Raw genomic sequence first — 57,022 nt, forward strand, 5'->3', positions numbered from 1 at the left:
TCGCTGACGGTGCTGCGCGAAGTCGGCCTCGACCGCACGGTGCTGCATCGCTATCCGCACGAGTTCTCCGGCGGCCAGCGGCAGCGGATCGCGATCGCACGCGCGCTCGTGCTGGAGCCGCGCATCCTGATCCTCGACGAGCCGACTTCCGCGCTCGACGTGTCGATCCAGCAGCAGGTGCTGAAGCTGCTCGCGAATTTGCAACAGAAATACAACCTGGGCTATGTATTCATCAGCCACGATCTGGAGGTGATCGGCGCGATGGCGCACCGCGTCGCGGTGATGCAGGGCGGGGCGGTCGTCGAGTCCGGCGACGTGGCGGATATCTTCACGAGACCGTCACATCCTTACACACAAAAGCTGTTGAAAGCCGTCTGGAAAGCATGATAGCGGGTCCAATGGTCCAACCATCTCGATTGTATTTTTTAATTTGTTTTGACAAACGATTACGCGCTGGCTAGTATCGACCGAAATTTTCCGCCAATCAGCTGATTTTTAAGCAAATTCCATCGACCAATGCAGCATCGATCCCTGTCCCAGGCATGTGTGCGCACCGTCGCCGGGCTGTTCATCGGCGCCCTGATCGCAGCAGCTCCCGGCGCGTTCGCCGACGAAGTCAGCAGTTTCAATCAGAATGTCAGCAATTCGACTCAAATCGGGTCGACTTCCCTCCAGCAGACCTCTGCGCAGCCGGCTAGCGGCGGCGCGAAGTCGTTCCTGTCCGGCATGGCGGGCAAGGCGGGCGACGTCGTGGTCAGCGCGCTGAACATGATCGGCGTGCGCTATCGCTGGGGCGGCAATTCGCCGGACTCCGGCCTCGATTGCAGCGGCTTCGTGCGCTACGTGTTCCAGGATACGCTCGGCATGTCGCTGCCGCGTCGCGCGGAAGAAATGAGCCGCGTCGGCGAGAAGGTCAGCATGAGCAACCTGAAGCCGGGCGATCTCGTGTTCTTCAACACGATGCGCCGCACGTTCTCGCACGTCGGCATCTACATCGGCGACAACAAGTTCGTGCATTCGCCGTCGACCGGCAGCACCGTGCGCGTCGACGATCTCGACAGCGGCTACTGGGAAAAGCGTTTCACCGGCGCGCGCCGGCTCGAATCGACGTTTCCGATGAACGCCGAGGATCTGCGCCAGCGCGTGCGCGCCACGATCGGCGACGACGCCGCGAACGGCAGCAACTGATCGTTCGTCAGGTCGAAAGAAACCCTGTCACCGAAAGGCGACAGGGTTTTTTGCTTTTGGGGCCGCGTGAGCGGCGGGCGCCGTGCGCGCTCATGCGGCCACGCCGCCGCGCGCGGCCGCGAGCTTGCGCTGCAGTTCGGGCATGATGCGCGCCACCGCTTCCTCGCCCGCGAGGATCGCCGCGTTGCGCTGATTGAAGTCGCTGCCGCCCATCGCGGCGAGATTCGGGCGGATCACGACGTCCGCATACTTGTCGAGCTCGTAGGTCTTGATCGTCTGGCCCATGATCGTGAAGGTCTGCAGCAGCATCTCGATCGGGTTGTCGGTCGCCGCGCCGTCCGGCCGCGACGAGATGTCCACCGCGATCACGAAGCTCGCGCCCATCTTGCGGGCGAACGACGCGGGCACCGGGCTCACGAGGCCGCCGTCGACGTATTCGCGGTTGCCGATCTTCACGGGCTCGAACACCGACGGCACGCTGCACGACGCGCGCACCGCGAGCCCCGTGTTGCCCTGCTGGAACAGGATCGGCTGACCGTTCTGCAGGTCGGTCGCGACGACGCCGAGCGGTTTGGCCATCTTCTCGATCGGCCGGTTGTTCAGCGTCTTGTTCAGGAAGTTCTGCAGCGCGATGCCCTGCAGCAGCCCGCGCGAGCGGAACGGCAGCGCCCAGTCGCTGATCGCGGCCTGATCCATGTCGAGCGCGATCTTGTTGATCTGCAGCCCGCTCATGCCCGACGCGTACAGCGCGCCGACCACCGAGCCCGCGCTGGTGCCGGCGACGAGGTCGATCGGGATGCCGCGCGCCTCGAGCGCCTTCAGCACGCCGATGTGCGAAAAACCGCGGGCGGCGCCGCCGCCGAGCGCGATGCCGATCTTCACGGGCTTCTGCGCGGTCGCGGCATTGTCGGGACGGGACTTCTCGCCGAACGACGTGCATGCGGCGAGAGTGGCGGACGCGCATGCGATCGTGAAGTGGCGGCGCGACAGGCGAGGGGACGACATCGAATGATTCTCCGGCGGCTGGGTGGCGGGCCTTGCGGCCCGCGGCGGCGATGGATTGCGAGCGGCCGCGCGGGGCAATCCGGGCGGCCGGCGCCGCGCCCGCGGGCGGTGGCGGCGCGCACATCATAAAGCAAGCGGTGCGCTTGGCGCGCAGACCGGCGCGAGTATAATTCCGGCTTCTTTCCCGTTCCGGGCGCGGCCGGCCCCGTCGTTGTGCGGTTTGCCGCCGTCGTCCCGCGTCGAATCATTCATGCGCCCCAGGCGTTCGAGTTACCGTTTATGACCCGTCCTGTCCGTACCCGCTTCGCACCGAGTCCAACCGGCTTCATCCACCTCGGCAACATCCGCTCCGCGCTCTATCCGTGGGCGTTCGCCCGCAAGATGAAGGGCACGTTCGTGCTGCGTATCGAGGATACCGACGTCGAGCGCTCGTCGCAGGAAGCCGTCGACGCGATCCTCGAAGGGATGCAATGGCTCGGCCTCGATTTCGACGAAGGTCCGATCTACCAGATGCAGCGCATGGATCGCTATCGCGAGGTGCTGGCGCAGATGCTCGAACAGGGCCTCGCTTACCCGTGCTACATGTCGGCCGAGGAGCTCGATGCGCTGCGCGAACGCCAGCGCGCGGCCGGCGAGAAGCCGCGCTATGACGGCACGTGGCGCCCGGAGCCTGGCAAGGTGCTGCCCGAGCCGCCGGCCGGCGTGAAGCCGGTGCTGCGCTTCCGCAACCCGCTGACCGGCACGGTCGTGTGGGACGACGCGGTGAAGGGGCGTGTCGAGATCTCGAACGAGGAGCTCGACGACCTCGTGATCGCGCGTCCGGACGGCACGCCGATCTACAACTTCTGCGTGGTCGTGGACGACATGGACATGAACATCACGCACGTGATCCGTGGCGACGACCATGTGAACAACACGCCGCGCCAGATCAACATCCTGCGCGCGCTCGGCGGCGAGCCGCCCGTCTACGCGCACCTGCCGACCGTGCTGAACGAGCAGGGCGAGAAGATGAGCAAGCGCCACGGCGCGATGAGCGTGATGGCGTATCGCGACGCGGGTTTCCTGCCGGAGGCCGTCGTCAACTATCTCGCGCGCCTCGGCTGGTCGCACGGCGACGCGGAAATCTTCTCGCGCGAACAGTTCGTCGAGTGGTTCGATCTCGAGCACCTGGGCAAGTCGCCCGCGCAGTACGACCACAGCAAGCTGAGCTGGCTGAACGCGCACTACATCAAGGAAGCCGACAACGCACGCCTCGCCGCGCTCGCGAAGCCGTTCCTCGACGTGCTCGGCATCGACGACGCGGCGATCGCGACCGGCCCCGCGCTCGACGCGGTGATCGGCCTGATGAAGGACCGCGCGACGACGGTCAAGGAAATCGCGGAAGGCGCTGCGATGTTCTATCGCGTCCCGGCGCCCGACGCCGATGCGCTCGCGCAGCACGTGACCGACGCGGTGCGCCCGGCGCTGGCCGATCTCGCAGCCGCGCTGAAGGCCGCCGACTGGACCAAGGAAGCGGTATCGGCAGCGTTGAAGGCGACGCTCGCGACGCACAAGCTGAAGATGCCGCAGCTTGCGATGCCGGTCCGGCTGCTGGTGGCGGGTACCACGCATACGCCGTCGATCGACGCGGTGCTCGTGCTGTTCGGCCGCGACGCGGTCGTATCGCGTATCGAGGCCGCGCTGGCTTGAGGTTGGGGCGGCGCGAGGCTGCCGTCCGGCGACCCGATGGCGGCTTCGCAAAAAATTTCGCGCCAATCGCAAAAAGGGTATTTACAAGTTCAAATTCGGTCCATATAATCTCATTTCTGTTCTGCAAGGGGGTATAGCTCAGCTGGGAGAGCGCTTGCATGGCATGCAAGAGGTCAGCGGTTCGATCCCGCTTACCTCCACCATCAGAACAAAACAAATTGATTTGCGAAGCGCTGGTAGTAATAAATGCTTCACAAAAAGATTTAAAGCAGTTAGAATTTCGGCCTTCGCTGTTGACGGTAAGTGAATAGCGAAAGTCAGACAGATCTGAAAAGATCATGTCCCCTTCGTCTAGAGGCCTAGGACATCACCCTTTCACGGTGAGTACAGGGGTTCGAATCCCCTAGGGGACGCCAGAATTTAGCGGCGTTTCGTAGAAGTGTCGCGAGGCTTGCAGGAACGTAACCGACGTCCTGCGGGTAACGGTGCAGAAAGTTGGAGCGGTAGTTCAGTCGGTTAGAATACCGGCCTGTCACGCCGGGGGTCGCGGGTTCGAGTCCCGTCCGCTCCGCCAGAACGAAGCCCGTTCAAGACGTATTTGAGCGGGCTTTTGTATTAAGGATGTAAGCAGTACGTTGTCCCCTTCGTCTAGAGGCCTAGGACATCACCCTTTCACGGTGAGTACAGGGGTTCGAATCCCCTAGGGGACGCCAGATTCAGCGGCGTTTCGTAGAAGTGTCGCAGCGCTTGCAGGGCGTGAACGAGGTCCTGCAGGTGGTGATGAAGAAAGCTGGAGCGGTAGTTCAGTTGGTTAGAATACCGGCCTGTCACGCCGGGGGTCGCGGGTTCGAGTCCCGTCCGCTCCGCCAGAACGAAGCCCGTTCAAAGAACGTATTTGAACGGGCTTTTTCGTTAAAGATGTAAGCAGTACGTTGTCCCCTTCGTCTAGAGGCCTAGGACATCACCCTTTCACGGTGAGTACAGGGGTTCGAATCCCCTAGGGGACGCCAGATTTCGGCGTCGTTCGAACAAACGATGCGCCGGCAGGAAGTAACCGACGCCTGCCAGGCAAGAAGCAAGACTGGAGCGGTAGTTCAGTCGGTTAGAATACCGGCCTGTCACGCCGGGGGTCGCGGGTTCGAGTCCCGTCCGCTCCGCCAGAAAATGAAGAAGCCCGCCTCGTGCGGGCTTTTTCATTTGCGTGTTCCACGCGTGCCGCGCTTGCGGGCGCCTTGATCCTCATCGCCGCTCCGAGAAATTCGCGATTGCATCCGCCGACGACTGCGCTATCGTGGCGGAGTGCGATCTCGACCCAAGCGCGATGCTCGATCCGACCGACCTGCGACTGCTGTATCAGCTCCGACCTGCGGAGTCCGGCGATTTCCCGTTTGCCGAGGCGCTCACGCACGGCAACATGGGCGCCTATTACAAGCGCCATGGGCTCGTGTGGCGCAGCGACCTGTTCTACGCGAGCTGGCGCGAATCCGAGAACTTCATCCTGGAAGCCGACGGCGAGCGCATCGGCGTGCTGCGCGTGACCGAGGAGGGCGATTCGCTGCATATCCGCGACGTGCAGATCGCCGCCGGTCATCGAGGGCAGGGCGCCGGCACCTACATGCTCGACATGTCGCATCGCTGGGCACGCGCGCGCGGCCTGCACGAACTGCAGTTGCGCGTGTTCGTCGACAACCCGGCCGCCCGCCTTTATCAGCGCATGGGCTATCGCGTCACCGGGCCGCGCCCGGCGCAGCTCGGCTCGATCCGGCACATGGTACGCGCGGTCTGAGCGCACGCACCCGGCACACCGTGCGAGTTACCCGATCGTGTCGAGCGCACCGCGGCCGTCGGTGTCGTCCTCGTCATCATCTGCGGCCGGCACGCGGTCTTCCGTGCCGCGATGCTCGAAGCCGCGCAGCATGAACGCGCGCGGGCTTTCGCCGAATGCACGGCGGAACATCGCCGAAAACGCGCTCTGGCTCTGGTAGCCGAGCTCGCGCGCGACATGCGACAGCGCGCGCCCCTGGTTCAACAGCGGAATCGCCCGCGCGAGCAGCGCCTGCTGCCGCCACTGCGAAAAACTGACGCCCAGCTCCTGCTTGAACAGCCGCGAAATCGTGCGCGTGCTCGCGCCGACCTCGCTCGCCCAATGCTCGAGCGACTCCGCATGCGCCGGCTGCGCGAGCACCGACTCGCACAGCATGCGCAGCCGCTTTTCTTCCGGCATCGGCACCGCGAGCGGCAGCGGTTCGGCATGGCTCAGCTCGTCGAGCACGAGCCCGCACAAGAGCCGCTCGCGCGCGCTGCTCAGCGCGCGGGCATCGAGCGCGACGATCAGCTCGCGCAACAGGCCCGTGACCTCGACGACTCGGCATGCGTCGAGCCCGTCCGGCACGATCGATTCGTCGAGATAGACCGTGCGCAGGTACGCCTCCTCGACGATCACGACCTCGTGCGTCACGTGCGGCGGCACCCAGATCGCGCGCGACGGCGGCACCATCCAGGTCGTGCCGGTCGTGGCGACCCGCAGCACGCCGCGCGACGCATACGCGAGCTGCGCCCATGCATGCGTGTGCCGCGGAATCCGCCGGCCCGCGTCGACCTGCCGCGCGCGCACGCGCATCGGGTGCACGCGGGTCGGTGCGAATTCGGGCGGAATGTCGATGACGTCGTACGGGTTCGATGCGTCGGCTTGGGCGGGCGGATTCATGGGCGATTCGGTCGGCGCGGCTGCGATGCCGTTATTTTAGAAGGCGCCGCGCAGGCGCATGCGGCGGTTTTTCAGCTGATAATGACCGGCCCGAATGAACTTTGTATGGAGCTGCGCGCATTCCGTCCGGCGTAACGCACGCCGTCGCCGCGACGCCCCGGCCATACCAGAATCGAAGAGGAGAACCACGATGCGCCATGTATTCGTCTACGGCACGTTGCGAGCAGGCGAGGCCAACGACATCGGCCATGCGGCCGCGCGCCACGGCATCCCTGCGCCCACGCTCCTCGGAGCCATCGCGCTGCCCGGCGAACTGTACGATTTCGGCACTTATCCAGGCATGGTGGCCGGTGCGGCCGGTCAGTCGCTCGTGTGGGGCGACGTGTACGCGGTCGACGAACTGTTGCTGCCCGTGCTCGACGAGATCGAACGCGTCTATCCCGGCGTCGACACGTTGTTCCGGCAGGAACCGGTGACCGTCGAACTCGGCGGCCGAGCCTATGCGTGCGTGTACTACCCGGTCGCCGCGCATGCGGCCGCCGACCGCCCGCGCATCGCGTCCGGCGACTGGGTCCAGCATCGCCGCGAGCGCGAAGCGGCCTGAGCCTGCGCGCCGCGCACGCGCACGCTCCCGCTCACGCGGCCAGCGAAAAAAAAGCGCCCCGCGGGGCGCCTGGTCCAGCCGGCCGCCGTGTCGCACGGCCGGCGGCGGCCTGGCGGCGTCGGCCGGATCCCGCAGGATCCGGCCGCGCGGTCAGATTTCCTCGTACAGCGGCAGCGTCAGGAATTCGGTGAAGCCTTCCGACGTCGACATCTGTTCGAAGATCGCCGCGGCCCGCTCGTACGGCTGCGTGTTGCCGCCGACCGAGCGCTTCACGTTCTCCAGCTCGGCCTTCGTGTATTCGCGCACGAGCTCGGCGGTCACCTTGCGGCCGTCGTCGAGTACGCCCTTCGGCGAGCGGATCCACTGCCATACCTGCGAGCGCGAGATTTCCGCGGTGGCTGCGTCTTCCATCAGGTTGTGGATCGGCACGCAGCCGTTGCCGTCGAGCCACGCGCCGAGGTAGTGGATGCCGACGTTGATGTTGTTGCGCAGGCCGGCTTCGGTGATCGGCGCTTCCGGCTGGAAATCGAGCAGGTTGCGGCCTTCGATCTGCACGTCGTCGCGCTGCTTGCCGATCTGGTTCGGCTTGTCGCCGAGCACCTTGACGAATTCCTCCATCGCGATCGGCACCAGGCCCGGATGCGCGACCCAGCCACCGTCGTAGCCGTCGGTCGCGTCGCGCTGCTTGTCCGAGCGCACGCCGCCCATCGCCTTGTCGTTCGCTTCCGGATCGTTCTTGATCGGAATCAGCGCGCTCATCCCGCCGATCGCCGGCGCGTTGCGCTTGTGGCAGGTCTTCAGCAGCAGCAGCGCGTATGCGCGCATGAACGGCACCGTCATCGTGATCTTCGAGCGATCGGCCAGGCAGAAGTCGCGGTCATTCTTGAACTTCTTGATCGCCGAGAAGATGTAGTCCCAGCGGCCGGCGTTCAGGCCCGAGCTGTGTTCACGCAGTTCGTACAGGATCTCGTCCATCTCGAACGCGGCGAGGATCGTCTCGATCAGCACCGTCGCGCGGATCGTGCCGCGCGGGATGCCGACCGCTTCCTGCGCGGCGACGAAGATGTCGTTCCACAGGCGCGCCTCGAGATGGCTTTCCATCTTCGGCAGATAGAAGTATGGGCCCGAGCCGCGCGCAATCAGTTCCTTCGCGTTGTGGAACAGGTACAGCGCGAAATCGAAGATCCCGCCAGACACGCGCTGGCCGTCGACCGTCACGTGCTTTTCGTCGAGGTGCCAGCCGCGCGGACGCACGATCAGCGTCGCGACCTTGTCGTTCAGCTTGTAGGACTTGCCGTTCTGCTCGAGCGAGATCGTGCGGCGCACCGCGTCCTTCAGGTTGATCTGGCCGTCGATCTGGTTGGTCCAGCTCGGCGCGTTCGAATCCTCGAAGTCGGTCATGTACGAGTCCGCGCCCGAATTCAGCGCGTTGATGATCATCTTGCGCTCGACGGGGCCGGTGATTTCGACACGGCGGCATTGCAGGTCGGCCGGCAGCGGCGCGACCTTCCAGTCGCCTTCGCGGATCGCCTTCGTATCGGCGAGGAAATCGGGGCGCTCGCCGGCGTCGAGGCGCTTCGTGCGCTCGACGCGCGCCTGCAGCAGCGCCTGGCGACGCGGCTCGAATGCGCGATGCAGCGCCGCGACGACGGCGAGCGCGTCGGGCGTCAGGATCGCTTCGTAGCCCGGCTTGATTTCGCCGGTGATCGCCATGCCTTGCGGCAGCGTGATCGGGGTGCTCATGAGTGTCATCTCCTTGGTCGGTCAGTTGCGGTTTCGGTGAAAGGGTGAGGCGGCAGCGCGGCGCGCGTCATGCGCCCGGGCCGGGGCGCGCGCGGTTGGCCGGTCTGCCGGACGAAGCCGGGGTGGCGAGGAATGCGAGCAGGTCGGCCATGCCGCTGCCGGTGCCGTCGGGCGACACGCCGAGCTCGTCGGCGGGCGCGCCGGTGCGGTTCAGCCAGAACGTCGTGTAGCCGAACCAGGCGGCGCCCGCGACGTCCCACGCGTTCGACGACACGAACACGAGCTCGCGCGGCCGCGCGCCGAAGGCGGTGGTGCCGAGCGCATACGCGAGCGGGCTCGGCTTGTACGCGCGCACGGTGTCGGCGGACAGCACGCGATCGAACAGGCCGGCCATGCCGGCGCTCTTGACCGCGATGTCGAGCATGTCGGGGTTGCCGTTCGACAGGATCGCGAGCGCCGGGCGCGGTTCGAGCGCGCGCAACCGGCGCAGCGCGGGCACCGTGTCGGGATAGGTCGACAGGCATGCGTATTGGTCCATCAGCCGCTTTTCGGCCGCGCTGTTCAGCGCGAGGCCGAGCGCGCGTGCGGCGAAGCGCAGCGCGTCGAGCGTGATGTCGCGAAACGGGCGATAGCGCGCGCCGGCCGGATCGGCGAGCGTGCGCAACTGCGAATATTCGATCTGCTTGCGCCGCCACAGCTGCGACAGCCGGTCGCCGTGACCGGGAAACATCTGCTCGGCCGCGGCCACGACCGCATGCACGTCGAACAACGTGCCGAATGCGTCGAACAGGATGGCGGCGGGAGAGGAGAGTGTCGTTGTGGCCGACATAGCCTTGCGCTCCAGTTTCAGAGGTCGAATCGATTCTATTCGTGATCGCTGCTTCTAAAAAAGACGCGAATCATCACTTGATTTTTTACTTTCACATACATAATCTTGGTCGCTCAGACGAATTGAAGGGCGGCGGCGCCGTCGCCCGTTGCGAGTCATGGACCGGTTCAAGCAGATCGAAACGTTCGCCGCGGTCGCGGCGAAGGGCAGCCTGTCGGCGGCCGCGCACGCGGAGGGCGTCGCGCCGGCGATCATCGGCCGCCGCCTCGACGCGCTCGAGGAGCGGCTCGGCGTGAAGCTGCTGGTGCGCACGACACGCAAGCTCACGCTGACCTTCGAAGGCTCGGCGTTCCTCGAGGATTGCCAGCGGATCATCAACGACATGCAGAACGCCGAAGCCAGCGTGTCGGCGGGCGGCGTGAAGGCGAGCGGCCATCTGCGCATCTCCGCGCCGGCGGGCTTCGGGCGGCGTCACGTCGCGCCGCTCGTGCCGGAGTTCAGCGGCGCGCATCCGGACGTATCGGTCACGCTCGACCTGTCCGACCGGATGGTCGACCTCGTCAACGAAGGGTTCGATTGCGCGGTGCGGCTCGGCGAGCTGCCCGATTCGTCGCTGGTGTCGCTGAAACTGGGCGAGAACCGCCGCGTGTGCGTCGCGTCGCCCGCGTATCTCGCGCGCCGCGGCACGCCGGCGACGCTCGCCGAGCTCGCGCGCCACAACTGCCTGGCGCTTGCCGCCAACGCGAACCAGCAGCGCGGCTGGACGTTCCAGGAGGACGGCAAGGTCGTGTCGATCCGCGTGAGCGGCACGATGGAGTGCTCGGACGGCGCGGTGCTGCACGAATGGTGTCTCGCCGGCTACGGCCTCGCCTGGCGCTCGTGGTGGGAGGTCGGCGACGACGTCGCGGCCGGCCGTCTGGTCAGCGTGCTCGACGCGTTCGCGGCGCCGCCGATCGGCATCCATGCGGTGTTTCCGCAGCGCCGCCATTTGCCGTTGCGCGTGCGGCTCTTTCTCGACTATCTGAAGCACACGTACGAACGGCCGGGGTATTGGGGCGCATAGGGCGCATGGCATGCTGCCGCGTCGTCCCGCGCGTTTCCGATATGAGGGCGAACCCGCTGCCGGCGTCGGCAGCCGGGTTTCGCGCACTACAATCGAAGCTGGCGTGCGCGACGTTCCGCGGCGGCTTGGCTCGCGGACGCGGCGCGCGCGGTCCGACTGACGCAGGAGGGCGCGATGTTCCGGCACATCCTCGTTCCAACTGACGGCTCCGAGCTGTCGCAGAAGGCGATCGACGGCGCGATCGATCTCGCGCGTGCGGTCGGCGCGCGCGTCACCGCCTATGCGTGCCTGCCGCAGTACCCGTACTCGCCGTTTTCCGAGGTGATCATCGAGCCGCCGGCCGATTTCCGGGCCCGCAGCGAGCGCGAGGCGCGCGCGCATCTCGACGACGTGCAGGCCGCCGCGAAGGCGGCCGGCGTCGCATGCGACAGCTGGACGAGCGTGCATCCGTCGCCGTACCTCGGCATCATCGAGGCGGCCGAGCGCGGCGGCTGCGACGTGATCTTCATGGCGTCCCACGGACGTCGCGGGCTCGGCAGCCTGCTGATCGGCAGCGAAACGCAACGCGTGCTGACCCATACGAAAATTCCGGTGATCGTCTATCGGTAACGGCGGCGGCCTCGGCGCTACGGCCGTACGACCGTACGACCGTACGACCGTACGACCGTACGACCGCGCCGAAAAAGGGCGCGCCGGACCAGGCCGGCGCGCGTCGTTGCAGGCGGCCGAAGCCGCGCGGCCGGTCGCGCGACTTTCGTCGCGCGCCTGCCGTCTCCTCCCTGATTGTTGTCCGGTGCGGTGCTGGCGCGCCTTATGCCACCTTCTTGCCGTCGAAGAACTGTTCGTCCTCGGTCGAGCCGTGCAGCGCGGTGGTCGACGCTTCGCGCTCGACCGTCTGCGTCACCGCGTCGAAGTAGCCGGTGCCGACCTCGCGCTGGTGCTTGACCGCGGTGAAGCCCTTGTCGGCCGCTTCGAACTCGGCCTGCTGCAGTTCGACGAACGCGCTCATCTGCGTGCGGGCATAGCCGTGCGCGAGGTTGAACATCGAGTAGTTCAGCGCGTGGAAGCCGGCCAGCGTGATGAACTGGAACTTGTAGCCCATCGCGCCGAGTTCCTTCTGGAACTTCGCGATCGTCGCGTCGTCGAGGTTCTTCTTCCAGTTGAACGACGGCGAGCAGTTGTACGACAGCATCTTGCCCGGGAACTGCTTGTGGATCGCCTCCGCGAACTTCTTCGCGTACTCGAGATCCGGCTTGCCCGTCTCGCACCACACGAGGTCCGCATACGGCGCATACGCGAGGCCGCGCGAGATCGCCTGCTCGAGGCCCGGCTTGGTGCGGAAAAAGCCTTCGACCGTGCGCTCGCCGGTGAGGAACGGCTTGTCGTTGTCGTCGATGTCGGAGGTGATGAGGTCCGCGGCTTCCGCGTCAGTGCGGGCGACCAGGACGGTCGGCGTGCCCATCACGTCGGCGGCGAGCCGTGCCGCCGACAGCTTCGCCACGGCCTCGCGCGTCGGCACGAGCACCTTGCCGCCCATGTGGCCGCACTTCTTCACCGACGCGAGCTGGTCCTCGAAGTGGACACCCGACGCGCCGGCCTCGATCATCGCCTTCATCAGCTCGAACGCGTTCAGCACGCCGCCGAAGCCGGCTTCCGCGTCCGCGACGATCGGCGCGAAGAAATCGACGTAGCCTTCGTCGCCGGGGTCCTTGCCTTCCGACCACTGGATCTGGTCGGCGCGCGTCAGCGTGTTGTTGATGCGCTTGACGACGAGCGGCACCGAGTTCGCCGGATACAGCGACTGGTCCGGGTACATTTCACCGGCGACGTTCGCGTCGCCGGCCACCTGCCAGCCCGACAGGTAGATGGCCTTCAGCCCGGCCTTCACCTGCTGCATCGCCTGGTTGCCGGTGAGCGCGCCCAGCGCGTTGACGAACGGCTCCTCGTTGATGAGCCGCCAGAGCTTTTCCGCGCCGCGCTTCGCGAGCGTGTGCTCGACGGCGATCGAGCCGCGCAGGCGGACCACGTCGTCGGCCGTATAGCCGCGCTTGATGCCCGTCCAGCGCGGATCGGTGTCCCACTGCTTCTGCAGTTCCAGTGCCTGTTGCTGTCGCGACATGATGTGCTCCTTGATACGGTGTATTGCCTGATGGTTCGAATCGGACGCTGACGATGCTGTTTCGCGAGACCGGTGAAGGTGGCGAAGTCTTGTATAAGAGTCTAGGCAAACCGCCGGAGCGGAAACAGAGGCTTTTCGGAACCCGATGAAATTTTTTAACCGTTATGAATCAGTGGGATATGCGGAGCGTGTCGCATTGAGAAACGGGTTTTTCCATCACGCAACGGCGCGGGTTGTGCCACGCAGCATGATTTTTTACGACGCAAAAAAATTTCCCGCATCGTGAAATGTAGCGCGAGACGAAAAAAAACCGGCGCGGGTGCGCCGGTCTTGCCGATGGCTGGGGCGGCGGGGCCGCCCGGGACGTGCTTACGACGCCGAGTTGCTGCGACGCGGGCCGCCGCTGCGCTGGCTGTCGCGGCGCGGACCGCCGTCGCGGCTGCCGCCCGGCTTGCCGCTCCAGCCGCCGCCGTTGCCGTTGGCATTACCGCCGCCGTAGCTACGGCCATTGCCGCTGCCGTAGCCGCCGCCCGGCTTGCCGCCGAAACGGCGACCGCCGTTACCGCCGCCCGGACGGCCGCGACCGCCGCTGCCCGGCGTGCGGGTCGGTGCCTTGCGCGGCTCGAAGCCTTCGATCACGTTGACCGGCAGCGGCGAGCGCACGAAGCGCTCGATGCGCTTGAGCGCGCCTTGTTCCGCGTGGTGCACGAGGCTCACCGCGGTGCCCGAGCGACCGGCGCGGCCGGTGCGGCCGATACGGTGCACGTAGTCTTCCGCGAACTTCGGCAGGTCGTAGTTGAACACGTGCGTGATGCCGGGGATGTCGATGCCGCGGGCTGCGACGTCGGTCGCGACCAGCACGCGCACGCGACGCTCGCGCAGCGCACGGATCGTGCGGTTGCGCGCGCCCTGCGGCAGGTCGCCGTGCAGCGCGGCCGATTCGAAGCCGGCGTCGGCGAGGCGGCCGGCGAGCTGGTCGGCGTCGATCTTGGTCGCCGTGAAGATGATCGCCTGGTCGAGCGCGTCGTCGCGCAGCAGGTGATCGAGCAGGCGATCCTTGTGGTCGCGGTCGTCGACGTAGTGCACCGTTTGCGCGATGTTCGCGCGCGACTCGATCTTCGCGACGATCTCGATGCGCTCCGGGTTGTTCAGCAGACGGCTCGTCAGCGAACCGATCTTGCCGTCGAGCGTGGCCGAGAACAGCATCGTCTGGCGCGACGCGGGCGTCGCGGCGACGATCGTTTCGATGTCGTCGATGAAGCCCATGTCGAGCATGCGGTCGGCTTCGTCGAGCACGAGCATCTTCAGTTCCGACAGGTCGATGCGGCCGCGCTCGAGGTGGTCGAGCAGGCGGCCCGGCGTCGCGACGAGGATCTCGGGGTTCTTCGCGAGCAGCATCAGCTGCTGGCCGTAGGCCACGCCGCCGAGGATGCTGACCGTGCGCAGGCGACGCAGGTGCTTGCCGTAGGTCGTCGCGGCCGTGGTGACCTGCATCGCGAGTTCGCGGGTCGGCGTCAGCACGAGCAGGCTCGGACGAGCGACCGGTTGCGGGCGGCGCGCACGGCGGTCGCCCTGGTTCGGTTCACGCGGCGCGCGCGGTTGCTGCGCCTGCGATTTCTGGAGCTGCGCGAAGCGTTCGATCGCGGGCAGCATGAAGGCGGCCGTTTTGCCCGAACCGGTCGGGCTCGATACCAGTAGATCCCGGCCGGCGATACCGGCCGGAATCGCGCGCTGCTGCACCGGCGTCGGCTTGGCGTAGCCGGCTGCCTCCAGCGCGGAGACGATCTCCGGCGACAGCCCGAGCGACGCGAAAGTCGGCTCGTCCGACGCCGGTTCGACTGCGGCCGGTGCGGCGGCGTCGAGACCGAGCGCCTGGTCGGCGATCGCGTTGAGCGGGCTGGTGTTGATGCTCGAAGTCATAACAATCCTTGAAACACAGTGGGTGAAACGTCGGCGCCAATCGCGCATACCCAAGTCGTCGGATTCAGCGAGCAAATCGGGAAACGGGTGCAATCCGCCGAACCGTCGGCGGATGAGGCATTAGAAGCTGTTTTGGGTGCGGCGCGCTTCTGGAGCGGGGCCGCCAGCCTGATACGTGACGACCGCGAGGGTCGAAGCAGGAGGGGACAGGTTCTAAACCGGATTGGAGCTTAACGCTACGAGGCGTCGTGCCGGAACGGCTTACGAGCCGAGCGCGGGAGGTGACGCAGCCAGCATTATAAGGAAATTTGCTGCGCTGCGCCACTGATTTGAGCAGTCCTTGCGGCGGGAGGGCCCGATCAGGACGCCGTGCCGTTCTTCAGCGATTCGACCAGCTCGATGTATTGCTGCTTCGCCGCGTCCTGCGACGTGCCTTTCAGCGCTTCCCACGCGTCGTACTTGTACTTGCCGACGATGTCGGTGAAGCCCGGCTTGTCGCCGTGCGCGTCGCCGTCGGTCGCCTGCTTGAACAGCGCGTACAGACGCAGCAGCGTCAGGTTGCCCGGGCGCTCGGTCAGTTGCTTGACGTCGATCTGGGCCTGGTCGAATTGGGCGGTGAGGTCGCTCATCGCGTGTCTCCGTAAATAGTTCACTAAGGGTTTCAGGTCCGGCCGATCTTAACAAGCGCCGCGCCGCGCGGGGTCGAGCGATCCTTCCAAACCGCCCGCGGCGCGCCGCGCGCCCCGCGATCGTCGCCGAACGCCCGTCGGAGCGGGGCGCCGCATTACAATGTCGGCCATGACGCAAACAGTGCTCCTCGCCATCGATACGTCGACCGAATACTGCTCGGTCGCGCTGCTGCGCTCGGCTCCGGCCGACGCCGCCGTTTCCTCCCCGCAAACCTGGGTCCGCCACGAGCTGACGGGCGCCGTGTCCAGCACCCGCGTGCTGCCGGCCGTCCAGGAGCTTTTCGCCGAATCGGGCCTCGCGCTCGCCGATTGCGATGCGATCGCGTTCGGCGCGGGCCCCGGCTCGTTCACCGGCCTGCGTACCGCGACCGGCATCACGCAGGGTCTCGCGTTCGGCCGCGGGCTGCCGGTCGTGCCGGTCGGCACGCTGCTCGTTTGCGCCGAGCACGCGCGGCTGCGCGCGCCGGGCACGACGCGCGTGCTGGCCGCGCTCGATGCGCGGATGGACGAGGCGTACTGGGCCGATTTCGCGTGGGACGAGCGCGCGGGCGACTGGCAGACGCTGCATCCGGCGGCGCTCGATGCGCCGGGCGCGGTCGGCGTGCCCGATGCGCCGTTCACGCTCGCGGGCAACGCCGCCGCCGCGTTCGGTGCGCAATTGCCGGCTGCCGCACGGGCGGCCGTGATCGACGGCGAAGCGCTGCCGCATGCGCTGGCGCTCGCGCATGTCGCGCTGCGCGCGTTCCGCGCCGGCCGCACGGTGCCGGCCGAGCATGCCGCGCCCGAATACGTGCGCGACAAGGTCGCGCAGACCACCGCCGAACGCATGGCCGCGCGCGCCGCGCAGGCAGGCGGAGCGAAGCCATGACGGGCGTGTTGCTCAGCGATCGCTACCTGTCGCCGATGACCGATGCCGATCTCGACGAAGTCGTCGCGATCGAGCAGGTCGCGTACGAATTCCCGTGGAGCCGCGGCAACTTCGAGGATTCGCTGCGCAACGGTTATTTCGGCGTGTGTCTGCGGCACGTGACCGGCGCGCTCGTCGGCTATTGCGTGCTGATGCCGGTGATCGACGAGATGCATTTGTTGAATCTGTGCGTCGCGCCGGCCGTTCAGCAATCGGGCGCGGGCCTCGCGCTGCTGCGCGAAGCGGTGCGCATCGCGCGCGCGGAACGGCTCGACGGCGTGTTGCTCGAGGTGCGGCCGTCCAATGCGCGCGCGATCCATCTGTACGAGCGCTTCGGCTTCGCGACGATCGGCCGGCGCAAGAACTACTATCCGGCGAAGCATCGCAGCCGCGAGGACGCGATCGTGATGCGTCTGACGTTGAACACGGACGAGGGGGACGCGCATGGCGTGGGCTGAAGCAGCGCTCGAGGAAATGGGTCTCGCGCAGATCTGGGTGCGGCGCGGGCAGGGGAGGCAGGGCAGTGCGGCGGGTGATGCGGCGGCTGCATCGACCGCAACGACCGCGACCGCCGTGCCGGCCGACGTCGCTGAGGCCGCGGCCTCGCCAGCGCAACGCACGACGCGATCGGCCCAGCCGGCCCAGGCGGCCCAGCCCGTGCAAGCGCGTGAGGATGCGACGCCCGTCGGCACAGCCATGCCGAGAGCCGAATCGGACCGTCCCGCCCACACCGCCGCCGCGGCCGACCATGCATCGATGCCCGCAACATCGCCCGCTCCCGCGAGCGACATGCCGCTTGCCGCCGAGGACGATTTCGCCTGGTTCGACGCGACGCCGCCCGGCGATCCGCTGCCGCCGGCCGAGATGCGCGCCGACGTCGCGCCGGTCGCGACGCTCGACTGGGACGCACTCGCCGCGCGCGTGGCCGGCTGCACGAGCTGCCGCCTGTGCGAGAAGCGCACGCAGACGGTGTTCGGCGTCGGCGATCGCGAAGCGGACTGGATGCTGATCGGCGAGGCGCCGGGCGAGAACGAGGACAAGCAGGGCGAGCCGTTCGTCGGCCAGGCCGGCAAGCTGCTCGACAACATGCTGCAGTCGCTCACGCTCGCGCGCGGCACGAACGTCTACATCGCGAACGTGATCAAGTGCCGCCCGCCCGGCAACCGCAATCCGGAGCCGGACGAGGTGGCGCGCTGCGAGCCGTATCTGCAGCGCCAGGTCGCGCTCGTGAAGCCGAAGCTGATCGTCGCGCTCGGCCGCTTCGCCGCGCAGACGCTGCTGAAGACGGACGCGAGCATCGCATCGCTGCGCGGCCGCGTGCACGCCTACGAAGGCGTGCCGGTGATCGTCACCTACCATCCGGCCTACCTGCTGCGCAGCCTGCAGGACAAGTCGAAGGCATGGGCCGACCTGTGCCTCGCGCGCGATACGTTCCGGCAGTCGGCGGTCACCGACGCGAGCGGGCCGGCCGGCCGATGACGCACGACGCGGCGTTCGCATTCGTCGATACGCTGCGCGATGCCGCGGTACGCGATCTGGGCTGGCTCCTCGCGAGCCCGAGCCTGCTGACGGCGGCGCCCGGTGCGCCGCTCGCGCATCCCTGGTCGGATGCGATCGAGCGCGTGGCCGTCGAAGCGTGGCTCGCCGCGCTCGACGCCGCGCCGCAGCCGCTGCACCGCGCGCTCGATGGCGTGCGCCCGGTGCGGCTCGGCCGCTATGCCGAATGCCTGCTCGAATATTTCCTCACGCATGGGCCGTCGTTGCGGCTCGTCGCCGCGAACCTGCCGCTGCGCAGCAACGGCAAGACGCTCGGCGAAGTCGACTTTCTCGTCGACGCACCGGACGGGCGGCGCCTGCACTGGGAACTCGCGGTCAAATGCTATCTGTGCGCGCCGGTCGCCGGCGCGGCATCGCTCGCCGATTTCGTCGGCCCGAACCTCGCCGACCGTCTCGACCGCAAGCGCAGCCGGCTGCTCGAGCACCAACTGCGGCTCGGCGATCGGCACGGCTTCGCGCTGCTCGGCTACGGCGCGCCGTCCGACGCGCAGATGTTCGTCAAGGGCTGGCTGTTCTATCCGTACGGCGTGCCACTGCCGCCGGTGTCCGCCGAAATCGCCGACGATCATCCGCGCGGCTTCTGGCTCACGCACGCGCAATGGCCGGCATGGGCGGCCGCGCAACCCGACGGCGCGGCATGGAGCGTGCTGCCGCGGCTCGCGTGGCTCGCGCCGCGCCGGCTCGCGCCGGATGCCGCGCCCGAAGCGCTGGCGGATACGTCCGGCGTGCCGTCCGCGCTCACCGCGCGCCAGGCGCCCGCGCTGATCGGCGTCTATCGGCAGCGTAACGATCGCCTCTGGCGCGAGACGGCGCGCGGCTTCATCGTGCCCGACGACTGGCCGGCGCGCGCTGTCGCGTTCGCCGCGCCGGACCGCTGACGCACGCTCGGCCGGCGCTCACCACCACCGATGGAAGTGATGCACCGGGCCGACGCCGCGACCGACGTCGAGCCGGCCGCTCGCGGCGATCGCGCCGGTCAGGTAGGTCTTCGCGTCGCGTACCGCGCTGTCGAGGTCGGGCCGTTGCGGCAGCAATGCGGCGATCGCCGACGCGAGCGTGCAACCGGTGCCGTGCGTATTGCTGAGCGGCACGCGCGCGCCGTCGAGCCGCACCGCGTGCGCGGCGTCGACGAGCCAGTCGGGGCTCACGGCCGCATCGGGCAGGTGACCGCCTTTCATCAGCACCGCGCGCGCGCCGGTCTGCAGCAGCGCGCGGCCTTGCCGGACCATGTCGTCCTCGGTCGTCGCGTGCGCATCGCCGAGCAGCGCGGCCGCTTCGGGGAGGTTCGGCGTGACGACGGTTGCGAGCGGCAGCAGCGCGCTGCGCAGCGCATCGACCGCGTCGGGCGCGAGCAGCGCGTGCGCGCTCTTCGAGATCATCACCGTGTCGAGCACGACGAACCGCGGCGCGTAACGCCGCAGCGCCTCGGCCACCGCATGCACGATCGACGCGTTCGCGAGCATGCCGATCTTCACCGCGTCGATCCGGATGTCGTCGAACACCGCATCGAGCTGCGCGGTGACGAACGCGGCGTCGGGCGCATGCACGCCGGTCACGCCGCGCGTGTTCTGCGCGGTCAGCGCGGTGATCGCGCTCGCGCCGTACGCGCCGAGTGCGGAGAAGGTCTTCAGATCGGCCTGGATGCCCGCGCCGCCGCCCGAATCGGAACCGGCGATCGTCAGGACGTTGGGTATCGGGTGCGTCATGATGGCAACGCGCCGGTTCGACGACCGGCGCGGATGGACTGGAGCGGAAGGAACGGCAAGTGTAGCGTCAGTGCCGCGATTCGCCGATCAGCGCGACCGAGTCGAATTGACGCTGATTCGCCTGATGGCGGCGCATCACGAGCCACATCGTCAGGCAGACGAACGTGCCGAACAGCACGATCACGATGCCGACCGGCACGTCGAGCCAGACCAGCACCGCATACAGGCACAGCATCACGAGCACCGACAGGTTCTCGTTGAAGTTCTGCACCGCGATCGAGTGGCCGGCCGACAGCAGCACGTGGCCGCGATGCTGCAGCAGCGCGTTCATCGGAACGACGAAGTAGCCGGACAGCGCGCCGACGGCGATCAGGAAAAGGTAGGCGACGATCAGGTAGACCGGCAGGCGCAGATGGCCGATATGCACGGCCCAGTGCGCCGGGAACAGGTTGCGCGTATAGAACGCCATCAGCATCACGGCGATGCCCATCATGATGCCGACCGGCAGCACGGTGAGCGACTTCTTCAGCGGGATCCGCGCGGCAGCGGCGATTGCGCCGCCCGCGACGCCGACCGCGACGACCGCCTGCAGGATCGCGCCTTCCGACAGCGACATGTTCAGCGATACCTCGGCCCACTTCAGCACGATGAACTGCAGCGTCGCGCCCGCGCCCCAGAACAGCGTCGTGACCGCGAGCGAAATCTGGCCGAGCTTGTCGCGCCAGAGCACCATGAAACAGTCGGCGAAGTCGGTGAGCAGCTTGACCGGGCCGCGCTCCTGCTTCGGGTAGCGGGCGCCGGTATCGGGAATGCGCAGATTGAACAGCGCGGCGACCACGTAGATCATCATGATGATCGCCATCGCGGCTTCGGCCGGCGTGGCGATCCACGCAGGCGTGTGCGCGATCACGTGCACCGCGATGTGCGGGCTGATCAGCGCGCCGCCGAGCACGGTGCCGAGAATGATCGAGCTGACCGTCGTGCCTTCGATCCAGCCGTTCGCGGCCACCAAGCGGTCGGCTGGCAGCAGCTCGGTCAGAATCCCGTATTTGGCCGGCGAGTACGCGGCGGCGCCGAACCCGACGATCCCGTACGCGAACAGCGGATGGGCGCCGACCAGCATGATCAGGCAGCCGAGGACCTTGATCGTGTTCGTGATGAACATCACGCGGCCCTTCGGGCGCGAGTCGGCGAATGCGCCGACGTACGCGGCCAGCACCACATAGGACAACACGAAGAACAGCTTGAGCAGCGGTGTCATCCAGTTGGGCGCGTGGAGGTCTTTCAGCAGGGCGATGGCGGCGATGAGAAGCGCATTGTCGGCCAGCGACGAGAAAAACTGCGCGGCCATGATGGTGTAAAAACCTTTTTTCATCTGATGCGATGCTTTCGTCGCTGCGGCAGGGCCGCGTAGGCCGCCTGGTATGCGATCGGCTTATTCCGTTCGAAATGGGTTGTGCGCAGGGCTTTATAACACGAAAATACGGCAGTTCGGACTAGCAAGATCCCCCGATCGTTCCGCAAAGTGTCGGCTTCGGTGCTCAAAAGGCGCGGTAAGCTGCTGATTTGCAAGCGTCTTTACGTAAATTTCCCATGCCGCGCCCGATCTCCGCCACCATCCATACCGCCGCTCTCGCGAACAATCTCTCCGTCGTGCGTCGCTTTGCCGGTCCGTCCAAGGTCTGGGCGGTCGTCAAGGCCAATGCGTACGGCCACGGTCTCGCGCGCGTGTTTCCCGGCCTGCGCGGCACCGACGGCTTCGGCCTGCTCGATCTCGACGAAGCGGTGAAGCTGCGCGAGCTCGGCTGGGCCGGCCCGATCCTGTTGCTCGAGGGGTTCTTCCGCTCGACCGACATCGACGTGATCGACCGCTACAGCCTCACGACCACCGTCCACAACGACGAGCAGATGCGGATGCTCGAGACGGCGCGGCTGTCGAAGCCCGTCAACGTGCAGCTCAAGATGAACAGCGGGATGAACCGGCTCGGCTACCAGCCGGAAAAATACCGCGCCGCATGGGAGCGTGCGCGCGCGTGCCCGGCGATTGGCCAGATCACGCTGATGACGCATTTTTCGGATGCCGACACCGAGCGCGGCGTCGCCGAGCAGCTCGCGACGTTCGAGCGCGGCGCGGAAAACATCGCCGGCGCGCGCAGCCTCGCGAATTCGGCCGCCGTGCTGTGGCATCCGGACACGCACTTCGACTGGGTGCGGCCGGGGATCGTGCTGTACGGCGCATCGCCGTCGGGGCTCTCGGCCGACATCGCCGACACGGGCCTGCAGCCGACGATGACGCTCACGTCCGAGCTGATCGCCGTCCAGACGATCGCGAAGGGGCAGGCGATCGGCTATGGGTCGACGTTCTCGGCGCCGGCCCGGATGCGCATCGGCGTCGTCGCGTGCGGTTACGCGGACGGCTATCCGCGCGTCGCGCCCGAAGGCACGCCGGTGATCGTCGACGGGGTCCGCACGCGGATCGTCGGCCGCGTGTCGATGGACATGATCACCGTCGACCTGACCCCGTGCCCGCAGGCCGGCGTCGGCGCGCGCGTCGAGCTGTGGGGCAACACGCTGCCGATCGACGACGTCGCGCGCCATTGCGGAACCATCGGCTATGAATTGATGTGTGCGGTCGCGCCTCGCGTACCGGTGCGGGCTGAATAAGGGCGACGCGTGGCGAAACAGAAAACCGTCTACGTCTGCAGCGAGTGCGGCGGACAAACCCCGAAATGGCAGGGCCAGTGCCCGTCGTGCCATGCCTGGAACACGCTCGTCGAGTCGGTCGCGGAATCGCCGGCCGCCCATCGGTTCCAGTCGCTCGCGAAACGCGCACCGGTGCAGCGCCTGGCCGACATCGAGGCAGCCGACGTGCCGCGTTTCTCGACCGGCATCGGCGAATTCGACCGCGTGCTGGGCGGCGGCCTGGTGCCCGGCGGCGTGGTGCTGATCGGCGGCGATCCGGGCATCGGCAAGTCGACGCTGTTGCTACAGTCGCTCGCCGACATCGCGAGCGAGCGGCGCGCGCTGTATATCAGCGGCGAGGAGTCGGCCGCGCAGATCGCGTTGCGCGCGCAGCGGCTCGCGCTGCTCGACGGCGGCGCGCCGGTGGCCGAGTTGAAGCTGCTCGCCGAGATCCAGCTCGAGAAGATCCAGGCCGCGATCGACACCGAACGGCCCGACGTGGCCGTCGTCGACTCGATCCAGACGGTGTACTCGGAGGCGCTGACCTCGGCGCCCGGGTCGGTCGCGCAGGTGCGTGAGTGCGCGGCGCAGCTCACGCGCATCGCGAAGCAGTCGGGCACCGCGATCATCATGGTCGGCCACGTGACGAAGGAGGGCAATCTCGCGGGCCCGCGCGTGCTCGAGCACATCGTCGACACGGTGCTGTACTTCGAAGGTGACACCCATTCGTCGTTCCGGCTCGTGCGCGCGTTCAAGAACCGCTTCGGTGCGGTCAACGAGCTCGGCGTGTTCGCGATGACCGAGCGCGGGCTGCGCGGCGTCGCGAATCCGTCGGCGCTGTTCCTGTCGCAGCATGAGCAGGTCGTGCCCGGCTCCTGCGTGCTGGTCACGCAGGAGGGGACGCGCCCGCTGCTCGTCGAAATCCAGGCGCTCGTGGATACGGCCCATGTGCCGAATCCACGCCGGCTCGCGGTCGGCCTCGAGCAGAACCGGCTCGCGATGCTGCTCGCGGTGTTGCACCGGCACGCGGGTATCGCGTGCTTCGACCAGGACGTGTTCCTGAACGCGGTGGGCGGCGTGAAGATCACCGAGCCGGCCGCCGACCTCGCGGTGCTGCTGGCGATCCATTCGTCGATGCGCAACAAGGCGTTGCCGAAGGGGCTGATCGTGTTCGGCGAAGTGGGGCTCGCGGGCGAGATCCGGCCGTCGCCGCGCGGCCAGGAGCGGCTGCGCGAGGCCGCGAAGCTCGGTTTCACGGCCGCGCTGATTCCGAAGGCGAATGCGCCGAAGCAGCCGATCGAAGGGCTGAACGTGATGGCCGTCGAGCGCATCGAGCAGGCGATTGACCGCGTGCGCGAGCTCGAATGAGGCGGTGCGGCCGGCGTCGCCGCAGACGGTCGGTCGCGTAACGTGCTGTAAACGATATGTAGGCAGTTGTAACCCGCCGGACATCGCTTTTCCCTATCCTTTGCCCGATTGTCGAACCGCGCAATGCGAAGGGAACCTATGTTGAAACCGTATAGGGAAGCGCCGAGCGGACGCCTTTACCAGCTGCGCGGCTGCCGCGTGTCGGAGCCGATCGTCCAGCCGTGGGGCGGCGGATGCCGGATCGTCGAGTGGATCGACGACGAAGGACGCCTCGCGCGCCGCGTCGTGTCCGAGGACGTGACGGAAGCGGAAGTCGCCGCGGCGATTCGCCGGCCGATCGAAGGGCGGCGTCACCTGATGGGCGACGACGAGCAGTTGCCGCGCGATACGCTGCCGCGGCGTTGAGCGGCGGTGCGATCGGGGCAGATCGGCGCAGGTCGGTGCATCGACGTCGAACGCGGTATGGGCAAAGAGGCCGGGCAAATGCCCGGCCTCTTTGCATTCGGGCCGGCAAACCGGTAAACCGGCACGTCCGTCGACGTGCGGCGCGCCGCCGCCGCGCGGCTGCCGTGGGCGCGCACACGACGGCGTCCGACTGGCGTTGCCGTTCAGCGTTGCCGTTCAGCCGATCTGCTCGAGCTCTTCCTGCACCGCGAGCCACTCCGCCTCGACGGCTTCGAGGCGCGTCGTGACTTCGCCGAGCGTGCGGATCGCGTCGGTCAGCTCCGTCTTGCGGGCGGCCTCGTAGCTCGCCGGATCGGCGACGAACGCATCGAGCCGCGCCTTTTCCGCATGCAGCGTTTCCATTTGCTTTTCGAGCTTCGAGATGCGGTTCTGCAGCGGCTTCTTCAGCTGCGACAGGCGCTGACGCTCCTCGGCGGCCTGGCGCTTCTGATCCTTGCGATTGACGCCGGGCTCCGTAGCGGACGCCGCGCTGTCGGCCTTCGCGGCCGCGCGTTGCTCGGCCGCGTGCTGTAGCAGCCAGTCGCGGTAATCGTCGAGGTCGCCGTCGAACGGCTGCAGCCGGTGCTTGGCGACGAGCATGAACTGGTCGGTCGTCGCGCGCAGCAGATGGCGGTCGTGCGACACGAGGATCAGCGTGCCTTCGAACTGCGCGAGCGCCATCGTCAGCGCGTGACGCGTTTCGAGATCGAGGTGGTTGGTCGGCTCGTCGAGCAGCAGCAGATTCGGCTTTTGCCAGATGATCAGCGCGAGCGCGAGCCGCGCCTTCTCGCCGCCCGAGAACGGGCCGACCGCGCTCGTCGCCATGTCGCCCGAGAAATTGAAGCCGCCGAGGAAGTCGCGCAACTCCTGCTCGCGCGTGTCGGGCGCGAGCCGGGCGAGATGCGCGAGCGGCGAATCGTCTTCGCGCAGCGTTTCCAGCTGATGCTGCGCGAAATAGCCGATCGTCAGCCCCTTGCCTTCGCGCACGTGGCCGGACAGCGGCGCGAGCGTGCCGGCCAGCGTCTTGATCAGCGTCGACTTGCCCTGGCCGTTCGCGCCGAGCAGGCCGATGCGCTGGCCGTTCTGGATCGACAGCGTGACGCGCTCGACGATCGGAATTTCCGCACCGTCGTCGGCATGGTAGCCGCAGCGGACGTCTTCCATCACGAGCATCGGGTTCGGCGCCGCGTCGGGCGTGCGGAACTCGAACGTGAACGGCGACGCGATGTGCGCGGGCGCGATCAGCTCCATCTTCTCGAGCGCCTTCATCCGGCTTTGCGCCTGCTTCGCCTTGGTGGCCTTCGCCTTGAAGCGGTCCACGAAGCTCTGCAGATGCTCGATCGTCTTCTGCTGCTTCTCGTAGGCGCTTTGCTGCAGCGCCAGCTGCTGCGCGCGCAGCACTTCGAACTGCGAGTAGTTGCCGCCGTAGCGCTTCACCTGGCGATTCTCCAGATGCAGCGTGACGTTGCAGATCGAATCGAGGAATTCGCGGTCGTGCGAGATCACGACCAGCGTGCCGGCGTAGCGGTGCAGCCAGTCTTCGAGCCAGACGATCGCGTCGAGGTCGAGGTGGTTGGTCGGCTCGTCGAGCAGCAGCAGGTCGGAACGGCACATCAGCGCCTGCGCGAGGTTCAGCCGCATGCGCCAGCCGCCCGAGAAGCTGGCGACCGATTCGCGCGTCTGCGCGAGCGTGAAGCCCAGGCCGAGCAGCAGCGCTTCGGCGCGCGCCGGCGCCGTATAGCCGTCGGCGTCGGCGAATGCCGCGTGCGCGTCGGCCTCGGCTGCGCCGTCATGCGCGGCCGAGGCCGCGGCGATGCGCGCCTCGATCTCGCGCAGCGCGGTGTCGCCGTCGAGCGTGTAGTCGAGCGCCGAGCGGTCGACGGCCGGCGTTTCCTGCGACACGTGGGCGATGCGCCACGACGGCGGCATCGCGAAATCGCCTCCGTCGGAATGCAGCTCGCCGCGCAGCACCGCGAACAGCGTCGATTTGCCGGCGCCGTTCGCGCCGATCAGGCCGGCTTTCTCGCCGGGATTGAGCACGAACGAGGCCGACTCGAACAGCGGCTTGGTGCCGCGCGCAAGGCTGAACTGATTGAAACGGATCACGGCGGGAATGGCTGACGAAAACCGCTATTCTAGACTGCGCGCGCGCCGTGCCGGAGATCGTCCGTTCGGCCAGTGCCGCAACGGCGCGATTTCGCCTAGACTCCACGTCGGTCCGGTTTCATATAAGGAGTGCCCGATGTCCACCCTGTATTCGTTCAGCGCAGAGACGCTCGCCGGTGAGCCGGTGTCGCTCGACGCGTATCGCGGCAAGGTCCTGCTGATCGTCAACACCGCGAGCGAGTGCGGTTTCACGCCGCAGTACGCGGGCCTGCAGAAGCTGTACGACCGATACGCGGCGCGCGGCTTCTTCGTGCTCGGCTTTCCGTGCAACCAGTTCGGCAAGCAGGAGCCGGGCGATGCGACGCAGATCGGCGCGTTCTGCGAGCGCAACTACGGCGTCACGTTCCCGATGTTCGCGAAGATCGACGTGAAGGGCGACCACGCGCATCCGCTGTACCGCTACCTGACTGACGAGGCGCCCGGCATCCTGGGCCTGAAGGCGATCAAATGGAACTTCACGAAGTTTCTGATCGGTCGCGACGGGCGCATCGTCAAGCGCTACGCGCCGTCGACGAAGCCCGAGGAGATCGCCGCGGATATCGACAAGCTGCTGTGATGGTGGGCTGAGCGAGTTCGTGTCGAGCGAGGCGGTAAGGCGGCACCGCACGAGCGGCGCGAATGCATGCGGGCCGCGCCGCGTGGCGGCCCATACGGCCCGCTACAGAATCGGCGCGAACAGCCGGGCGACGTGCATCGCGATGCGCCGCCATGCAGGCGAGCGCCGATACTCGGTGGCGTCGACCTCGTCCGCCAGCGCGAAGTCGGCATCGAGCATCGCCGCGACGTCCGCTGCGAACGCCGCGTCGACGGTCAGCACCATGATCTCGAAGTTGAGCCGGAACGAACGGTTGTCGAGGTTCGCGCTGCCGACCGCGGCCGCGACGCGATCGATCAGCACGACCTTCTGGTGGAGGAAGCCGCTGCGGTAGCGGAACACCTTGACGCCGGCGTCGACGAGGTCGCGCGCATAGAGCTTCGACGCCTCGAACACGACGTAGTGGTCGCGCCGGCTCGGTATCAGGATGCGCACGTCGACGCCGCGCATCACCGCGAGCTTCAGCGCGGCGAGCACCGCTTCGTCGGGCACGAGATACGGCGTCGTGATCCACACCCGTTCGCGCGCGGCGTTGATCGCCTCGACGAAGAACAGCGAGCCGGTTTCCTGTTTGTCGGCCGGCCCCATCGGCACGGCCAGGCAGTGCATCGTGTCGCCGGGCAGGGCGGCCGGCGGCGCGGCGAGCGCCGGCAGCGTCTGCGTGGCCCAGTGCCAGTCTTCGGCGAACACGTACTGGATGCTCGCGACCACCGGCCCGCGGATCTCGATATGGGTATCGCGCCACGGCGACAGGCGCGGGTTCGCGCCGAGATATTCGACGCCGACGTTGTGGCCGCCGACGAACGCGCGGTCGCCGTCGACGACGACGATCTTGCGATGGTTGCGGAAGTTCAGCTGGAAGCGGTTGACGAACTTGCGGCGGGTCGCGAACGGATGCACGTCGACGCCGCCGCGGCGCAGCGTGTCGACGTAGTTGCGCGGCAGATCGAAGCTGCCGATGCTGTCGTACAGCAGATAGCAGCGCACGCCGGCTGCGGCGCGCGCGAGCAGTGCATCGCTGAGCATCCGGCCGAGCGCGTCGTCGCGCACGATGAAGAACTGGACGATCACGTAGTCGCGCGCGGCGTCGATCGCCGCGAGGATCGCCGCGAAGGTCGCATCGCCGTTGACCAGCGTGCGCACGGTGTTGCCGCCGACGAACGGCATCCCGCCGAGACGCGTGAGCGCGAGCACGGCGGCCGGGCCGATCGCGGCGGCTGCCGGCCCGTCGGCGCCGTGCGCATCGAGCCACGGTGCGCGCTGCGTATGCGTGCGCAGCGCCCGCAACTCCTGGCGGCGCGCGTCGACGTAGCCGGAGAACTTGCTGCGGCCGAGGAACAGATAGGGGACCAGCGTGAGGTACGGCATCGCGACGAGCGACACGGCCCACGCGACCGCGCCTTGCGACGTGCGCGTGTTCATGATCGCGTGGCACGCCGCGACGATCCCGAGCACATGGATGGCCAGGAGCAGGGTGCCGAGGTGAAGCCAGTCATGAAGCCAGTCGAAGGTCATAGGCGCGTGGCGGACGGCTGGAGTCGTGCGGCGCGACGGCCGCTTACGCGCATCTTACCGAACCGTGCGGGGCGGCGGGGCACCGCATCGCACGGTTCGCGTCCGGCATGCGCGGGGCGTTCAGCCCTTGCGCGGCAGGTCCGACGCCTGGATCAGGAACACCGCGTCGTCGCCGGCGCTGGTCGGCAGCCACGTGAGCTCCAGGCCGCCGAACGCCGCTTCGACGTTCTCGCGCTCGTTGCCGATCTCGACGACGAGCACGCCGTCGTCGTGCAGCCACCGGTGCGCTTCGCCGACGATCCGCCGCACGATGTCCATGCCGTCGTCGCCGCCGGCGAGCGCCATCTCGGGCTCGTGGCGGTATTCGGGCGGCAGCGCCGCCATCGACGCCGCATTCACGTACGGCGGGTTCGTCAGGATCACGTCGTAGCGCCCGTCGGGCTCGGCGCGGAATGCGGGCAGCGGCGCGTAGAGGTCGCCGCGATGCAGCGTGATGCGGTCGTCGAGCCCGTAGTCGCGCACGTTGATGCGCGCGACTTCGAGCGCGTCGTCGGACAAGTCCACCGCGTCGATGTCCGCATTCGGAAACGCGCTCGCCGCGAGGATCGCGAGGCAGCCCGAGCCGGTGCACAGCTCCAGCACGGCGCCGACCTGCTCCGGATCGGCCACGTACGGCTGCAGTCCGTCGTCGAGCAGCTCGCCGATGAACGAGCGCGGCACGATCACGCGCTCGTCGACGTAGAAGCGGTGGCCGTGCATCCACGCTTCATGGGTCAGGTACGCGGCCGGCACGCGGTCCGCCGCGCGCCGTTCTATCACGGCGAGCACGGCCGCGATTTCGTCGGGCAGCAGGCGCGCGTCGAGGAACGGTTCGAGCGTGTCGAGCGGCAGGTCGAGCGTGTGCAGTACGAGGTAGGCGGCTTCGTCGTAAGCGTTGTCCGAGCCGTGGCCGAACGCGAGCTTCGCTTTCGAGAAGCGCGTGACCGCGTAGCGCAGCAGGTCGCGAACGGTTGCAAAAGGTGTCGTCATGCGAGGCTCCGTCAGGCGATCAGTTGTTCGAGCACGCGGCGGTACACGTTTTTCAGCGGGTCGACGAAGCGCAGCTCGATGTGCTCGTCGATCTTGTGGATGCTGCCGTTCGGCGGCCCGAACTCGATCACCTGCGGGCAGATGCGCGCGATGAAGCGGCCGTCGGAGGTGCCGCCCGTCGTCGACAGCTCGGTCGTGACGCCGGTCTCGGCGCGGATCGCGTGCTCGAGCGCGTTCGACAGCTCGCCGCGCGGCGTGAGGAACGGCAGGCCGCTCACCGACCACTTCAGCGTGTAGTCGAGGCCGTGCTTGTCGAGGATCGCATGCACGCGTGCCTGCAGGCCTTCGACGGTACTCGCGGTCGAAAAGCGGAAGTTGAACATCAGGTCGGCGTGGCCGGGGATCACGTTGGTCGCGCCGGTGCCGGCGCGCAGGTTCGACACCTGCCAGGTGGTCGGCGGGAAGTACTCGTTGCCGGCGTCCCACTGTTCGGCGGCGAGCTCGGCGAGCGCCGGCGCGAGCAGGTGAATCGGGTTCTTCGCGAGGTGCGGGTAGGCGATGTGGCCTTGCACGCCCTTGACGATCAGTTCGCCCGACATCGAGCCGCGGCGGCCGTTCTTCACGACGTCGCCGAGCTCGGCGCTGGAGGTCGGCTCGCCGACGATGCAGTAGTCGAGGCGCTCGCCGCGCGCGTCGAGCAGCTCGACGACCTTCACGGTGCCGTCGGTGGCCGGGCCTTCCTCGTCGCTCGTGATCAGGAACGCGATCGCGCCGCGATGATCGGGGTGCGCGGCGACGAATTCCTCGGACGCGACGACGAACGCCGCGAGCGACGTCTTCATGTCGGCCGCGCCGCGGCCGTACAGCTTGCCGTCGCGATGTGCGGGAATGAACGGCGGCGAGGTCCATTGCTCGAGCGGGCCGGTCGGCACGACGTCGGTGTGGCCCGCGAACGCGAGCAGCTTGCCGTCGCGGCCGGCGGTGCCGCGCTTGACGGCCCACAGGTTGGTCACGCCGTGCGACGCGATGGTCTCGCATTCGAAGCCGAGCGCGGCGAGGCGCTCGGTCATGATCTGCTGGCAATGCTGGTCGTCGGGCGTGACGGACGCGCGGGCGATCAGCTGTTCGGTAAGGGCTAGGGTGGCGGACATGGTTCGGACCACTTTCGATGAAAAATGCCGGCGCGGTGGCCGGCAGCGATGAGACGGCGGGCCGCGCCCGCGGGCGCGGCGCGGGCGACCCTAGGCGGCGAACAGCGCCGCGTATTGATCGGCCGCGAAGCCGAGCGACTTCACGCGACCGTTGACGACGAGCACGGGGCGCTTGATGACCGACGGCTTGTGGATCATCAGCGCGACCGCGCCCGACTTCGTTTCCGCGGCCGCCTTCATGGCGTCGTCGAGGCCGCGCCAGGTGGTGCCGCGCTTGTTGACGAGCGCGTCGAGCGACACGTCCTTCAGCCAGTCCTCGACGAGCGGTGCGCTGACGCCGAGCTTCTTGAAGTCGTGGAATTCGAACTCGACGCCGTGCTCGTCGAGCCAGACGCGGGCCTTCTTCACGGTGTCGCAGTTCGGAATGCCGTAGACGACCACGGTGCGCGGCTTGGCCATCAGTCGCCTCGCAGCAGCTCGTTCAGGCCGACCTTCGCGCGGGTCTTCGCGTCGACTTTCTTCACGATCACTGCGCAGTACAGGCTGTGCGAGCCGTCCTTCGACGGCAGGTTGCCCGCGACGACGACCGAGCCGGCCGGGATGCGGCCGTAGCTCACTTCGCCGGTTTCGCGATCGTAGATCTTCGTGCTCTGGCCGAGATAAACGCCCATCGAGATGACCGAGTTTTCCTCGACGATCACGCCTTCGACCACTTCCGAGCGCGCGCCGATGAAGCAGTTGTCTTCGATGATGACCGGGTTCGCCTGCAGCGGCTCGAGCACGCCGCCGATGCCGACGCCGCCCGACAGGTGGACGTTCTTGCCGATTTGCGCGCACGAGCCGACGGTCGCCCACGTATCGACCATCGTGCCTTCGTCGACGTAGGCGCCGATGTTGGTGTACGACGGCATCAGCACGACGTTCTTCGCGATGAACGAGCCGCGGCGCGCAATGGCCGGCGGCACGACGCGGAAGCCGCCCGCGGCGAAGTCGTCGGCCGTGTAGTTCGCGAACTTCGACGGCACCTTGTCGTAGAACTGCGAGTAGCCGCCGGCGGGCATCGGCGCGTTGTCCTCCAGACGGAACGACAGCAGCACCGCCTTCTTCAGCCACTGATGCACGGTCCAGTTGCCGTCGATCTTCTCGGCGACGCGCAGCGCACCTTTGTCGAGTTGCTCGATCGCGTGAGCGACGGCTTCGCGCACGTCGGCGGGCGCGGCCTTCGGCGACAGCTCGGCGCGGTTTTCCCAGGCGGTATCGATGATTTGCTGAAGTTGTTGCGACATGTTCGTTTTCGCAGGAGATGAATGGAATTGATCGGGATGGACGTGTTACCGCGCGAGAGCGCGGCAGAACTCGACGATGCGTTGCGCGCCCTCGACGCATTCGGGGGTGCCCGCGACGAGCGCGATCCGGATGAAATCGCGGCCCGGATTCGTGCCGTGCGCATCGCGCGCGAGGTACGAGCCGGGCAGAACCGTCACATTATAGTCGGCGTACAGGCGGCGGGCGAACTCGGTGTCCGACAGGCCGGTGCGCGCGACGTTGGCCCACAGATAGAACGCGGCGTCGGGCAGCTTCGCGTCGATCACGTCGGCGAGCATCGGCGTGACGGTCGCGAACTTCTGCAGATACAGCGCGCGGTTGTCGCGCACGTGCGCCTCGTCGTTCCACGCGGCGATGCTCGCGTGCTGCCAGACCGGCGACAGCGCGGCGCCGTGGTAGGTGCGGTACAGCAGGAATTTCTTCAGCAGCGCGGCGTCGCCCGCGACGAAGCCGGAGCGCATGCCCGGCACGTTCGAGCGCTTCGACAGGCTCGACAGCATCACCAGCCGCTCGAAGCCGCGGCCGAGGCGGTGCGCGGCCTCGAGGCCGCCGAGCGGCGGCGCCGCTTCGTCGAAATAGATTTCCGAATAGCACTCGTCGGACGCGATCACGAAACCGTGGCGGTCCGACAGCGCGAACAGCTCGCGCCAGTCGTCGAGCGTCAGCACGGCGCCCGTTGGGTTGCCGGGCGAGCACACGTACAGCAGCTGGGTGCGCGCCCACACTTCGTCGGGCACGGCCGCGTAGTCGCACGCGAAATTGCGCGCCGGGTCGCTGTTCGCGAAATAGGGTTCGGCACCGGCCAGCAGCGCCGCGCCTTCGTAAATTTGATAGAACGGATTCGGACAGAGTACGATCGCCTTCTTGCCGTCCGCGCGCGGTCGCGCGTCGATCACTGTCTGCGCGAGCGAGAACAGCGCTTCGCGCGAGCCCGACACCGGCAGCACCTGCGTGGCCGCGTCGATCGCCGGCAGCCCGTAGCGGCGTTCGAGCCAACGGGCGATCGAAGCGCGCAGCGCGTCCGAGCCGGCCGTGGCCGGGTACGACGCGAGGCCGTCGAGCGATGCCACGACGGCGTCGCGGATCAGCGCCGGGGTCGGGTGCTTGGGCTCGCCGATGCCGAAGCTGATCGGTTTCAGGCCGGCGGTCGGCGTCACGTCCTTGAACAGGGCGCGCAGCTTTTCGAAGGGATAGGGCTGGAGCGAGTCGAGTCGAGGGTTCACGGGCGAAGCGGCCATCGCGGCCGGTTGGAGCGAAAGGAGCGGCGCGCAGGCCGCACGGTTGCGAACGGGCGCGGAAGGCGCGCGGCTCGCGACCGACGATTATAACGTGACGCCATGCGCTCACGGCCCGCCGCGACGGCGGCCGGGGCGGGCGAACCAAGGGTATCGAAGCACATGAACAACGCGGTACGCGGCAGCCTGCCGACGCTCGCCATCCTGATCGGCGCATCGGTGTGGGGCCTGATCTGGTATCCGCTGCGCATCCTCGCGTCGCTGGGGCTGACCGGCACGCTCGCCAGCGCGCTGACGAGCGCGGTCGCGTTCCTGTTCGTGATCGTCGTGCGGCGCCGCACCATCGCGACGCTGCGCTGGCACTGGGTGCTGCCGGGCATCGCGATCACGGCCGGCGTGACGAATCTCGGCTTCGTATGGGGCACGATGCACGGCGAAGTGCTGCGCGTGATGCTGCTGTTCTATCTGACGCCGGCATGGACGGCGATCTACGCGCACTTCCTGCTGCGCGAGCGGCTCACCTGGGCCGGCGCCGGGCTCGCGGCGCTGTCGATCGGCGGCGCGATGCTGATGCTGTGGTCGCCGGCGCTCGGCTTGCCGCTGCCGGCCAATCCGGCGGAATGGGCGGGGCTCGCGGCCGGGCTCAGTTTCGCGATGAGCAACGTGCTGGTGATCAAGGCGAGCCGTGAAGTGCCGCAGATGCGCGCCGAGATGCGTACCGCGACGCTGTTCGGCGGCGCGGCGGTGTTCGGCGCGATCGCGTCGCTGGTCGAAGGGCTGCCGGCCGCGCCGGCCGGCAGCCACCTCGGGCTCGCCGCCTCGATCGTCGTCGCGATCGGCGTGACGATGGCCGCCAACAACCTGCTGGTCCAGTACGGGCTCGCGCGCGTGCCGGCGAACCGCGCATCGATCATCATGCTGTTCGAGATCGTGATCACCGCGCTGTCGGCGTGGGTGTTCGCCAATGAACTGCCGAGCGCGCGCGAGTGGGCGGGCGGCGCGTGCATCGTGCTCGCGACGCTGCTGTCGAGCCGCGTGCATCGTGCGGCGCCGAAGTCCGGCGAACCCGGCGACGGGCGGGACGGTGCACGCGCGATGGTATGATGAACGCCGTTTGCGGGGCCCAACGCTGGAAATGCGCGCGGCCCCGTTTTTGAATTCCGGGGCGCATCGCGCATACGGGGCATGTGGCCCCGCACCGCGCGGCTCCGTCCGTTTCACCTCTTCTTCACATCCGATACCGCCGTGCGTCTGAGCTCGATCAAACTCGCTGGCTTCAAATCCTTCGTCGATCCCACGCATTTCCAGGTTCCGGGCCAGCTCGTCGGCGTGGTCGGCCCGAACGGATGCGGCAAGTCCAACATCATCGATGCCGTGCGCTGGGTGCTCGGCGAGTCGCGCGCGTCCGAGCTGCGCGGCGAGTCGATGCAGGACGTGATCTTCAACGGCTCGACCGCCCGCAAGCCCGGCAGCCGGGCGAGCGTCGAACTGATCTTCGACAACTCCGACGGCCGCGCGGCCGGCCAGTGGGGCCAGTACGGCGAGATCGCCGTGAAGCGCGTGCTCACGCGCGACGGCACGTCGAGCTACTACATCAACAACCTGCCGGCGCGGCGTCGCGACATCCAGGACATCTTCCTCGGCACCGGCCTCGGTCCGCGCGCATACGCGATCATCGGCCAGGGGATGATCGCGCGGATCATCGAGGCGAAGCCCGAAGAACTGCGCGTGTTCCTCGAAGAAGCCGCCGGCGTGTCGAAGTACAAGGAGCGCCGCCGCGAGACCGAGAACCGCCTGCACGACACGCGCGAGAACCTGACGCGCGTCGAGGACATCGTGCGCGAACTCGGCGCGAACCTCGAGAAGCTCGAGGCGCAGGCCGTCGTCGCCACCAGGTACAAGGAACTCGTCGCCGACGGCGAGGAGAAGCAGCGGCTGTTGTGGCTGCTGCGCAAGAACGAGGCCGCGGGCGAGCAGCAGAAGCAGCAGCGCGCGATCGAGCAGGCGCAGATCGACCTCGACGCGCAGACCGCCAAGCTGCGCGAAGTCGAGGCGCAGCTCGAGACGCTGCGCGTCGCGCATTACTCGGCGAGCGACGCGATGCAGGGCGCGCAGGGCGCGCTCTACGAGGCGAACGCCGAAGTGAGCCGCCTCGAGGCCGAGATCAAGTTCATCGTCGAATCGCGCAACCGCGTGCAGGCGCAGATCGCCGCGCTGAACGCGCAGCGCGAGCAATGGCGCGCGCAGGCCGAGAAGGCGCAGGACGAGCTCGAGGAAGCGGAAGAAGCGCGCGCGATCGCCGACGAAAAGGCCGCGCTGGCCGAGGACGCGGCCGCCGCCAAGCATGACGCGCTGCCGGCGCTCGAAGCGAAATGGCGCGACGCGCAGGCGCAGCTCAACGACGAGCGCGCGCGCATCGCGCAGACCGAACAGTCGCTGAAGCTCGAAGCCGCACACCAGCGCAACGCCGACCAGCAGCTGCAACAGCTGCAGCAGCGCCACGAGCGGCTGAAGTCGGAGGCCGGCGGTCTCGACGCGCCCGACGAGGCGCAGCTCGAGGAGCTGCGCATGCAGCTCGCCGAGCAGGAAGAGGTGCTCGCCGAAGCGCAGGCGCGTCTGGCCGATGCGCAGGAAACCCTGCCGCGGCTCGACGGCGAACGCCGCGCCGCGCACGAGCGCGTGCAGGCCGAAAGCGCGCAGATTCACCAGCTCGAGGCGCGCCTCGCCGCGCTCAAGCAGCTGCAGGAGAACGTGCAGACCGAAGGCAAGATCCAGCCGTGGCTCGACAAGCACGAGCTCGGCGCGCTGCCGCGGCTGTGGAAGAAGCTGCATGTCGAAGCCGGCTGGGAAGCCGCGCTCGAAGCGGTGCTGCGCGAGCGCCTCGCGGCGCTCGAGGTGTCGAATCTCGACTGGGTGAAGGCGTTCGCCACCGATGCGCCGCCCGCGAAGCTCGCGTTCTACGCGCCGCCCGCGGCGGGCGAGCCGCCGGTCGCCGCAGCCGGGCTGCGCCCGGTGCTGTCGCTCGTGCGCATCGACGATGCGGGCATCCGTGCGGTGCTGAACGACTGGCTCGGCAACGTGTACGTCGCCGACGACGTCGCGCAGGCGCTCGCGACGCGTGCGCAACTGCCGGCAGGCGGCGCGTTCGTCGTGAAGGCCGGTCACATCGTGACGCGGGTCGGCGTGCAGTTGTACGCGGCCGATTCGGAGCAGGCCGGGATGCTGGCCCGCCAGCAGGAAATCGAGAACCTCGCGCGCCAGGTGCGGGCACAGGCGCTGCTCGCCGACGAGGCGCGCACCGCCGCCGTGCGCGCGGAGGCCGCGCACACGCAGGCCGCGCAGGCGCTCGGCGACGTGCGCGCGCAGGCCGACCGCGCGACGCAGCGCGTGCATGCGCTGCAGATGGACGTGCTGAAGCTCGCGCAAGCGCACGAGCGCTACACGCAGCGCAGTACGCAGATCCGCGAGGAGCTCGAGGAAATCGGCGCGCAGATCGACGAGCAGCGTGCGCTGCGGGCGGAATCGGAAGCCAACTTCGAGCGTTTCGACGGCGAACTGGCGGAGCTGCAGGCGCGCTTCGAGGACAACCAGCTCGCCTTCGAGGCGCTGGACGAATCGCTGACGCAGGCGCGCCAGGAAGCGCGCGACCTCGAGCGCGGCGCGAACGACGCGCGCTTCGCGGCGCGCAACGCGGTCACGCGCATCGACGAGCTCAAGCGCAGCATCCAGGTCGCGCACGAGCAGAGCGAGCGCGTCGCCGTGTCGCTCGAGGACGCACGCGCGGAACTCGAAACGATCAACGAGCAGACCGCGCACACGGGCCTGCAGGACGCGCTCGAGATTCGCGCGGCGAAGGAGCAGGCGCTGCAGGCCGCGCGGCTCGAACTCGACGACCTGACCGCGAAGCTGCGCGCATCGGACGAGCAGCGCCTCGTCGCCGAGCGTTCGCTGCAGCCGCTGCGCGACCGCATCACCGAGCTGCAGCTGAAGGAGCAGGCCGCGCGCCTCGCGGTCGAGCAGTTCGCCGAGCAGCTCGCGGCGGCCGAGGTCGACGAGGAAGCGCTGCGCGAGAAGCTCACGCCCGATCTGAAGCCGTCGTACCTGCAGGGCGAAGTCACGCGCCTGAACAACGCGATCAACGCACTCGGCCCGGTCAACATGGCCGCGCTCGACGAGCTGAAGGCGGCGAGCGAGCGCAAGGTGTTCCTCGACGCGCAGTCGGCCGACCTGACCGACGCGATCACGACGCTCGAGGACGCGATCCACAAGATCGACCAGGAAACCCGCACGCTGCTGCAAGGCACCTTCGACGAGGTCAACCGCCATTTCAGCGATCTGTTCCCGCGCCTGTTCGGCGGCGGCCAGGCGAAGCTGATCATGACGGGCGACGAGATCCTCGACGCGGGCGTGCAGGTGATGGCGCAGCCGCCGGGCAAGAAGAACGCGACGATCCACCTGCTGTCGGGCGGCGAGAAGGCGCTCACCGCGACCGCGCTGGTGTTCGCGATGTTCCAGCTGAATCCGGCGCCGTTCTGTCTGCTCGACGAGGTCGACGCGCCGCTCGACGACGCGAACACCGAGCGTTTCGCGAACCTCGTGCGCGCGATGTCCGACAAGACGCAGTTCCTGTTCATCTCGCACAACAAGATTGCGATGGAGATGGCGCAGCAGCTGATCGGCGTGACGATGCAGGAGCAGGGCGTGTCGCGCATCGTCGCGGTGGACATGGAAACCGCCGCGGGTTTTGCCCAGAATTGACGTTTGACGAAACCGGACCGCGTTCGCGCGGCGCATGGGCGCCCGTTCGCGGTTCCGACGAAAAAGAATTGCTGATGGAGCGTGCATGGACGAGTTGACACTCGGTTTGATCGGCGCGGGCGCCGTCGTGGTGGGCGGCGTCGTGGTCTACAACGCATGGCAGGGTGCGAAGGTGCGGCGCAGGATGCCGCGTCCGATGCCGGAAGAGGCGGCCGACGCGATGAACCGCCCCGAGCGCGACGAAGAGCTGCCGTTCATCGAGCCGGTGCGCCAGCCGGTGCGCCGCGAACCGGCAGCGCCTGCGCCCGCCGCGGCCGCGAGCGCCGCGTCGGAAGCCGCACGCGTCGAGCCGACGTTCGGCGGCGTGGCGCCGGCCGATGAGCCGGCCGACCTGCAGGCCGAGAGCGTCGGCGCCGATGTGTCGGCCGAGTCCGACGGCGCGGCCGAGCAGGCCGCCGACGAAGGCACGCCGGTCGCCGCCGCGCACGAAGCGCCGGCCGCCGGCGTAGCGGACGACGAGCACGTCGAGCCGGTGCTGCCGGCCGCGACGACCATCTCGTCGGCTCCGCCCGCGATCGTCGATCGCCGCATCGACTGCATCGTGCCGATCCGGCTCGGCGCACCGCTGCCGGGCGACAAGATCCTGCCGGTCGCGCAGCGGCTGCGGCGCGCGGGCAGCAAGCCCGTGCATATCGAAGGCAAGCCGGAAGGCGGTCAGTGGGAGCTGCTGCAGAACGGCGTTCGCTACGAGGAACTGCGCGCAGCCGCGCAGCTCGCGAACCGCAGCGGCGCGCTCAACGAGCTCGAGTTCTCCGAGTTCGTGACGGGTGTCCAGCAGTTCGCCGACGCGATTGACGGCGCGCCGGAATTCCCCGACATGATGGAAACGGTCGCGATGGCGCGCGAGCTCGACGGATTCGCCGCGCAGTGCGACGCGCAGCTGTCGATCAACGTGATGTCGGACGGCGCGCCGTGGTCGGCGAACTACGTGCAGGCCGTCGCGTCGCAGGACGGGCTCCTGCTGTCGCGCGACGGCACGCGTTTCGTGAAGCTCGACGCGAAGCAGAACCCGGTGTTCATGCTGCAGTTCGGCGACACCAACTTCCTGCGCGACGACCTGACGTACAAGGGCGGCAACATGATCACGCTGGTGCTCGACGTGCCGGTCGCCGAAGAGGACATCCTGCCGTTCCGGCTGATGTGCGACTACGCGAAGTCGCTGTCCGAGCGCATCGGCGCGCGGGTCGTCGACGATTCGCGCCGGCCGCTGCCGGAGTCCGCGCTGGTCGCGATCGACCAGCAGCTGATGAAGCTGTACGCGAAGCTCGAGGAAGCCGGCATTCCGGCCGGCTCGCCGGTCACGCGCCGCCTGTTCAGCCAGTAACGCGTTCGACGCGCAGCGGCCGCGACGCCGCTGCGCGTCGCTGCAGTGCCGCATCGGCGCGGTGCGGCGAGCCGGCGCGGGCGTGCACCGCGTGCCCACGTCGCGGCGTCAAACTGAGATAATCGGAATTCCGATTTTTCAGAACGCACCTGCCGCCAGCATGGCCCGAACCCAAGCCGAACCGCCAGCCAGCCAGCCCGACGCGCGCGCCGCGTGGCTGCGCGATCAACTCGAGCGGGCGAACTACGCCTACTACGTGCTCGATCAGCCGGACCTGCCCGACGCCGAATACGATCGACTGTTCGGCGAGCTGCAGCAACTCGAAGCCGATCATCCCGAACTCGTGACGCCCGATTCGCCGACGCAGCGCGTCGGCGGCGCAGTGGCGAGCGGGTTCACGCCGGTCGTTCACGACGCGCCGATGCTGTCGCTGAACAACGGCTTCAGCGACGACGACATCGTCGCGTTCGACAAGCGCGTCGCCGATGCGCTCGACAAGCCGACCGATCTCGCCGGCTCGGTGACGGACCCCGTCGAATACGCGTGCGAGCTGAAGTTCGACGGGCTCGCCATTTCGCTGCGCTACGAGCGCGGCGTGTTCGTGCAGGCGTCGACGCGCGGCGACGGCACGACCGGCGAGGACGTGACCGAGAACGTGCGCACGATCCGCTCGATTCCGCTGAAGCTGAAGGGCGCCCACGTGCCCGCGCTGCTCGACGTGCGCGGCGAAGTGCTGATGTTCAAACGCGATTTCGCGCGCCTGAACGAACGCCAGCGGGCGGCCGAGCAGCGCGAATTCGCGAACCCGCGCAACGCGGCGGCCGGCAGCCTGCGCCAGCTCGATCCGAAGATCACCGCGCAGCGTCCGCTGTCGTTCTTCTCGTACGGGATCGGCGTGCTCGACGGGATGCCGATGCCCGATACCCACAGCGCGCTGCTCGACTGGTACGAAGCGCTCGGCCTGCCGGTGAACCGCGAACGCGCCGTCGTGCGCGGCGCGCAGGGGTTGCTCGAATTCTTCCGCAAGGTCGGCGAGCGGCGCGAATCGCTGCCGTACGACATCGACGGCGTCGTCTACAAGGTGAACCGGCGCGATGAGCAGGACCGCCTCGGCTTCGTATCGCGCGCGCCGCGCTTCGCGCTCGCGCACAAATTCCCCGCGCAGGAAGCGCTGACGAAGCTCGTCGCGATCGACGTGCAGGTCGGCCGCACCGGCGCGATCACGCCGGTCGCGCGGCTCGAGCCGGTGTTCGTCGGCGGCGCGACGGTGACCAACGCGACGCTGCACAACGAGGACGAAGTGCGCCGGAAAGACATCCGGATCGGCGACACCGTGATCGTGCGGCGCGCAGGCGACGTGATTCCGGAGGTCGTCGGCGCGCTGCTCGAGCGCCGGCCGGTCGACGCGGCCGAATTCGTGATGCCGACCGAGTGCCCGGTGTGCGGCTCGAAGATCGAGCGCCTGCCGGACGAGGCGATCGCGCGCTGCACGGGCGGCCTGTTCTGCCCGGCGCAGCGCAAGCAGGCGCTGTGGCACTTCGCGCAGCGCCGCGCGCTCGACATCGACGGGCTCGGCGAGAAGATCATCGATCAGCTGGTCGAGCTGAACCTCGTGCGCACGCCGGCCGACCTGTTCAATCTCGGTTTCGCGACGCTCGCGGAGCTCGACCGCTTCGCTGAAAAGTCCGCGCAGAATCTGCTCGATTCGCTCGAGAAGGCGAAGCACACGACGCTCGCGCGCTTCATTTACGGGCTCGGCATTCGCCACGTCGGCGAATCGACCGCGAAGGATCTCGCGAAGCATTTCGGCTCGCTCGATCCGATCATGGACGCGTCGATCGAGGAACTGCTCGAAGTCAACGACGTCGGGCCGATCGTCGCCGAGTCGATCCACCAGTTCTTCGCGGAGGAGCACAACCGTACGGTGATCGACCAGTTGCGCGCGCCCGGCAAGGTCACGTGGCCGGAAGGGCCGCCCGCGCCGAAGGCGCCGCAAGGCGTGCTCGCCGGCAAGACGGTCGTGCTGACCGGCACCTTGCCGACGCTCACGCGCGACGCGGCGAAGGAGATGCTCGAAGCGGCCGGCGCGAAGGTGGCCGGCTCGGTATCGAAGAAGACGGATTACGTGGTCGCGGGCGCCGAAGCCGGCAGCAAGCTCGCGAAGGCCGAGGAACTCGGTATCCCGGTGCTCGACGAAGACGGACTGCACCAACTCCTGGAGGGCAATACGCAATGATTCGCGAGATCCTGAAGATGGGCGACCCGCGCCTGCTCGAAATCGCCGAGCCGGTCGGACAGTTCGATACGCCGGAGCTGCACGAGATCGTCGCGGACATGTTCGAGACGATGCATCACGCGAACGGAGCGGGGCTCGCCGCGCCGCAGATCGGCATCGGGCTGCAGATCATCATCTTCGGCTTCGGCAACAACAACCGCTATCCGGACGCGCCGCCGGTGCCCGAGACGGTGCTGATCAATCCGAAGGTCGAATACATGCCGCCGGACATGGAGGAGGGCTGGGAGGGCTGCCTGTCGGTGCCCGGCATGCGCGGCGTGGTGAGCCGTTATGCGAAGGTCCGCTACGTCGGCTACGACCAGTTCGGCGCGAAGATCGACCGCGTCGCCGAAGGCTTCCATGCGCGCGTCGTGCAGCACGAATACGATCATCTGATCGGCAAGCTTTATCCGATGCGGATCACCGATTTCACGCGCTTCGGGTTCACCGACGTGCTGTTCCCGGGGCTCGATCCGAGCGACGACGACTGACGATCGCGCGGCGATGTCCCGCTGTAAACGAACAAAGCCCGCGTGCAGCGGGCTTTGTTCTTCGTGCACGAGGCAAGTGCGTGCGGGCCGTCAGAACGACTCGTCGGGCGACAGATAGCGCCACTGGCCTTGCGGCAGCGCGCCGAGCATCACGCGGCCCATCCGCACGCGCTTCAGGCCGATCACTTCGAGGCCGACCATCTCGCACATGCGGCGGATCTGACGCTTCTTGCCTTCGCGCAGCACGAAGCGCAACTGCTCGCCGTTCTGCCAGCTGACCATCGCCGGCTTCAGCGGGACGCCGTCGAGCTCGAGGCCGTGGCGCAGCTTCGCGAGCGATTCGGCGGGGAAGTGCTGGTCGATGTCGATCAGGTGTTCGCCGTAACGCACGCGCACCAGATACTCCTTGTCGATGTCCGACTGTTCGCCGATCAGCTGCTTCGCGATCCGGCCGTTCTGCGTCAGCACGAGCAGCCCGGTCGAATCGATGTCGAGCCGTCCCGCCGGCGCGAGCGCGTGCAGGTGCTGCGGCGAGAAGCGAATCTGCGAACGGTCGCCGCTCCACTGGTTCGCGCGCGTGATCAGCACCGATGCGGGCTCGTAGCCGTCTTCCGCCTGGCCCGACACATATCCGACCGGCTTGTGCAGCAGGATCGTCACTTGCGCGGCCTGCGCGGCGCTTGCGCGCTCGTCGATCTCGATCTTCTGATCCGGGCGCACCTTGGTGCCGAGCGTGTCGATGCGTTCGCCGTCGACGAGGACCCAACCCTGTTCGATCCATTCGTCGGCTTCGCGACGCGAGCACAGGCCGAGTTCCGACATGCGCTTCGACAGCCGCATCAGGCCCGTTTCGTCACCGTGATCGATGTCGGCGGCGCGGTGCTTGACCGGCTGGGTGGTTTTCAGCGCGGGGCTGCTCGCGCGGCGCTCGGTGCTGCTGCGCTCGGTGGGGCGTGCCGGGCGCGCGGGGCGGTCGCCGAAGCTGCGCTTTGCGCCCGCGCCGGCTGCCTTGTCGCGGTAAGGCGCGCGTGCGCCGCCTTCGGCGCCTGCGCGGCGCGGGCGTGCATCGTCATTGCGTGCGGGACGCGCCGGGCGGTCACCGAAGCTGCGCTTCGCGCCTTCACCGGCCGCCTTGTCGCGATACGGCGCGCGTGCGCCGCCTTCGCCACCTGCGCGGCGCGGGCGATCGTCATCGCGTGCGGGACGTGCCGGGCGGTCGCCGAAGCTGCGCTTCGCGCCTTCACCGGCCGCCTTGTCGCGATATGGCGCGCGTGCGCCGCCTTCGCTACCTGCGCGGCGCGGGCGATCGTCATCGCGTGCGGGACGCGCCGGACGGTCGCCGAAGCTGCGCTTCGCGCCTTCACCGGCTGCCTTGTCGCGATACGGCGCGCGTGCGCCGCCTTCGCCACCTGTGCGGCGCGGGCGATCGTCATCGCGAGCGGGACGTGCGGGGCGGTCGCCGAAGCTGCGCTTCGCGCCTTCGCCGGCTGCCTTGTCGCGATACGGCGCGCGTGCGCCGCCTTCGCCACCTGTGCGGCGCGGGCGATCGTCATCGCGAGCGGGACGTGCGGGGCGGTCGCCGAAGCTGCGCTTCGCACCTTCGCCGGCTGCCTTGTCGCGATACGGCGCGCGTGCGCCGCCTTCGCCACCTGCGCGGCGCGGGCGATCGTCGTCGCGCGTGGGACGTGCCGGGCGGTCGCCGGTCGCGCGACGCTCGCCGAAGCTGCGCTTCGCGCTTTCGCCGGCATCCTTGTCGCGATACGGCGCACGCGCACCGCCTTCGGCGCCTGCACGGCGCGGCCGCGCCTCCGGCTTGCCGTCGGCGCTGCGGTACGGCCGCGCGTCGCCGCGCGCTGCGCCGGCGTCACGCGGCGCGCGATCCGCGCCCGGCCGTTGCGCGTCGCGCGACTCGGCGGCACGCTTGCCGGCGCCGGCCGCGGCGGGCTTCTGCGCACGCGGCGGCTTGTCGCCGGGGGCCGGCGCGGCGGGGCGCACGGCCTTGCGGGCGACGAGGCTGCCGGAGCGGACGGGTGCGCGGGTCGGCGACGCCGGCCGCGGATTCTTGACGGTCAATTTGGTGCGCATAAACGCTGGGATTCATTCAGACTGCGATCGCGCGCAGCAATTCGGTTTCGAGCTGGATCTGCAGGCGGTTGTCGGACAGGCCGGCACCATCGAGCAGGAAGATGTCCTCGACGCGTTCGCCGAGCGTATTGATCCGCGCCGCATGGACGCCGACCCGATGCTCGGCCAGCACGCGCGCGATCGAATAGAGAAGGCCCGGCCGGTCGTTCGCGGACACGGACAGGATGTAGTACTGGCCGCGCTCGTCGGCCCGCAGGTCGACGCGCGGCGTGATCGGAAAAGTGCGGGACAGTCGCGACAGGCGGCCCTTCGACGGCTCCGGCAGCGGCGCGGTTTCGGCGAGCCGCGTCGCGAGCTGCTGTTCGACGAGATTCGCGATGTCGCGGTAGCGCACGTCGCGCTCGGTCTGCGTGACGATGAAGTTGTCGAGCGCGTAGCCGTGCCGCGTCGTGCTGACGCGGGCATCGAGCACCGACAGCCCGTTGCGGTCGAAGTACGCGCAGATGCCCGCGAACAGGTCTGGGCGGTCCTTCACGTACACGAGCACCTGCAGCGCGTCGCCGATCGGCGACGGCCGCGCCCGCACGATCGCGGTCTCGGCGTTCACGTGGCGGTACAGCACGCGCGTCTGCCACGCGATGTCGGCCGCGTCGTGACGCAGGAAGAAGCCGACGTCGAGCTGATCCCACAGCGCGCGATGCGCGTCGTCGGGCACGGTCTCGAGGCGCAGCAACGCGAGCGCCTGCTCCTGGCGCGACTTCAGTTCCGAATGCGCGTCGGGCTTCGCGCCGCCGAGCACCGCGAGCGTGATGCGGTACAGATCCTCGAGCAGCTTGCCCTTCCAGGTGTTCCACACCTTCGGGCTGGTGCCGCGGATATCGGCAACGGTCAGCAGATAGAGCGCGGTCAGGTAGCGTTCGTTGCCGACGATCGCGGCGAAGCGCTTGATCACTTCCGGGTCGCTCGTGTCCTGCTTCTGCGCGACCTGGCTCATCGTCAGGTGATGCTGGACCAGCCATACGATCAGCGCCGCATCGTCGCCGCCGATGCCGTGTTCGCGGCAGAAGCGTCGCGCGTCGGCCATGCCGAGCGTCGAGTGATCGCCGCCGCGGCCCTTCGCGATGTCGTGGAACAGCGCCGCGACGTAGAGCACCCACGGGCGCTCGAAATTGCCGATCAGCTGGCTGCAGAACGGATATTCGTGCGCATGCTCGGCCACCGCGAAGCGGCGGATGTTGCGCAACACCATGAGGATGTGCTGGTCGACCGTGTACACGTGATATAGGTCGTGCTGCATCTGGCCGACGATGCGGCGAAAATTCAGCAGATAGCGGCCGAGCACGCTGGTCTGGTTCATCAGCCGGAACGCATGCGTGATGCCTTCGGGCTGCTGCAGGATCTGCATGAACGTGTGGCGGTTCTGCGCATCGCGCCGCCACGTGTCGTTCATGATTTCGCGCGAGTTGTACAGCGCGCGCAGCGTGCGGGCCGACAGACCCTTCACGCCGCGCGTCGTCTCGTACAGCAGGAACGCTTCGAGGATCGCGTCGGGATGGCGCTCGAACACGCCGTCGTCGACGATCTCGAGCATGCCTTGCTTCTCGACGAAACGATCGTGCGACAGCACGCGCGTGATGCCGCTCGTCGCGGGGAACAGCTGCGCCTCGATGTTCTGGATCAGGATCGTCGCGAGCTGCGTGACGGCCTTCGCCGCCCAGTAGTAGCGGCGCATCAGCTGCTCGCTCGCGCGCTTGGCCTGCGTCGGCCGATAGCCGAAGCTCTCGGCGGCCTGCGTCTGCAGGTCGAACACGAGCACGTCCTGACGGCGGCCGGCGATCACGTGCAGCCGCGCGCGCAGCGCCTTCAGGAACCCTTCGTTGCGGCGCAGCTCGCGCGCCTCGCGCTCGGTGATGAGGCCGCGCGTGTCGAGCTCGCGCCAGCTGCTGCCGAAGCCGGCCGCGCGCGCGATCCAGAGGATGGTCTGCAGGTCGCGCAGCCCGCCGGGGCTTTCCTTCACGTTCGGTTCGAGGCTGTACGGCGTGTCCTGGAACTTCGCGTGGCGCTGACGCATCTCGAGCACCTTCGCGGTGAAGAAGGCGCGCGCATCGAGCGCCTCTTCGTGATAGCGAACGGTGAAGCGCTCGAACAACGCGGTGCTGCCGAAGATGCGGCGCGCCTCGAGCAGCGAGGTCTGCACGGTGACGTCCTGCGACGCCTCTTCGATACATTGCGCGACCGTCCGTACGCTGCTGCCGATCTCGAGGCCGAGATCCCACGCCATCCCGATGAAGCGCTCGATGCGCGCATCGAGCGCCGGATCGTGCGCATCGGGCAGCAGGACGAGGATGTCGACGTCGGAGTGGGGCGCGAGTTCGCCGCGCCCGTAGCCGCCGACGGCGACCAGCGCGAGCGTCGCGGGCAGCCCGCAGTCGTCCCATACGCGTTTCAGTGCGCTGTCGGTGAGTTTCGACAGCGCGTGCATCAGCGACGTGACGTTGGTCGCGCTGCGAAAGCGCTCGAGCAGGTCGGCCTTGGCGGCCTTGAATTCGGCGCGCCGCGACAGCGCTTCGGGCGAGGGGGCGGCGTGAGCGCTCATGGGCGGCCGTTCAGATGAGAAAGCTGGGTGGGGCGGGCGGCGCGGCGGCGCTCAGACCGCGGCGGCCGGTTGCGCGAACACGGGGCGCGCCGGCGTGCCGGCCGACACGGTCAGCACTTCGTAGCCGGTGTCGGTCACGAGCACCGTGTGCTCCCATTGCGCGGACAGGCTGCGATCGCGCGTCTTGACCGTCCACTGGTCGGGCATCGTGCGGATGTCGCGCTTGCCGGCGTTGATCATCGGCTCGATCGTGAAGATCATCCCGGCCTTCAGCTCGATGCCGGTGCCCGGCCGGCCGTAGTGGACGACCTGCGGATCTTCGTGGAACACCGTGCCGATGCCGTGGCCGCAGTATTCGCGCACGACGCTGTAGCCCTGCGCTTCCGCATGTTTCTGGATCGCGTGGCCGATGTCGCCGAGGTGCGCGCCGGGCTTGACCTGGTCGATGCCGAGCCACATGCACTCGTAGGTCGTCTGCACCAGGCGCTTCGCGAGGATCGAGCCCTCGCCGACGATGAACATCCGGCTGGTGTCGCCGAAGTAGCCGTTCTTGATCACGGTGATGTCGATGTTCAGCGCGTCGCCGTTCTTCAGCACCTTCTCGCCCGGAATGCCGTGGCAGATCACGTCGTTGACCGAAATGCAGGTGGCCTTCGGGTACGGCGGATAGCCGGGCGGCTGATAGTTGAGCGGCGCGGGAACCGTGCCCTGCTCGTTCAGCATGAATTCGTGACAGAGCCGATCGAGCTCGGCGGTCGTGACGCCCGCGACGACGTGCGGCGTGATGAAGTCGAGCACTTCGCTCGCGAGACGGCAGGCGACACGCATCTGCGCGATGTCGTGTTCGTTTTTGAGCGTAATAGCCATCGAGGTATGCCTGGAATGCGGTGAATTGACGGATTATCGCACCTTATGGCTGCGGTCGCAGCCCCTGCCGATCGGGCGCGTGCGGGTTTTCGCCGATTGTTCGGCCGGCAGCCGCACGGCAAGCGAAAGTGGTGCGCGACTTGAGAGGCGACAAATCGGCATGCTATACTCTTTGGCTAAGTCGACATCCAAATGTTGCCCGCTTTTTGGGGTGGCATCGAGATGAAGGAACTTGCGGCACGCGCATTCGCACGTGCCGAATCGCAAGCCGGCGCAACCAGGGTGCCGGCCGCGCGGAATGGCGGTCCTTCGGGGCGCTCGCGCGGCGGTACGGCAGCCGGCTTAAGACCCAACCCTCGTGGAGAATTTACATGGCAGTCACGATGCGCCAAATGCTGGAAGCAGGTGTCCACTTCGGTCACCAGACGCGCTTCTGGAACCCGAAGATGGCTCCGTTCATTTTCGGTCACCGCAACAAGATTCACATCATCAACCTCGAAAAGACGCTGCCGATGTTCACGGACGCACAGAAGTACGTGCGCCAGCTGGCAGCGAACCGCGGCACGATCCTGTTCGTCGGCACGAAGCGCCAGTCGCGTGACACGATCGCCCAGGAAGCGCAACGTGCGGGCATGCCGTACGTCAACGCGCGCTGGCTCGGCGGCATGATGACCAACTTCAAGACGCTGAAGGTGTCGATCAAGCGCCTGAAGGACATGGAAGCGGCCGTCGAAGCGGGTGAAACCGAAAAGATGAGCAAGAAGGAAGCGCTGCTGTTCGAACGCGAAATCGCCAAGCTGCAAAAGTCGATCGGCGGCGTGAAGGACATGGGCGGCATTCCGGACGCGATCTTCGTGATCGACGTTGGCTACCACAAGATTGCCGTCACCGAAGCGAACAAGCTGGGCGTGCCGGTCATCGCCGTGGTCGACACGAACCACTCGCCGGAAGGTGTGGACTACGTGATCCCGGGTAACGACGACTCGAGCAAGGCCGTTGCGCTGTACGCGCAAGGCGTGGCCGACGCGATCCTCGAAGGCCGTGCGAACGCGGTCAACGAAGTGGTCCAGGCCGTGCGCGGCGACGACGAATACGTCGAGGAAAACGCGTAACTGGCCCCGAGCCGGCGCAAAAAGGGGGCTCTCAACAGGCCCCCTTTTTTTAAGCTTGTGCGCCGGACCTGATCGCGCCGAAACGGCGCGGGTCCGGAAACGAAATTCGGCCGTTCGCGTCCAAGCGGGCGGTGTGGTGAATACAGACTCAAGGAGCGAATGATGGCGGCAATTACCGCAAGCATGGTGGCAGAACTGCGCGCAAAGACCGATGCACCGATGATGGAGTGCAAGAAGGCGCTGACGGAAGCCGACGGCGATCTGGCCAAGGCCGAAGAGCTGCTGCGCGTCAAGCTCGGCAACAAGGCGAGCAAGGCCGCATCGCGCGTGACGGCCGAAGGCGTCGTCGCATCGTTCGTCGGCGGCAATGCCGGCGCGCTGGTCGAGCTGAACTGCGAAACCGACTTCGTCGCGAAGAACGACGACTTCCTCGCATTCTCGAAGACGGTTGCAGAACTCGTCGCGACGCAAAACCCGGCCGACGTGGCTGCGCTGTCGGCGCTGCCGCTCGACGGCTCGACGGTCGACGCAGTCCGTCTGGCGCTGATCGGCAAGATCGGCGAAAACGTCTCGATCCGCCGTTTCGTCCGCTTCGAAACCGCGAACAAGATCGCCACGTACCTGCACGGCGCGCGCATCGGCGTGATCGTCGAGTACACGGGTGCTGAAGAGCAGGTCGGCAAGGACGTCGCGATGCACATCGCGGCAATGAAGCCGGTCGCCCTGTCGGCAGCCGACGTCCCGGCTGAACTGATCGACACGGAACGCCGCGTGGCCGAGCAGAAGGCTGCCGAATCGGGCAAGCCGGCCGAAATCGTCGCGAAGATGGTCGACGGCAGCGTCCAGAAGTACCTGAAGGAAGTGTCGCTGCTGAACCAGACGTTCGTGAAGAACGACAAGCAGACGATCGAGCAGATGCTGAAGGCGGCGGATGCGGCAGTGCAGAAGTTCGCGCTGTTCGTCGTCGGCGAAGGCATCGAGAAGCGTCAGGACGACTTCGCCGCCGAAGTGGCCGCGCAAGTCGCAGCAGCAAAGCAGCAGTAAGCAGTCAGGCAGTATCCGCGGCGGGCGTCCGCTCCGCCGCGGCCGGCGCCGCCGCCGGCCGGCCGGGAACCCCGGTCCGGTCGTCGGCGCTTGCCCGAATCAGTATTTCGCCCCTACAGTTCGTGGTTGTCATCCTCTCGTCGCTCGGAAGCCCCTATGTCCAATGCCTATAAACGCGTCCTCCTCAAACTCTCCGGCGAAGCGCTGATGGGCGACGATGCCTTCGGCATCAATCGCGCGACGATCGAGCGGATGGTGGCGGATATCGCCGAAGTCGTGGGTCTCGGTACGCAGCTGGCCGTCGTGATCGGCGGCGGTAACATTTTCCGCGGTGTCGCGGGCGGCGCGGCCGGCATGGACCGTGCGACGGCCGACTACATGGGGATGCTGGCGACGATGATGAACGCGCTGGCGCTGCAGGACGCGATGCGCCACGCCGGCATCGTCGCGCGCGTGCAGTCGGCGCTGCGGATGGACCAGGTCGTCGAGCCCTACATCCGGCCCCGTGCGATCCGTCAGCTCGAGGAAGGCAAGGTCGTGATCTTCGCGGCCGGCACCGGCAACCCGTTCTTCACGACGGACACGGCCGCCGCGCTGCGCGGCTCGGAAGTCGGCGCCGAGGTGGTGCTGAAGGCGACCAAGGTGGATGGCGTATATTCTGCCGATCCGAAGAAGGATCCGTCGGCCACGCGCTACACGACGATCAGCTTCGACGAGGCGATCAGCCGCAATCTGCAGGTGATGGACGCGACGGCCTTCGCGCTGTGCCGCGACCAGAAGCTGCCGATTCGCGTGTTTTCGATAAACAAGCCGGGTGCGCTCAAGCGTATCGTGCTGGGCGAGGACGAAGGTACGCTCGTCCACGTGTAAACTCCCGCGGATGCGGGCAAGCGGCGTGGGCAGCCGGCCGAGGCGCGTGACGCGCCGGGCGCCGCCCGCGTTCTTTGAAGGTTGGAAGGTTCGGAGGTTGAAATGAGTGTCGCTGATGTCAAGAAGGGCGTAGAGCAGAAAATGCAGCGCTCGATCGAAGCGTTCAAGAACGATCTGGCAAAGATCCGCACGGGCCGTGCGCACACCGGTCTGCTCGATCACGTGCAGGTCGATTACTACGGTTCGATGGTGCCGATCTCGCAGGTTGCGAACCTGACGCTCGTCGACGCACGCACGATCGGCGTGCAGCCGTGGGAAAAGAACATGGTCGCGAAGGTCGAGAAGGCCATCCGCGAAGCCGATCTCGGCCTGAATCCCGCCACGTCCGGCGATCTGATCCGCGTGCCGATGCCCGCGCTGACCGAAGAGCGCCGCCGCGAGCTGACCAAGGTGGTCAAGAGCGAAGGCGAGACGGCGAAGGTTGCGATCCGCAACCTGCGTCGCGACGCGAACGAAGCGCTCAAGAAGCTCGTGAAGGACAAGGAAATCTCGGAAGACGACGAGCGTCGTGCCAGCGACGACGTGCAGAAGCTGACGGACAAGCACGTTGCCGAGATCGACAAGCTCGTGCAGACCAAGGAAGCCGAGATCATGACGGTCTGACGACCGTCCTCGCGCGCCGCCTTCATTCCGCCTTACTGTCTCAACGGCCATGACCTATACCAGCTCTACCGTTCGCGTGCCTGACGTCGGCGCCGTGCCGCGTCATATCGCGATCATCATGGACGGCAACGGCCGTTGGGCAACCGAACGCCGCTTGCCGCGCGTCGCCGGGCACACCCGCGGCGTGGACGCCGTGCGGTCGGTGGTCGAAGGCTGTGCGCGCGCCGGCGTCCAATATCTGACGCTGTTCGCGTTCAGTTCGGAGAACTGGCGGCGCCCGAACGACGAAGTGTCGTTCCTGATGCGGCTGTTCATCACCGCGCTCGAACGCGAAATCGGCAAGCTGCATGCGAACGGCATCCGCCTGCGGGTGGTCGGCGATCTCGATCGCTTCGAGCCGCGCATCCGCGACCTGATCCGCCGCGCCGAAACCAAGACCGCGCGCAACACGCGCCTGACGCTGACGATCGCCGCGAACTACGGCGGCCGCTGGGACATCCTGCAGGCGACCAAGAAGCTCGTCGCCCAGGCCGTGCGCGAAGGCCGCGAGGTCGACGTGACCGAGGAAGCGTTCGCGCCGCACCTGGCGATGGCCTATGCGCCGGAGCCCGATCTCTTCATCCGCACCGGCGGCGAGCAGCGCGTCAGCAATTTCCTGCTGTGGCAGCTCGCGTACGCCGAGTTCTACTTCACCGACAAATACTGGCCGGACTTCGACGGCGCGGCGCTGGCCGATGCGATCGCGTCGTATACCGAGCGCGAGCGCCGTTTCGGGCGCACCAGCGCCCAGCTCGAGCCGCAATCGCAAAACGCCGATTCCCTTTCATGCTGAAGACCCGTGTGATCACGGCGGTCGTGATGCTTGCAGTGCTGCTGCCGGTGACGCTGTTCGCGCCGCTGGCCGGCTTCGGCGCGCTGATCGGCGTCGTGCTCGTGTTCGCCGCGTGGGAATGGGCGCGGCTGCTGAAGCTCGGCGCGACCGGTGCCGTCGTCTATGCGCTCGCCGCCGCGCTCGCGCTCGCGGCGACCGTGCCGCTCGGCGTCGGCGCGGCTTCGTCCCGTCCTCTTTTCATGGCAGCCGGCGTGTTCTGGCTGCTGGTCGGCCCGTTCGCGCTGCGGCGCAAGCCGCTGCTCGCGGGCGCTGTGTGGCGGCCGTTCCTGCTCGCGGCCGGCTTCGTGGTGTTCGCGGCCTGCTGGCACGCGCTCGTCGCCGCACGTGCGCAGGGCGTGCCGTTCGTGCTGTCGCTGCTGCTGGTCGTCTGGCTCGCCGATATCGGCGCATACTTCGCAGGCAAGGCGTTCGGCAAGCGTAAGCTCGCAATCACGATCAGTCCCGGTAAAAGCTGGGAGGGCGCGATCGGCGGCTGGCTCGCCGTGATGGTCGTCGCGGGCGCCGCGATGGCCGCGCACTGGTTCGAGCCGACCCTGTTTTCCGCATTCGCCACGCATTACGGGATGCCCGGTGCGTGGGCCGCGCTGACGTTGCTCGTCGTCTACAGCGTGATCGGCGATCTGTTCGAGTCGCTGCTCAAGCGCCAGGCCGGCGTGAAAGACTCCAGCGGGCTGCTGCCCGGTCACGGCGGCGTGCTCGATCGCGTCGACGCGCTGCTGCCGGTGCTGCCGCTCGCAATGCTGCTGCTTGGTTAATCCACTATCTCTGTTATGCAAAAACGTCTGACACTGCTCGGTTCCACGGGCTCGATCGGAGACAGCACGCTCGACGTGGTCGCCCGCCATCCCGAGCGTTTTTCGGTGTACGTGCTGACCGCGCATCGCAACGGCGACAAGCTCGTCGAGCAATGCCTGCGCTTCGCGCCGGAAGTCGCGGTGGTCGGCGACGCGGCGACCGCCGCGCACGTCGAAGCAAAGCTGCGCGCCGCGGGCAGCAAGACCACGGTGCTGTATGGTCCGCAGGCGCTCGTCGACGTGTCGGCGAGCGACGGCTGCGACACGGTCGTCGCGGCGATCGTCGGCGCGGCCGGCCTCGCGCCGAGCCTCGCGGCCGCGCGCGCGGGCAAGCGCATCCTGCTCGCGAACAAGGAATCGCTGGTGATGTCGGGCGGGATCTTCATGGACGCGGTGCGCGACCATGGCGCGATCCTGCTGCCGGTCGACAGCGAGCACAACGCGATCTTCCAGTGCATGCCGCGCGACGAGAACGAGCACGGCGGCATCTCGAAGATCATCCTGACGGCGTCGGGCGGCCCGTTCCGCACGCGCGAGCCGGCCACGCTCGCCGACGTGACGCCGGACGAGGCGTGCAAGCATCCGAACTGGGTGATGGGCCGCAAGATCTCCGTCGATTCGGCGACGATGATGAACAAGGGCCTCGAGGTGATCGAGGCGCACTGGATCTTCGGTCTGCCGGGCGAGCGGATCGACGTGCTGATCCACCCGCAGAGCGTGATCCATTCGCTGGTGTCGTATCGCGACGGGTCGGTGCTCGCGCAGCTCGGCAACCCCGACATGCGTACGCCGATCGCGCACGCGCTCGCGTTCCCGGAGCGCGTCGACGCCGGCGTCGATCAGCTCGACCTCGCGCAGATCGCGCAGCTGTCGTTCGAGAAGCCGGATTACGCACGCTTCCCGTGTCTCGCGCTCGCGCTGAAGGCGCTTGAAGAGGGCGGGATCGCGAGCGCCGCATTGAACGCGGCGAACGAAGTCGCGGTCGAAGCGTTTCTCGAGCGCCGGATCGGCTTCATGGCGATCGCGGCGACGGTCGACGCGGTGCTCAACGCACTGCCGAACCGCAGCCCGAACGGGCTCGACGACGTCCTGGCGGCCGATGCCGACGCGCGTCGTCTTGCCGCCGGGTTCATTGCAAAAGCGCCTGCGCCTCGCGTGGAGCGTATCGTCTGAATGAGGTGCTCATGAACGTGCTGGTCGAACTGGTCGCGTTTGCGGTGGCGATCGGGGTGCTGGTCGTCGTGCATGAGTACGGACATTATCGCGTCGCGCGCTGGTGCGGCGTGAAGGTGCTGCGTTTCTCGATCGGCTTCGGCCAGCCCATCGCGCGCTGGGTGAGCCCGCGCACGGGCACCGAGTGGACGCTCTCCGCGTTGCCGCTCGGCGGCTACGTGAAGATGCTCGACGAGCGCGAACCGGGCCCCGGCATCAATCCGGACGAGCTCGACCAGGCGTTCAACCGCCAATCGGTGTTCAAGCGCATCGCGATCGTCGCCGCCGGGCCGATCGCGAACTTCCTGTTGGCAATCGTGCTGTTTTCGGCGGTATTCGCCACCGGCGTGACCGAGCCGGCCGCGCTGGTCGCGCCGCCGGCCGCCGGCACGGTCGCGGCCCGCGCGGGCTTCGACGGCAGCGAGACCATCGTGTCGATCCGCGACGCCGACGGCGGCGCCGCCGTGCCGGTGCGCTCGTGGTCCGACTTGCGCTGGAAGCTGCTGTCCGCCGCATTCGACCATCGTGAGGTCGTGCTCGGCGCGCGCGACGGCGGCGCGGCGACGTTCGACTTCCGCGTCGATCTGCGCAATATCCCCGAGAGCGACATCGATGACGATTTCATGGCGCGCCTCGGCTTCGAGGCCGGCGGCGGCACGCTGTCGATCGCGTCGGTGCAGCCCGGCAGCGCGGCCGAGCGGGCGGGGCTGAAGGCCGGCGACAAGCTGCTGGCGCTCGACGGCCAGCCGATCGGCGGCGCGTCGCGCTTCATCGACGCGGTGAAGCATCACGCCGGCCGGGCGGTCGACCTGCAGGTCGAGCGCGGCGGTACGACGCAGACGGTAGCGATCGTGCCGCAGTTGCAGCGCGACGACGAGACGGGCCAGCAGGTCGGCCGCATCGGCGCGGCGCTGTCGATGCACACGCCGTCGGTCGACGTGCGCTACGGGCCGCTCGACAGCGTTCGGCTCGGTGCGCACCGCACGTGGGACATCGCCGTCTATTCGCTGAAGATGTTCGGGCGGATGATCACGGGCAACGCATCGCTGAAGAATCTGTCCGGCCCGGTGACGATCGCCGACTATGCGGGCAAGAGCGCGCGGCTCGGTCCGTCGGCCTTCGTATCGTTCCTCGCCCTTGTCAGCATTAGCCTCGGGGTGCTGAACTTGCTGCCGATTCCCGTTTTGGACGGGGGGCATCTGTTATATTATCTGGTTGAAGCCGCGACCGGGAAAGCCGTCTCGGAGCGCTGGCAGCTGATTCTGCAAAGAGCCGGGCTGATCTGCATCGTCGCATTGTCGGCGATCGCATTGTTCAACGACCTGGCTCGGTTAATCCATTTCTGAAGCGTCAGGCGGCGGCCGGTCGGTCGCCGCCTGATTTGATGCAGCTAAATATTGGGGATGCACGTTGTTCAAACCTCATCGCTTTGTACCTAAGACAGTTGCAGCGGCCGCGCTCGCCGCGCACGGCCTCGCGGCGCATGCAGCGGCACCGTTCGTGGTGCAAGACATCAAGATCGAGGGTTTGCAGCGCGTCGAACCCGGTTCGGTATTCGCGTACCTGCCGATCAAGCAGGGCGATACCTTCACCGACGACAAGGCATCCGAAGCAATCCGCGCGCTGTACGCGACGGGCTTCTTCAACGACGTGCGCGTCGCCACGCAAGGCAACGTCGTGATCGTGCAGGTGCAGGAGCGTCCGGCCATCGCGTCGATCGACTTCACCGGCACGAAGGAATTCGACAAGGACAACCTGACCAAGGCGCTGCGCGCGGTGGGTCTGGCCGACGGCCGCTACTACGACAAGGCGCTCGTCGACAAGGCGGAGCAGGAGCTCAAGCGTCAGTACCTCACGCGCGGCTTCTACGCGGCCGAGGTCAAGACGACGATCACGCCGGTCGACGCGAACCGCGTGTCGATCCTGTTCGCGGTCGCCGAAGGCCCGAGCGCGAAGATCCGCCAGATCAACTTCATCGGCAACAAGGCGTTCAGCACCAGCACGCTGCGCGACGAGATGCAGCTGTCCACGCCGAACTGGTTCTCGTGGTACACGAAGAACGACCTGTACTCGAAAGAAAAGCTGACCGGCGACCTCGAAGCCGTGCGCTCGTACTACCTGAACCGCGGCTACCTCGAGTTCAACATCGAGTCGACCCAGGTGTCGATCTCGCCCGACAAGAAGGACATGTACCTGACGGTCACGCTGCATGAAGGCCAGCCGTACACGGTGTCGGGCATCAAGCTGTCGGGCAACCTGCTCGATCGCGAAGCCGAACTCACCAAGCTGATCAAGATCAAGCCGGGCGATCGTTTCTCGGCCGAGAAGCTGCAGCAGACGACCAAGTCGATTGTCGACAAGCTCGGCGAATACGGCTACGCATTCGCGACGGTCAACGCGCAGCCGGACATCGATCAGGCGAACCACAAGGTGAACCTGAACCTCGTCGTCGATCCGAGCCGCCGCGTGTACGTGCGCCGCATCAACGTGGTCGGCAACACGCGCACGCGCGACGAAGTCGTGCGCCGCGAAATGCGCCAGCTCGAAAGCTCGTGGTTCGATTCGAACCGTCTCGCGCTGTCGAAGGACCGCGTGAACCGTCTCGGCTACTTCACCAACGTCGACGTGACGACGGTGCCGGTCGAAGGCACGAACGACCAGGTCGACGTGAACGTGAAGGTCGACGAAAAGCCGACCGGCGCGATCACGCTGGGCGCGGGCTTCTCGTCGACGGACAAGGTC

General features: G+C 67.6%; 48 protein-coding genes and 7 tRNA genes (2 of these 55 only partly in view). 36 read left to right on the top strand and 19 right to left on the bottom strand.

Annotation, left to right across the window (positions count from 1 at the left end; all coding sequences use genetic code 11):
- Window positions 1-387: the 3' end of an ABC transporter ATP-binding protein gene (locus AK36_RS19040; protein ID WP_011885183.1), read on the top strand. 1,236 nt of this gene lie to the left of the window's left edge; the window shows 387 of its 1,623 coding nt (coding positions 1,237-1,623); its start codon lies beyond the left edge, outside the window; it ends in the stop codon at window positions 385-387.
- 129 nt (window positions 388-516) lie between these two features.
- On the top strand, window positions 517-1,188 hold the full coding sequence (locus AK36_RS19045) for a C40 family peptidase (RefSeq protein WP_011885182.1): 672 nt from the start codon (window positions 517-519) through the stop codon (window positions 1,186-1,188).
- A gap of 90 nt (window positions 1,189-1,278) precedes the next feature.
- Here AK36_RS19045 and AK36_RS19050 read toward each other — a convergent pair whose 3' ends face one another.
- On the bottom strand, window positions 1,279-2,193 hold the full coding sequence (locus tag AK36_RS19050; protein ID WP_011885181.1) for a patatin-like phospholipase family protein: 915 nt from the start codon (window positions 2,191-2,193) through the stop codon (window positions 1,279-1,281).
- A gap of 279 nt (window positions 2,194-2,472) precedes the next feature.
- On the opposite strand from AK36_RS19050, the gene gltX reads away from it, so the two are divergent.
- The 9 genes from gltX to AK36_RS19095 all read left to right on the top strand — a co-directional run bounded on the left by gltX (window position 2,473) and on the right by AK36_RS19095 (window position 5,668).
- Window positions 2,473-3,882 (top strand): glutamate--tRNA ligase, encoded by a 1,410-nt coding sequence (gene gltX, locus AK36_RS19055; RefSeq protein ID WP_045578969.1) that lies wholly within the window; start codon window positions 2,473-2,475, stop codon window positions 3,880-3,882.
- A 127-nt stretch (window positions 3,883-4,009) separates the two neighbouring features.
- Window positions 4,010-4,085 (top strand) — tRNA-Ala (locus tag AK36_RS19060).
- Window positions 4,086-4,222: 137 nt separating this feature from the next.
- Window positions 4,223-4,298 (top strand) — tRNA-Glu (locus AK36_RS19065).
- Between the two features lie 81 nt (window positions 4,299-4,379).
- Window positions 4,380-4,456: transfer RNA gene (locus AK36_RS19070), tRNA-Asp, on the top strand.
- A gap of 63 nt (window positions 4,457-4,519) precedes the next feature.
- A tRNA-Glu gene (locus tag AK36_RS19075) sits at window positions 4,520-4,595 on the top strand.
- Between the two features lie 79 nt (window positions 4,596-4,674).
- Window positions 4,675-4,751, top strand: a tRNA-Asp gene (locus AK36_RS19080).
- Between the two features lie 65 nt (window positions 4,752-4,816).
- A tRNA-Glu gene (locus tag AK36_RS19085) sits at window positions 4,817-4,892 on the top strand.
- 73 nt (window positions 4,893-4,965) lie between these two features.
- Window positions 4,966-5,042: transfer RNA gene (locus tag AK36_RS19090), tRNA-Asp, on the top strand.
- Window positions 5,043-5,203: 161 nt separating this feature from the next.
- On the top strand, window positions 5,204-5,668 hold the full coding sequence (locus tag AK36_RS19095) for a GNAT family N-acetyltransferase (RefSeq protein ID WP_011885179.1): 465 nt from the start codon (window positions 5,204-5,206) through the stop codon (window positions 5,666-5,668).
- A 27-nt stretch (window positions 5,669-5,695) separates the two neighbouring features.
- Here the strand turns inward: AK36_RS19095 and AK36_RS19100 are convergent, their stop codons facing one another.
- Window positions 5,696-6,589 (bottom strand): AraC family transcriptional regulator, encoded by an 894-nt coding sequence (locus AK36_RS19100; RefSeq protein ID WP_011885178.1) that lies wholly within the window; start codon window positions 6,587-6,589, stop codon window positions 5,696-5,698.
- A gap of 190 nt (window positions 6,590-6,779) precedes the next feature.
- Between AK36_RS19100 and AK36_RS19105 the strand changes: the two genes are divergently transcribed.
- Entirely contained in the window at window positions 6,780-7,193 is a 414-nt protein-coding gene (locus AK36_RS19105) for a gamma-glutamylcyclotransferase family protein (RefSeq protein WP_045578970.1), read from the top strand.
- 150 nt (window positions 7,194-7,343) lie between these two features.
- Here the strand turns inward: AK36_RS19105 and aceB are convergent, their stop codons facing one another.
- Both aceB and AK36_RS19115 read right to left on the bottom strand, forming a co-directional pair.
- Complete coding sequence (aceB, locus tag AK36_RS19110) at window positions 7,344-8,936, bottom strand: malate synthase A (RefSeq protein ID WP_034195300.1); 1,593 nt, start codon at window positions 8,934-8,936, stop codon at window positions 7,344-7,346.
- Between the two features lie 67 nt (window positions 8,937-9,003).
- A complete protein-coding gene (locus tag AK36_RS19115) occupies window positions 9,004-9,765 on the bottom strand; it encodes a haloacid dehalogenase type II (RefSeq protein WP_045578971.1) in 762 nt (253 codons plus the stop codon).
- 157 nt (window positions 9,766-9,922) lie between these two features.
- Here AK36_RS19115 and AK36_RS19120 point away from each other — a divergent pair, with 157 nt between their 5' ends.
- Window positions 9,923-10,828 carry a LysR family transcriptional regulator gene (locus tag AK36_RS19120; RefSeq protein ID WP_011885174.1) on the top strand — a complete coding sequence of 302 codons (906 nt, stop codon included), beginning with the start codon at window positions 9,923-9,925 and terminating at the stop codon, window positions 10,826-10,828.
- A 174-nt stretch (window positions 10,829-11,002) separates the two neighbouring features.
- Entirely contained in the window at window positions 11,003-11,437 is a 435-nt protein-coding gene (locus AK36_RS19125; protein WP_011885173.1) for a universal stress protein, read from the top strand.
- Between the two features lie 202 nt (window positions 11,438-11,639).
- Here the strand turns inward: AK36_RS19125 and aceA are convergent, their stop codons facing one another.
- The 3 genes from aceA to AK36_RS19140 form a co-directional block, all read right to left on the bottom strand.
- The gene (gene aceA / locus AK36_RS19130) at window positions 11,640-12,947 is read right to left on the bottom strand and encodes an isocitrate lyase (RefSeq protein WP_014723240.1); all 1,308 of its coding nucleotides are present in this window, start codon (window positions 12,945-12,947) and stop codon (window positions 11,640-11,642) included.
- Window positions 12,948-13,316: 369 nt separating this feature from the next.
- Window positions 13,317-14,867 carry a DEAD/DEAH box helicase gene (locus tag AK36_RS19135; RefSeq protein WP_045578972.1) on the bottom strand — a complete coding sequence of 517 codons (1,551 nt, stop codon included), beginning with the start codon at window positions 14,865-14,867 and terminating at the stop codon, window positions 13,317-13,319.
- A 359-nt stretch (window positions 14,868-15,226) separates the two neighbouring features.
- Window positions 15,227-15,496, bottom strand: a complete 270-nt coding sequence (locus AK36_RS19140; RefSeq protein WP_014723238.1) for an acyl-CoA-binding protein — start codon at window positions 15,494-15,496, stop codon at window positions 15,227-15,229.
- Between the two features lie 160 nt (window positions 15,497-15,656).
- On the opposite strand from AK36_RS19140, the gene tsaB reads away from it, so the two are divergent.
- The 4 genes from tsaB to AK36_RS19160 are packed head-to-tail and all read left to right on the top strand — an operon-like array spanning window position 15,657 to window position 18,898.
- Window positions 15,657-16,424 (top strand): tRNA (adenosine(37)-N6)-threonylcarbamoyltransferase complex dimerization subunit type 1 TsaB, encoded by a 768-nt coding sequence (gene tsaB, locus AK36_RS19145; protein WP_011885169.1) that lies wholly within the window; start codon window positions 15,657-15,659, stop codon window positions 16,422-16,424.
- Window positions 16,421-16,921, top strand: coding sequence for a ribosomal protein S18-alanine N-acetyltransferase (gene rimI / locus AK36_RS19150; protein WP_045578973.1), 501 nt, complete (start codon window positions 16,421-16,423; stop codon window positions 16,919-16,921). Before tsaB ends, rimI begins: the two co-directional genes overlap by 4 nt.
- Window positions 16,908-17,942: a uracil-DNA glycosylase gene (locus tag AK36_RS19155; protein WP_045578974.1), complete on the top strand. Its 1,035-nt coding sequence runs from the start codon at window positions 16,908-16,910 to the stop codon at window positions 17,940-17,942. The genes rimI and AK36_RS19155 overlap by 14 nt, the downstream gene beginning before the upstream one ends.
- A complete protein-coding gene (locus AK36_RS19160) occupies window positions 17,939-18,898 on the top strand; it encodes a DUF1853 family protein (RefSeq protein ID WP_045578975.1) in 960 nt (319 codons plus the stop codon). Before AK36_RS19155 ends, AK36_RS19160 begins: the two co-directional genes overlap by 4 nt.
- Before the next feature lie 18 nt (window positions 18,899-18,916).
- Here AK36_RS19160 and thiD read toward each other — a convergent pair whose 3' ends face one another.
- Window positions 18,917-19,726: a bifunctional hydroxymethylpyrimidine kinase/phosphomethylpyrimidine kinase gene (thiD, locus tag AK36_RS19165; RefSeq protein WP_011885165.1), complete on the bottom strand. Its 810-nt coding sequence runs from the start codon at window positions 19,724-19,726 to the stop codon at window positions 18,917-18,919.
- Window positions 19,727-19,793: 67 nt separating this feature from the next.
- Entirely contained in the window at window positions 19,794-21,101 is a 1,308-nt protein-coding gene (gene lplT / locus AK36_RS19170; protein WP_045578976.1) for a lysophospholipid transporter LplT, read from the bottom strand.
- Between the two features lie 218 nt (window positions 21,102-21,319).
- On the opposite strand from lplT, the gene alr reads away from it, so the two are divergent.
- The 3 genes from alr (at window position 21,320) to AK36_RS19185 (ending at window position 24,181) form a co-directional block, all read left to right on the top strand.
- Window positions 21,320-22,390, top strand: coding sequence for an alanine racemase (alr, locus tag AK36_RS19175; protein ID WP_011885163.1), 1,071 nt, complete (start codon window positions 21,320-21,322; stop codon window positions 22,388-22,390).
- 9 nt (window positions 22,391-22,399) lie between these two features.
- Entirely contained in the window at window positions 22,400-23,776 is a 1,377-nt protein-coding gene (gene radA / locus AK36_RS19180; RefSeq protein WP_011885162.1) for a DNA repair protein RadA, read from the top strand.
- 138 nt (window positions 23,777-23,914) lie between these two features.
- On the top strand, window positions 23,915-24,181 hold the full coding sequence (locus AK36_RS19185; protein WP_014723233.1) for a DUF2866 domain-containing protein: 267 nt from the start codon (window positions 23,915-23,917) through the stop codon (window positions 24,179-24,181).
- 216 nt (window positions 24,182-24,397) lie between these two features.
- On the opposite strand, the gene AK36_RS19190 is transcribed toward AK36_RS19185, so the two are convergent.
- Complete coding sequence (locus tag AK36_RS19190) at window positions 24,398-26,326, bottom strand: ATP-binding cassette domain-containing protein (RefSeq protein WP_014723232.1); 1,929 nt, start codon at window positions 26,324-26,326, stop codon at window positions 24,398-24,400.
- Between the two features lie 136 nt (window positions 26,327-26,462).
- Here AK36_RS19190 and AK36_RS19195 point away from each other — a divergent pair, with 136 nt between their 5' ends.
- Complete coding sequence (locus tag AK36_RS19195) at window positions 26,463-26,942, top strand: glutathione peroxidase (RefSeq protein WP_014723231.1); 480 nt, start codon at window positions 26,463-26,465, stop codon at window positions 26,940-26,942.
- A gap of 102 nt (window positions 26,943-27,044) precedes the next feature.
- On the opposite strand, the gene cls is transcribed toward AK36_RS19195, so the two are convergent.
- The 6 genes from cls to dapC all read right to left on the bottom strand — a co-directional run bounded on the left by cls (window position 27,045) and on the right by dapC (window position 33,240).
- Window positions 27,045-28,496: a cardiolipin synthase gene (gene cls / locus AK36_RS19200; protein WP_045578977.1), complete on the bottom strand. Its 1,452-nt coding sequence runs from the start codon at window positions 28,494-28,496 to the stop codon at window positions 27,045-27,047.
- 120 nt (window positions 28,497-28,616) lie between these two features.
- Complete coding sequence (gene prmB / locus AK36_RS19205) at window positions 28,617-29,525, bottom strand: 50S ribosomal protein L3 N(5)-glutamine methyltransferase (RefSeq protein WP_034195306.1); 909 nt, start codon at window positions 29,523-29,525, stop codon at window positions 28,617-28,619.
- A gap of 11 nt (window positions 29,526-29,536) precedes the next feature.
- Window positions 29,537-30,676 (bottom strand): succinyl-diaminopimelate desuccinylase, encoded by a 1,140-nt coding sequence (dapE, locus tag AK36_RS19210; protein ID WP_014723228.1) that lies wholly within the window; start codon window positions 30,674-30,676, stop codon window positions 29,537-29,539.
- A gap of 90 nt (window positions 30,677-30,766) precedes the next feature.
- On the bottom strand, window positions 30,767-31,135 hold the full coding sequence (locus AK36_RS19215; RefSeq protein ID WP_011885155.1) for an ArsC family reductase: 369 nt from the start codon (window positions 31,133-31,135) through the stop codon (window positions 30,767-30,769).
- Window positions 31,135-31,962 (bottom strand): 2,3,4,5-tetrahydropyridine-2,6-dicarboxylate N-succinyltransferase, encoded by an 828-nt coding sequence (dapD, locus tag AK36_RS19220; protein WP_045578978.1) that lies wholly within the window; start codon window positions 31,960-31,962, stop codon window positions 31,135-31,137. The genes AK36_RS19215 and dapD overlap by 1 nt, the downstream gene beginning before the upstream one ends.
- Before the next feature lie 45 nt (window positions 31,963-32,007).
- Window positions 32,008-33,240: a succinyldiaminopimelate transaminase gene (gene dapC / locus AK36_RS19225; protein WP_045578979.1), complete on the bottom strand. Its 1,233-nt coding sequence runs from the start codon at window positions 33,238-33,240 to the stop codon at window positions 32,008-32,010.
- Between the two features lie 159 nt (window positions 33,241-33,399).
- Between dapC and AK36_RS19230 the strand changes: the two genes are divergently transcribed.
- The 5 genes from AK36_RS19230 (at window position 33,400) to def (ending at window position 42,145) form a co-directional block, all read left to right on the top strand.
- On the top strand, window positions 33,400-34,341 hold the full coding sequence (locus AK36_RS19230; protein WP_014723226.1) for a DMT family transporter: 942 nt from the start codon (window positions 33,400-33,402) through the stop codon (window positions 34,339-34,341).
- Between the two features lie 141 nt (window positions 34,342-34,482).
- Window positions 34,483-37,995 carry a chromosome segregation protein SMC gene (gene smc, locus AK36_RS19235; protein ID WP_011885152.1) on the top strand — a complete coding sequence of 1,171 codons (3,513 nt, stop codon included), beginning with the start codon at window positions 34,483-34,485 and terminating at the stop codon, window positions 37,993-37,995.
- An 85-nt stretch (window positions 37,996-38,080) separates the two neighbouring features.
- Complete coding sequence (locus AK36_RS19240) at window positions 38,081-39,379, top strand: cell division protein ZipA C-terminal FtsZ-binding domain-containing protein (protein ID WP_045578980.1); 1,299 nt, start codon at window positions 38,081-38,083, stop codon at window positions 39,377-39,379.
- A gap of 160 nt (window positions 39,380-39,539) precedes the next feature.
- Entirely contained in the window at window positions 39,540-41,615 is a 2,076-nt protein-coding gene (ligA, locus tag AK36_RS19245; RefSeq protein ID WP_011885150.1) for an NAD-dependent DNA ligase LigA, read from the top strand.
- Window positions 41,612-42,145 (top strand): peptide deformylase, encoded by a 534-nt coding sequence (gene def, locus AK36_RS19250; protein WP_011885149.1) that lies wholly within the window; start codon window positions 41,612-41,614, stop codon window positions 42,143-42,145. The genes ligA and def overlap by 4 nt, the downstream gene beginning before the upstream one ends.
- A 90-nt stretch (window positions 42,146-42,235) precedes the next feature.
- Here def and AK36_RS31415 read toward each other — a convergent pair whose 3' ends face one another.
- From AK36_RS31415 to map, 3 genes are read right to left on the bottom strand one after another with little or no spacing between them, the layout of a single operon-like run.
- Entirely contained in the window at window positions 42,236-44,230 is a 1,995-nt protein-coding gene (locus AK36_RS31415; RefSeq protein WP_080938687.1) for a pseudouridine synthase, read from the bottom strand.
- Window positions 44,231-44,246: 16 nt separating this feature from the next.
- On the bottom strand, window positions 44,247-46,826 hold the full coding sequence (locus AK36_RS19260) for a [protein-PII] uridylyltransferase (RefSeq protein WP_011885147.1): 2,580 nt from the start codon (window positions 46,824-46,826) through the stop codon (window positions 44,247-44,249).
- Window positions 46,827-46,877: 51 nt separating this feature from the next.
- A complete protein-coding gene (gene map, locus AK36_RS19265) occupies window positions 46,878-47,693 on the bottom strand; it encodes a type I methionyl aminopeptidase (RefSeq protein ID WP_011885146.1) in 816 nt (271 codons plus the stop codon).
- A gap of 371 nt (window positions 47,694-48,064) precedes the next feature.
- Here map and rpsB point away from each other — a divergent pair, with 371 nt between their 5' ends.
- The 9 genes from rpsB to bamA all read left to right on the top strand — a co-directional run.
- Window positions 48,065-48,805, top strand: a complete 741-nt coding sequence (gene rpsB, locus AK36_RS19270) for a 30S ribosomal protein S2 (RefSeq protein ID WP_011885144.1) — start codon at window positions 48,065-48,067, stop codon at window positions 48,803-48,805.
- Window positions 48,806-48,967: 162 nt separating this feature from the next.
- On the top strand, window positions 48,968-49,849 hold the full coding sequence (gene tsf / locus AK36_RS19275; RefSeq protein ID WP_011885143.1) for a translation elongation factor Ts: 882 nt from the start codon (window positions 48,968-48,970) through the stop codon (window positions 49,847-49,849).
- A gap of 156 nt (window positions 49,850-50,005) precedes the next feature.
- Window positions 50,006-50,719: a UMP kinase gene (pyrH, locus tag AK36_RS19280; RefSeq protein ID WP_011885142.1), complete on the top strand. Its 714-nt coding sequence runs from the start codon at window positions 50,006-50,008 to the stop codon at window positions 50,717-50,719.
- 102 nt (window positions 50,720-50,821) lie between these two features.
- Window positions 50,822-51,382: a ribosome recycling factor gene (frr, locus tag AK36_RS19285; RefSeq protein ID WP_014723218.1), complete on the top strand. Its 561-nt coding sequence runs from the start codon at window positions 50,822-50,824 to the stop codon at window positions 51,380-51,382.
- Between the two features lie 49 nt (window positions 51,383-51,431).
- Window positions 51,432-52,214, top strand: coding sequence for a polyprenyl diphosphate synthase (gene uppS, locus AK36_RS19290; protein WP_011885140.1), 783 nt, complete (start codon window positions 51,432-51,434; stop codon window positions 52,212-52,214).
- On the top strand, window positions 52,208-53,029 hold the full coding sequence (locus AK36_RS19295) for a phosphatidate cytidylyltransferase (RefSeq protein WP_014723217.1): 822 nt from the start codon (window positions 52,208-52,210) through the stop codon (window positions 53,027-53,029). The genes uppS and AK36_RS19295 overlap by 7 nt, the downstream gene beginning before the upstream one ends.
- 15 nt (window positions 53,030-53,044) lie before the next feature.
- Window positions 53,045-54,241, top strand: a complete 1,197-nt coding sequence (locus AK36_RS19300; RefSeq protein WP_045578981.1) for a 1-deoxy-D-xylulose-5-phosphate reductoisomerase — start codon at window positions 53,045-53,047, stop codon at window positions 54,239-54,241.
- 11 nt (window positions 54,242-54,252) lie between these two features.
- Window positions 54,253-55,626: an RIP metalloprotease RseP gene (gene rseP / locus AK36_RS19305; protein WP_014723215.1), complete on the top strand. Its 1,374-nt coding sequence runs from the start codon at window positions 54,253-54,255 to the stop codon at window positions 55,624-55,626.
- 64 nt (window positions 55,627-55,690) lie between these two features.
- Window positions 55,691-57,022: the 5' portion of an outer membrane protein assembly factor BamA gene (bamA, locus tag AK36_RS19310; RefSeq protein ID WP_011885136.1), read on the top strand. It continues 975 nt past the right edge of the window; the window shows 1,332 of its 2,307 coding nt (coding positions 1-1,332); it begins with the start codon at window positions 55,691-55,693; its stop codon lies off the right edge, out of view.

Source organism: Burkholderia vietnamiensis LMG 10929 (genome assembly GCF_000959445.1).
Lineage (GTDB): Bacteria > Pseudomonadota > Gammaproteobacteria > Burkholderiales > Burkholderiaceae > Burkholderia > Burkholderia vietnamiensis.

Bases quoted from the DNA above. Each gene is read 5' to 3' on its own strand.
- AK36_RS19105 (WP_045578970.1), top strand. From the start codon at position 6,780: ATGCGCCATGTATTCGTCTACGGCACGTTGCGAGCAGGCGAGGCCAAC.
- AK36_RS19135 (WP_045578972.1), bottom strand. From the start codon at position 14,867: ATGACTTCGAGCATCAACACCAGCCCGCTCAACGCGATCGCCGACCAG.
- AK36_RS19195 (WP_014723231.1), top strand. From the start codon at position 26,463: ATGTCCACCCTGTATTCGTTCAGCGCAGAGACGCTCGCCGGTGAGCCG.
- AK36_RS19100 (WP_011885178.1), bottom strand. From the start codon at position 6,589: ATGAATCCGCCCGCCCAAGCCGACGCATCGAACCCGTACGACGTCATC.
- AK36_RS19045 (WP_011885182.1), top strand. From the start codon at position 517: ATGCAGCATCGATCCCTGTCCCAGGCATGTGTGCGCACCGTCGCCGGG.
- thiD (WP_011885165.1), bottom strand. From the start codon at position 19,726: ATGACGCACCCGATACCCAACGTCCTGACGATCGCCGGTTCCGATTCG.
- prmB (WP_034195306.1), bottom strand. From the start codon at position 29,525: ATGACGACACCTTTTGCAACCGTTCGCGACCTGCTGCGCTACGCGGTC.
- AK36_RS19050 (WP_011885181.1), bottom strand. From the start codon at position 2,193: ATGTCGTCCCCTCGCCTGTCGCGCCGCCACTTCACGATCGCATGCGCG.
- AK36_RS19115 (WP_045578971.1), bottom strand. From the start codon at position 9,765: ATGTCGGCCACAACGACACTCTCCTCTCCCGCCGCCATCCTGTTCGAC.
- alr (WP_011885163.1), top strand. From the start codon at position 21,320: ATGCCGCGCCCGATCTCCGCCACCATCCATACCGCCGCTCTCGCGAAC.
- ligA (WP_011885150.1), top strand. From the start codon at position 39,540: ATGGCCCGAACCCAAGCCGAACCGCCAGCCAGCCAGCCCGACGCGCGC.
- AK36_RS31415 (WP_080938687.1), bottom strand. From the start codon at position 44,230: ATGCGCACCAAATTGACCGTCAAGAATCCGCGGCCGGCGTCGCCGACC.
- aceB (WP_034195300.1), bottom strand. From the start codon at position 8,936: ATGAGCACCCCGATCACGCTGCCGCAAGGCATGGCGATCACCGGCGAA.
- AK36_RS19295 (WP_014723217.1), top strand. From the start codon at position 52,208: ATGCTGAAGACCCGTGTGATCACGGCGGTCGTGATGCTTGCAGTGCTG.
- AK36_RS19120 (WP_011885174.1), top strand. From the start codon at position 9,923: ATGGACCGGTTCAAGCAGATCGAAACGTTCGCCGCGGTCGCGGCGAAG.
- lplT (WP_045578976.1), bottom strand. From the start codon at position 21,101: ATGAAAAAAGGTTTTTACACCATCATGGCCGCGCAGTTTTTCTCGTCG.
- AK36_RS19300 (WP_045578981.1), top strand. From the start codon at position 53,045: ATGCAAAAACGTCTGACACTGCTCGGTTCCACGGGCTCGATCGGAGAC.
- aceA (WP_014723240.1), bottom strand. From the start codon at position 12,947: ATGTCGCGACAGCAACAGGCACTGGAACTGCAGAAGCAGTGGGACACC.
- cls (WP_045578977.1), bottom strand. From the start codon at position 28,496: ATGACCTTCGACTGGCTTCATGACTGGCTTCACCTCGGCACCCTGCTC.
- rimI (WP_045578973.1), top strand. From the start codon at position 16,421: ATGACGGGCGTGTTGCTCAGCGATCGCTACCTGTCGCCGATGACCGAT.
- AK36_RS19125 (WP_011885173.1), top strand. From the start codon at position 11,003: ATGTTCCGGCACATCCTCGTTCCAACTGACGGCTCCGAGCTGTCGCAG.
- frr (WP_014723218.1), top strand. From the start codon at position 50,822: ATGAGTGTCGCTGATGTCAAGAAGGGCGTAGAGCAGAAAATGCAGCGC.
- AK36_RS19095 (WP_011885179.1), top strand. From the start codon at position 5,204: ATGCTCGATCCGACCGACCTGCGACTGCTGTATCAGCTCCGACCTGCG.
- rseP (WP_014723215.1), top strand. From the start codon at position 54,253: ATGAACGTGCTGGTCGAACTGGTCGCGTTTGCGGTGGCGATCGGGGTG.
- dapE (WP_014723228.1), bottom strand. From the start codon at position 30,676: ATGTCCGCCACCCTAGCCCTTACCGAACAGCTGATCGCCCGCGCGTCC.
- dapC (WP_045578979.1), bottom strand. From the start codon at position 33,240: ATGGCCGCTTCGCCCGTGAACCCTCGACTCGACTCGCTCCAGCCCTAT.
- pyrH (WP_011885142.1), top strand. From the start codon at position 50,006: ATGTCCAATGCCTATAAACGCGTCCTCCTCAAACTCTCCGGCGAAGCG.
- AK36_RS19185 (WP_014723233.1), top strand. From the start codon at position 23,915: ATGTTGAAACCGTATAGGGAAGCGCCGAGCGGACGCCTTTACCAGCTG.
- def (WP_011885149.1), top strand. From the start codon at position 41,612: ATGATTCGCGAGATCCTGAAGATGGGCGACCCGCGCCTGCTCGAAATC.
- AK36_RS19260 (WP_011885147.1), bottom strand. From the start codon at position 46,826: ATGAGCGCTCACGCCGCCCCCTCGCCCGAAGCGCTGTCGCGGCGCGCC.
- AK36_RS19160 (WP_045578975.1), top strand. From the start codon at position 17,939: ATGACGCACGACGCGGCGTTCGCATTCGTCGATACGCTGCGCGATGCC.
- tsf (WP_011885143.1), top strand. From the start codon at position 48,968: ATGGCGGCAATTACCGCAAGCATGGTGGCAGAACTGCGCGCAAAGACC.
- dapD (WP_045578978.1), bottom strand. From the start codon at position 31,962: ATGTCGCAACAACTTCAGCAAATCATCGATACCGCCTGGGAAAACCGC.
- AK36_RS19140 (WP_014723238.1), bottom strand. From the start codon at position 15,496: ATGAGCGACCTCACCGCCCAATTCGACCAGGCCCAGATCGACGTCAAG.
- rpsB (WP_011885144.1), top strand. From the start codon at position 48,065: ATGGCAGTCACGATGCGCCAAATGCTGGAAGCAGGTGTCCACTTCGGT.
- gltX (WP_045578969.1), top strand. From the start codon at position 2,473: ATGACCCGTCCTGTCCGTACCCGCTTCGCACCGAGTCCAACCGGCTTC.
- AK36_RS19215 (WP_011885155.1), bottom strand. From the start codon at position 31,135: ATGGCCAAGCCGCGCACCGTGGTCGTCTACGGCATTCCGAACTGCGAC.
- AK36_RS19240 (WP_045578980.1), top strand. From the start codon at position 38,081: ATGGACGAGTTGACACTCGGTTTGATCGGCGCGGGCGCCGTCGTGGTG.
- AK36_RS19230 (WP_014723226.1), top strand. From the start codon at position 33,400: ATGAACAACGCGGTACGCGGCAGCCTGCCGACGCTCGCCATCCTGATC.
- map (WP_011885146.1), bottom strand. From the start codon at position 47,693: ATGGCTATTACGCTCAAAAACGAACACGACATCGCGCAGATGCGTGTC.
- AK36_RS19155 (WP_045578974.1), top strand. From the start codon at position 16,908: ATGGCGTGGGCTGAAGCAGCGCTCGAGGAAATGGGTCTCGCGCAGATC.
- tsaB (WP_011885169.1), top strand. From the start codon at position 15,657: ATGTCGGCCATGACGCAAACAGTGCTCCTCGCCATCGATACGTCGACC.
- uppS (WP_011885140.1), top strand. From the start codon at position 51,432: ATGACCTATACCAGCTCTACCGTTCGCGTGCCTGACGTCGGCGCCGTG.